Annotated in this window: 47 protein-coding genes (2 of these 47 running past the window's edge); 25 read left to right on the forward strand and 22 right to left on the reverse strand. The window is 44.3% G+C overall.

Going from position 1 to position 57,671, the window contains the following annotated elements; all coding sequences use genetic code 11:
- Window positions 1–574 carry the 3' portion of a purine-nucleoside phosphorylase gene (deoD, locus tag R7127_RS04180; RefSeq protein WP_005380140.1) on the forward strand. Its footprint begins 146 nt before the window's first position, so 574 of the gene's 720 nt are visible here — the last part of the coding sequence; its start codon lies beyond the left edge, outside the window; its stop codon occupies window positions 572–574.
- A 95-nt stretch (window positions 575–669) separates the two neighbouring features.
- Here deoD and R7127_RS04185 read toward each other — a convergent pair whose 3' ends face one another.
- On the reverse strand, window positions 670–1,275 hold the full coding sequence (locus tag R7127_RS04185) for a YtjB family periplasmic protein (protein WP_005391677.1): 606 nt from the start codon (window positions 1,273–1,275) through the stop codon (window positions 670–672).
- 91 nt (window positions 1,276–1,366) lie between these two features.
- On the opposite strand from R7127_RS04185, the gene serB reads away from it, so the two are divergent.
- Window positions 1,367–2,347, forward strand: coding sequence for a phosphoserine phosphatase (serB, locus tag R7127_RS04190; RefSeq protein ID WP_213907996.1), 981 nt, complete (start codon window positions 1,367–1,369; stop codon window positions 2,345–2,347).
- Between the two features lie 63 nt (window positions 2,348–2,410).
- On the opposite strand, the gene R7127_RS04195 is transcribed toward serB, so the two are convergent.
- The gene (locus tag R7127_RS04195; protein ID WP_005380143.1) at window positions 2,411–4,759 is read right to left on the reverse strand and encodes a PilZ domain-containing protein; all 2,349 of its coding nucleotides are present in this window, start codon (window positions 4,757–4,759) and stop codon (window positions 2,411–2,413) included.
- 136 nt (window positions 4,760–4,895) lie between these two features.
- Between R7127_RS04195 and radA the strand changes: the two genes are divergently transcribed.
- Window positions 4,896–6,275 (forward strand): DNA repair protein RadA, encoded by a 1,380-nt coding sequence (radA, locus tag R7127_RS04200; protein ID WP_005386443.1) that lies wholly within the window; start codon window positions 4,896–4,898, stop codon window positions 6,273–6,275.
- A gap of 215 nt (window positions 6,276–6,490) precedes the next feature.
- Window positions 6,491–8,581 carry an elongation factor G gene (fusA, locus tag R7127_RS04205; protein WP_005386444.1) on the forward strand — a complete coding sequence of 697 codons (2,091 nt, stop codon included), beginning with the start codon at window positions 6,491–6,493 and terminating at the stop codon, window positions 8,579–8,581.
- Between the two features lie 118 nt (window positions 8,582–8,699).
- Here the strand turns inward: fusA and R7127_RS04210 are convergent, their stop codons facing one another.
- On the reverse strand, window positions 8,700–9,647 hold the full coding sequence (locus tag R7127_RS04210; protein ID WP_206971359.1) for a LysR substrate-binding domain-containing protein: 948 nt from the start codon (window positions 9,645–9,647) through the stop codon (window positions 8,700–8,702).
- A 106-nt stretch (window positions 9,648–9,753) separates the two neighbouring features.
- Here R7127_RS04210 and R7127_RS04215 point away from each other — a divergent pair, with 106 nt between their 5' ends.
- Window positions 9,754–9,954, forward strand: coding sequence for a DUF1127 domain-containing protein (locus R7127_RS04215; protein WP_224721253.1), 201 nt, complete (start codon window positions 9,754–9,756; stop codon window positions 9,952–9,954).
- A 68-nt stretch (window positions 9,955–10,022) separates the two neighbouring features.
- Here R7127_RS04215 and R7127_RS04220 read toward each other — a convergent pair whose 3' ends face one another.
- Complete coding sequence (locus R7127_RS04220) at window positions 10,023–11,714, reverse strand: AMP-binding protein (RefSeq protein WP_064376481.1); 1,692 nt, start codon at window positions 11,712–11,714, stop codon at window positions 10,023–10,025.
- A 476-nt stretch (window positions 11,715–12,190) separates the two neighbouring features.
- On the opposite strand from R7127_RS04220, the gene R7127_RS04225 reads away from it, so the two are divergent.
- Window positions 12,191–13,186 carry a transporter gene (locus tag R7127_RS04225; protein ID WP_005380160.1) on the forward strand — a complete coding sequence of 332 codons (996 nt, stop codon included), beginning with the start codon at window positions 12,191–12,193 and terminating at the stop codon, window positions 13,184–13,186.
- A 230-nt stretch (window positions 13,187–13,416) separates the two neighbouring features.
- Here the strand turns inward: R7127_RS04225 and R7127_RS04230 are convergent, their stop codons facing one another.
- Genes R7127_RS04230 through R7127_RS04245 form a run of 4 tightly spaced genes read right to left on the reverse strand, consistent with a single transcriptional unit; the run spans window position 13,417 to window position 15,994 of the window.
- Window positions 13,417–13,983 (reverse strand): hypothetical protein, encoded by a 567-nt coding sequence (locus tag R7127_RS04230; RefSeq protein ID WP_064376472.1) that lies wholly within the window; start codon window positions 13,981–13,983, stop codon window positions 13,417–13,419.
- Between the two features lie 54 nt (window positions 13,984–14,037).
- Window positions 14,038–14,715, reverse strand: coding sequence for a C39 family peptidase (locus tag R7127_RS04235; protein ID WP_005380165.1), 678 nt, complete (start codon window positions 14,713–14,715; stop codon window positions 14,038–14,040).
- A gap of 5 nt (window positions 14,716–14,720) precedes the next feature.
- Window positions 14,721–15,044, reverse strand: a complete 324-nt coding sequence (locus R7127_RS04240) for a hypothetical protein (protein WP_005380167.1) — start codon at window positions 15,042–15,044, stop codon at window positions 14,721–14,723.
- A 20-nt stretch (window positions 15,045–15,064) separates the two neighbouring features.
- Complete coding sequence (locus tag R7127_RS04245; protein WP_005391691.1) at window positions 15,065–15,994, reverse strand: hypothetical protein; 930 nt, start codon at window positions 15,992–15,994, stop codon at window positions 15,065–15,067.
- Between the two features lie 568 nt (window positions 15,995–16,562).
- On the opposite strand from R7127_RS04245, the gene R7127_RS04250 reads away from it, so the two are divergent.
- On the forward strand, window positions 16,563–17,207 hold the full coding sequence (locus R7127_RS04250) for a helix-turn-helix transcriptional regulator (protein ID WP_005380169.1): 645 nt from the start codon (window positions 16,563–16,565) through the stop codon (window positions 17,205–17,207).
- 123 nt (window positions 17,208–17,330) lie between these two features.
- Here R7127_RS04250 and chrA read toward each other — a convergent pair whose 3' ends face one another.
- On the reverse strand, window positions 17,331–18,470 hold the full coding sequence (gene chrA / locus R7127_RS04255) for a chromate efflux transporter (RefSeq protein WP_017820434.1): 1,140 nt from the start codon (window positions 18,468–18,470) through the stop codon (window positions 17,331–17,333).
- Window positions 18,471–18,582: 112 nt separating this feature from the next.
- Between chrA and R7127_RS04260 the strand changes: the two genes are divergently transcribed.
- The gene (locus tag R7127_RS04260) at window positions 18,583–19,500 is read left to right on the forward strand and encodes a LysR family transcriptional regulator (protein ID WP_153015675.1); all 918 of its coding nucleotides are present in this window, start codon (window positions 18,583–18,585) and stop codon (window positions 19,498–19,500) included.
- A gap of 169 nt (window positions 19,501–19,669) precedes the next feature.
- Here the strand turns inward: R7127_RS04260 and ebgR are convergent, their stop codons facing one another.
- Window positions 19,670–20,656, reverse strand: coding sequence for a transcriptional regulator EbgR (gene ebgR / locus R7127_RS04265; RefSeq protein WP_025768213.1), 987 nt, complete (start codon window positions 20,654–20,656; stop codon window positions 19,670–19,672).
- 420 nt (window positions 20,657–21,076) lie between these two features.
- Here ebgR and R7127_RS04270 point away from each other — a divergent pair, with 420 nt between their 5' ends.
- Entirely contained in the window at window positions 21,077–21,664 is a 588-nt protein-coding gene (locus R7127_RS04270; protein WP_017820436.1) for an outer membrane beta-barrel protein, read from the forward strand.
- Window positions 21,665–21,702: 38 nt separating this feature from the next.
- Here the strand turns inward: R7127_RS04270 and R7127_RS04275 are convergent, their stop codons facing one another.
- Window positions 21,703–22,254, reverse strand: a complete 552-nt coding sequence (locus R7127_RS04275) for a gamma-glutamylcyclotransferase family protein (RefSeq protein WP_042521366.1) — start codon at window positions 22,252–22,254, stop codon at window positions 21,703–21,705.
- A 184-nt stretch (window positions 22,255–22,438) separates the two neighbouring features.
- On the opposite strand from R7127_RS04275, the gene R7127_RS04280 reads away from it, so the two are divergent.
- Window positions 22,439–23,623 carry an NnrS family protein gene (locus R7127_RS04280; RefSeq protein ID WP_064376474.1) on the forward strand — a complete coding sequence of 395 codons (1,185 nt, stop codon included), beginning with the start codon at window positions 22,439–22,441 and terminating at the stop codon, window positions 23,621–23,623.
- A 73-nt stretch (window positions 23,624–23,696) separates the two neighbouring features.
- On the opposite strand, the gene R7127_RS04285 is transcribed toward R7127_RS04280, so the two are convergent.
- From R7127_RS04285 to R7127_RS04305, 5 genes are all read right to left on the reverse strand, one after another.
- Complete coding sequence (locus R7127_RS04285; protein WP_005391702.1) at window positions 23,697–24,650, reverse strand: CorA family divalent cation transporter; 954 nt, start codon at window positions 24,648–24,650, stop codon at window positions 23,697–23,699.
- Window positions 24,651–24,927: 277 nt separating this feature from the next.
- Window positions 24,928–26,487, reverse strand: a complete 1,560-nt coding sequence (gene glpD / locus R7127_RS04290) for a glycerol-3-phosphate dehydrogenase (protein ID WP_033905559.1) — start codon at window positions 26,485–26,487, stop codon at window positions 24,928–24,930.
- Between the two features lie 176 nt (window positions 26,488–26,663).
- The gene (locus R7127_RS04295) at window positions 26,664–27,455 is read right to left on the reverse strand and encodes a DeoR/GlpR family transcriptional regulator (RefSeq protein WP_005380192.1); all 792 of its coding nucleotides are present in this window, start codon (window positions 27,453–27,455) and stop codon (window positions 26,664–26,666) included.
- A 159-nt stretch (window positions 27,456–27,614) separates the two neighbouring features.
- On the reverse strand, window positions 27,615–29,132 hold the full coding sequence (gene glpK, locus R7127_RS04300) for a glycerol kinase GlpK (RefSeq protein WP_005380193.1): 1,518 nt from the start codon (window positions 29,130–29,132) through the stop codon (window positions 27,615–27,617).
- A gap of 59 nt (window positions 29,133–29,191) precedes the next feature.
- Window positions 29,192–30,046 carry an MIP/aquaporin family protein gene (locus R7127_RS04305; protein WP_005380195.1) on the reverse strand — a complete coding sequence of 285 codons (855 nt, stop codon included), beginning with the start codon at window positions 30,044–30,046 and terminating at the stop codon, window positions 29,192–29,194.
- 896 nt (window positions 30,047–30,942) lie between these two features.
- Between R7127_RS04305 and glpT the strand changes: the two genes are divergently transcribed.
- The gene (gene glpT, locus R7127_RS04310) at window positions 30,943–32,307 is read left to right on the forward strand and encodes a glycerol-3-phosphate transporter (protein WP_005380199.1); all 1,365 of its coding nucleotides are present in this window, start codon (window positions 30,943–30,945) and stop codon (window positions 32,305–32,307) included.
- 56 nt (window positions 32,308–32,363) lie between these two features.
- On the forward strand, window positions 32,364–33,419 hold the full coding sequence (gene glpQ, locus R7127_RS04315; protein WP_005380201.1) for a glycerophosphodiester phosphodiesterase: 1,056 nt from the start codon (window positions 32,364–32,366) through the stop codon (window positions 33,417–33,419).
- 81 nt (window positions 33,420–33,500) lie between these two features.
- Here glpQ and dapD read toward each other — a convergent pair whose 3' ends face one another.
- The gene (dapD, locus tag R7127_RS04320; RefSeq protein WP_005391708.1) at window positions 33,501–34,532 is read right to left on the reverse strand and encodes a 2,3,4,5-tetrahydropyridine-2,6-dicarboxylate N-succinyltransferase; all 1,032 of its coding nucleotides are present in this window, start codon (window positions 34,530–34,532) and stop codon (window positions 33,501–33,503) included.
- Window positions 34,533–34,978: 446 nt separating this feature from the next.
- On the opposite strand from dapD, the gene R7127_RS04325 reads away from it, so the two are divergent.
- On the forward strand, window positions 34,979–35,593 hold the full coding sequence (locus R7127_RS04325) for an AHH domain-containing protein (protein WP_033905557.1): 615 nt from the start codon (window positions 34,979–34,981) through the stop codon (window positions 35,591–35,593).
- Window positions 35,583–36,179, forward strand: coding sequence for a hypothetical protein (locus R7127_RS04330; protein WP_152560880.1), 597 nt, complete (start codon window positions 35,583–35,585; stop codon window positions 36,177–36,179). Before R7127_RS04325 ends, R7127_RS04330 begins: the two co-directional genes overlap by 11 nt.
- A 57-nt stretch (window positions 36,180–36,236) precedes the next feature.
- Here R7127_RS04330 and R7127_RS04335 read toward each other — a convergent pair whose 3' ends face one another.
- Both R7127_RS04335 and R7127_RS04340 read right to left on the reverse strand, forming a co-directional pair.
- Window positions 36,237–36,536 (reverse strand): YebG family protein, encoded by a 300-nt coding sequence (locus R7127_RS04335; RefSeq protein WP_005386503.1) that lies wholly within the window; start codon window positions 36,534–36,536, stop codon window positions 36,237–36,239.
- A 128-nt stretch (window positions 36,537–36,664) separates the two neighbouring features.
- Window positions 36,665–37,591 (reverse strand): LysR substrate-binding domain-containing protein, encoded by a 927-nt coding sequence (locus tag R7127_RS04340; RefSeq protein WP_017636009.1) that lies wholly within the window; start codon window positions 37,589–37,591, stop codon window positions 36,665–36,667.
- 109 nt (window positions 37,592–37,700) lie between these two features.
- On the opposite strand from R7127_RS04340, the gene R7127_RS04345 reads away from it, so the two are divergent.
- On the forward strand, window positions 37,701–38,675 hold the full coding sequence (locus tag R7127_RS04345; protein ID WP_017636010.1) for a TDT family transporter: 975 nt from the start codon (window positions 37,701–37,703) through the stop codon (window positions 38,673–38,675).
- Window positions 38,676–38,750: 75 nt separating this feature from the next.
- Here R7127_RS04345 and R7127_RS04350 read toward each other — a convergent pair whose 3' ends face one another.
- Complete coding sequence (locus R7127_RS04350; protein WP_033905554.1) at window positions 38,751–40,574, reverse strand: DUF3413 domain-containing protein; 1,824 nt, start codon at window positions 40,572–40,574, stop codon at window positions 38,751–38,753.
- A gap of 252 nt (window positions 40,575–40,826) precedes the next feature.
- On the opposite strand from R7127_RS04350, the gene recC reads away from it, so the two are divergent.
- The 6 genes from recC to R7127_RS04380 all read left to right on the forward strand — a co-directional run bounded on the left by recC (window position 40,827) and on the right by R7127_RS04380 (window position 52,403).
- Window positions 40,827–44,318: an exodeoxyribonuclease V subunit gamma gene (gene recC, locus R7127_RS04355; RefSeq protein WP_054574838.1), complete on the forward strand. Its 3,492-nt coding sequence runs from the start codon at window positions 40,827–40,829 to the stop codon at window positions 44,316–44,318.
- Between the two features lie 327 nt (window positions 44,319–44,645).
- On the forward strand, window positions 44,646–48,320 hold the full coding sequence (gene recB, locus R7127_RS04360) for an exodeoxyribonuclease V subunit beta (RefSeq protein WP_047102668.1): 3,675 nt from the start codon (window positions 44,646–44,648) through the stop codon (window positions 48,318–48,320).
- Window positions 48,320–50,467: an exodeoxyribonuclease V subunit alpha gene (gene recD, locus R7127_RS04365; protein WP_172563511.1), complete on the forward strand. Its 2,148-nt coding sequence runs from the start codon at window positions 48,320–48,322 to the stop codon at window positions 50,465–50,467. Before recB ends, recD begins: the two co-directional genes overlap by 1 nt.
- Before the next feature lie 165 nt (window positions 50,468–50,632).
- The gene (locus tag R7127_RS04370; RefSeq protein WP_033905549.1) at window positions 50,633–51,643 is read left to right on the forward strand and encodes a LysM peptidoglycan-binding domain-containing protein; all 1,011 of its coding nucleotides are present in this window, start codon (window positions 50,633–50,635) and stop codon (window positions 51,641–51,643) included.
- Window positions 51,631–52,005 carry a hypothetical protein gene (locus R7127_RS04375; RefSeq protein ID WP_033905548.1) on the forward strand — a complete coding sequence of 125 codons (375 nt, stop codon included), beginning with the start codon at window positions 51,631–51,633 and terminating at the stop codon, window positions 52,003–52,005. The genes R7127_RS04370 and R7127_RS04375 overlap by 13 nt, the downstream gene beginning before the upstream one ends.
- Window positions 52,006–52,031: 26 nt before the next feature.
- A complete protein-coding gene (locus R7127_RS04380) occupies window positions 52,032–52,403 on the forward strand; it encodes a hypothetical protein (RefSeq protein WP_033905547.1) in 372 nt (123 codons plus the stop codon).
- 48 nt (window positions 52,404–52,451) lie between these two features.
- Here the strand turns inward: R7127_RS04380 and R7127_RS04385 are convergent, their stop codons facing one another.
- Both R7127_RS04385 and argA read right to left on the reverse strand, forming a co-directional pair.
- The gene (locus tag R7127_RS04385) at window positions 52,452–52,640 is read right to left on the reverse strand and encodes a hypothetical protein (protein ID WP_074191720.1); all 189 of its coding nucleotides are present in this window, start codon (window positions 52,638–52,640) and stop codon (window positions 52,452–52,454) included.
- 400 nt (window positions 52,641–53,040) lie between these two features.
- Entirely contained in the window at window positions 53,041–54,378 is a 1,338-nt protein-coding gene (gene argA, locus R7127_RS04390) for an amino-acid N-acetyltransferase (protein WP_012841478.1), read from the reverse strand.
- Window positions 54,379–54,540: 162 nt separating this feature from the next.
- On the opposite strand from argA, the gene R7127_RS04395 reads away from it, so the two are divergent.
- From R7127_RS04395 to csdE, 4 genes are all read left to right on the forward strand, one after another.
- Window positions 54,541–54,996, forward strand: a complete 456-nt coding sequence (locus tag R7127_RS04395) for a DUF2850 domain-containing protein (protein WP_005380234.1) — start codon at window positions 54,541–54,543, stop codon at window positions 54,994–54,996.
- Between the two features lie 273 nt (window positions 54,997–55,269).
- Entirely contained in the window at window positions 55,270–56,373 is a 1,104-nt protein-coding gene (gene mltA / locus R7127_RS04400) for a murein transglycosylase A (protein WP_033905546.1), read from the forward strand.
- A 99-nt stretch (window positions 56,374–56,472) separates the two neighbouring features.
- Window positions 56,473–57,282 (forward strand): tRNA cyclic N6-threonylcarbamoyladenosine(37) synthase TcdA, encoded by an 810-nt coding sequence (tcdA, locus tag R7127_RS04405; RefSeq protein WP_005380241.1) that lies wholly within the window; start codon window positions 56,473–56,475, stop codon window positions 57,280–57,282.
- Between the two features lie 19 nt (window positions 57,283–57,301).
- Window positions 57,302–57,671, forward strand: partial view of a cysteine desulfurase sulfur acceptor subunit CsdE gene (gene csdE / locus R7127_RS04410; RefSeq protein WP_005380244.1) — the 5' portion only. Its footprint extends 59 nt past the window's final position; only the first 370 of its 429 coding nucleotides appear in the window; its start codon is at window positions 57,302–57,304; its stop codon lies off the right edge, out of view.

Below are 57,671 nucleotides of genomic sequence, written 5' to 3' on the forward strand. Positions count from 1 at the left end.
CACAGGTACATACAAAGGCCGTAAGATCTCGGTAATGGGCCACGGTATGGGTATCCCATCATGCTCGATTTACGCGACTGAACTAATCAAAGACTTCGGCGTGAAGAAAATCATCCGTGTTGGCAGCTGTGGCGCAGTGAATGAAGACATCAAAGTGCGTGATGTTGTGATCGGCATGGGTGCATGTACTGACTCTAAAGTGAACCGTATCCGCTTTAAAGGTCATGACTTCGCGGCAATCGCAGACTACAACATGGTTCGTGCGGCAGAAGACGCTGCAAAAGCTCGCGGTATTGACGTTAAAGTTGGTAACCTATTCTCAGCAGAGCTTTTCTACACGCCAGATCCAGAAATGTTCGATGTAATGGACAAGTACGGCATTGTTGGTGTTGAAATGGAAGCGGCTGGTATTTACGGTGTTGCGGCAGAATACGGTGCAAAAGCTCTGACAATCTGTACGGTTTCTGATCATATCAAGACTGGCGAACAGACTACATCTGACGAGCGTCAAACGACATTCAATGACATGATGCTAATCGCACTAGATTCAGTATTGCTTGGTGACGAAGAGTAAGCGACGAAGAGTCATTCTATTTTTCGCTCTCAAGAGCTAAAAAAACAGCCCACACATTGCGGGCTGTTTTTATATGAGTTGTTAGCGCTACCTAGTTACTTGGTTAGCAGCAGGTTTGGCGCTTTTTTACGACGTATCGGTTGTCGACGTAAAATCAAGATGAACAACATACCACAGACAAAGCTCATTAAGACCATCATGTACATATAACGATCGCTCTTGCGATAGTGGTGGTCAGAAATAGCCGTCACCCGGCCCGTCTCAAAGGTCACGCGAACAAAACCGATAAGCGCACCATCTGCAAAAACTGGTTCAACCAACTGCTGGCGACCAATGGAAGCTGTTGCCAAAGGCGTATCCAGGCCAAGAACTTCGCGTACCGATAATGCCTCTTCACTAGACGCTAAACGTACACCCTGTGCATCGTAGATTGTTGCATCAAACACTAAACGGTCTTGTGCTAGCTGGTTTGTTAGCTGAAGTAATCGTTCTTGATCTTTAGTTAAAATCATCTCACTGGCAGAAAGAGACGCCTGTGAAATCAAAACTTTGGTGAGCGTTTCAAGCTGTTGTGCTTGAATTTTCTCATTACCCTTACTGATCACAACACTGTTTTTTATTGTGATAAACAACATCACACACAGTAGGATTAGTGCCAGAATTCTTAGGGCATTCCTTACTGAGAACAAAGATTCACTCATGCTCTTTACTCATCCATTTAAAATAAAACAAAGACTTGCCTTTTTAGTTTGTTGAGGTAACGTTTTAGCAAAGTCATAAGGGATTATATACATGGACGCGTCAAAAAGCTTGCCTATCAGAAAACATACGACACTTTTAAAACGATTACCCGAGACTCGATTTGCCTCCCAATTAGATAAAGCAAAAGCAAACTGGATCGTATTTGCTGAGTACCTTTCGCCAAGTCACTTCGAAGACATTGATTTCTTCACCGGCTTTTACAACTCAATACTAGAAACGTGGAAAGTTGGCCAATATGAAGTAGCCCTGATGGCCGGAGAGTTGACTCCTCAACATGAAACGATCTTACAAAGTCTCAACCTAGATTACGCCTCGCTTAATGAAGTGCCCGATCTATCAACCCAAGGGTTGATTGTATTTGATATGGATTCAACGGCGATCCAGATAGAGTGTATTGATGAAATCGCGAAACTGGCAGGAGTAGGGGATGAGGTCGCTGAAGTCACTGAACGTGCCATGCAAGGTGAGCTGGATTTTGAGCAAAGTTTACGTCAGCGAGTTGGTAAGCTCAAAGGTGCCGATGAATCAATTCTTGAACAAGTTCGTTCCCAGTTACCATTCATGCCGGACTTTGAAGCGCTAATTGCGACGTTGAAAGCCTTGGGCTGGAAAACAGCGATTGCCTCCGGTGGTTTTACTTACTTCTCTGATTACATCAAAGATAAAGTCGACCTAGATTTTGCTCGTTCCAATCAATTAGAAATTATTGACGGCAAACTCACGGGTAACGTACTTGGCGATGTGGTAACGGCGCAGATGAAGTCAGACATTCTAGTGGAATTGGCGGATGAATATGAAATTGAGCAGCACAACACGGTCGCTGTCGGTGATGGCGCTAATGATCTTGTGATGATGTCGGTGGCAGGATTAGGGATTGCGTATCACGCAAAACCAAAAGTGGAAGCTCAAGCGCAATCTGCGATTCGCTTTGCTGGGTTAGGCGGTGTGCTCTGTATTTTATCTGGCGCATTGGTGAAGCAGCAAAAGGTTAGCTGGAAAGCTAAACCTTAACCATCCATTCAAAAACACCGCCAGAAAGGCGGTGTTTTTTTTCAATTTGGTATGACTTTGAATTTACTCGGTTAACTCCAATCTAATTACAACCTCTTCAGTAATGTCTTCAAATTCACTGTAACCAACGAGCGCCGTCAACTCTTTTTCTAACTTGCTTGCTTGATGTACACCAAATTGGGTTAAGTCACTTAAATCTTGTTGCAGTAATGATGTCATCGGATCGAAAATTGGCGCAGTAGAAAGGCGAATCACGTAAAAGTCACCCATCATTCGCGCTTTCTTTATAAATTGAATCCGCTCTTTTACGCTGTTGAACTCTTGATGAAGCTTTGACTCAATGCCTGTAATTTTATTGCCTACTTTTGCGGCGCTTATGTAGATATCCTGATGTCTGGCTTGAGCACCTTCTACACGTTTTATTGGCTCTGCGATTAATGTGCTTGTCCGGCCTTTAAAGATAGGTTCAAGTGACAACAGTTGGTCATGCCCAAGACGGGCAAAAAGCTCAATGTGTTTAGGTAGCGGCAAGTTCACCCCGATAACGGGGGTTTTGATTGAAGATGACGTACTCTTACTGATAAAAATGGGCGTGCTCAGCGTACGCGAGAGCAACATGCAGTGCAGCCTTTCAAGTAGAGCATTACTTGGTAGCGTCTCTTTTTGCGGGATTAGCTTGTCTTGATTGTGCTCGATAATGCTGTTGAAAAAAGCGATTACCTTCATGGTTTGGCTGCTTTCATCAATAACTAGCTGCACGCTACAACCGTCTGGGCTTACACGAATTACTCGGTATGGCACCGACATTAACGGCAATTTTTTATCGTAGAGTTGTAATTCTCGAAAGTTGATTCTTACCTCTTGCCCAGAACGTAACATCGTAGGCTCACTTAGCCTAATTCCGAGTCCTCGTTTGGAAAGGTCAACAGTACAGCCGCCTGTTTTAGTTTGTCCTGAGTACAACTCTAAAGGTGTTTTAAAACGATAACGAGGCTCTTTTCGACGAGACTTTGCATCAAAATAAATGCCCTTTGGATTGCCGATAACTCTTCTCGGATGACGAAACGCGTTTAACGTATTAGCGGGTAAGCGCGGCTTTTCAGTTAGCAGGTAATCCTGCCCTGATTTTTCGTCAGCAATTTCTTGCAAAATACCAATATGAGTCAGTGATTGAGACGTTTCTGCTAACTCTGGAGAGAAAGCTGCTAGGTCTTCCTGTTCTTGCTCAGATAGTTCAAAGATTGAAATTCTAAAGGCGCGCCAACTCTCTCGTTTGCCACCTAAATGCCAAAATAGCTGGCGCTGTTCGCGAGTTGCTTCAGGGCGAAACATCGAATAGAAATAGGTTCGATTCTCGTGCTCGTGAGTAAATGAATAAAGGACATTGGTTGTTCCTTTCACACCAGGCTTAATGAGTGACGCGATGCGTTGCTCGTTGAATAAGGAACCAAACATTTGCTGGTTTCTCTCATCGTGCCAGTATTGCCAAAGCTTTTGATTGTTTGGCGTTAACATTGCTAATTTTAGGTCACTACCATCAAAGAATAGAGGCAAGCTGCTGGTGTGCTTTAGTGCGATGTGCTCATAACCGCGAGTTCGAGCTCGAATAATCTTGTCTTGATTGTCGTGACGAGCCCTTTTAGCAGCACTGTTGAGCGCTTCATCTATCACTCTGGTGACGACATTGGTGTCAGTTAAGCGTATGGTTCTGAGGTATCGAACTGAGTCATTTTCGTAACAGTCATCAACCGCGAGTATGCGGTATGCAAGCGGTTTCTCTATACCTGCAACGTTAGATTTGCTGGCAAATTCAGTAAACGTGACCTGAATAATTTCCCCAAGGTTATATTTAAATGCGCTAGGGACTTTGAACTTTGCGCCAGAGCTAGATAAATCAATGCTTAATCCATGAAGAAGCTGTCCTTTAGAACGGCAAATTTCAACTTGAGATTGGACTTTCAAGCGTTTTTCTTGGCGCTTTAAATCGTAGCCTAGGTGAACGGGTTCTGCTAAGAACGGGCTTTTAGGATCCGTTAACGATTGCGTTTTTTGCTGAGTAAGGCGCTTGCTCATTACGCGAAAGTTATTTCGCGTGTTGACCAATGCTTCCCACATTCCTTCCGTGTAGCAGCCAAACTTTTTGATGTTTTTATGGTAAGCGTTGAAAGCAACATCATCCAACCAATGTGGAATACCATCCAAAATATACTCGCGACATTCGCCTTGAACGCGACCTCGCAAATCAATGCTTTTTTTGCATGGAGCCATTAAGCGGTTAAGTTCCATTTTAACCAAAATTTTGGCCGAAGGCGGCTCTTCCTCGGTCAGTTGGCCAAGGACAAAGTCAAAGTCATTCGTACCGTAAACGGGAATGAGTCGTTCTGCGAGCGAGAGAATTTCAGATTGCTGCATTATTTCTGTTAGAGTATGTCGTTACTTTAAATTGTATCGGCTAAGCGAAGTAATACTTAAGTATATCAATAGTTCATTTCAGTTCAGGTCTGACTTGGCTGTGCTTAGTCACATTTGTAGAAAAAATTGAGGCATCATGGCGAAAGCAAAACGAGCGTATGTTTGTAATGATTGTGGCGCGGACTTTCCCCGTTGGCAGGGGCAGTGTAACGCATGTGGTGCATGGAATACGATAACAGAAGTACGTATCGCTGCATCGCCAACCGTTGCTCGCAATGAACGCTTAAGCGGCTACGCTGGTTCCGCAACAGAAGCTACGGTTCAAACGCTATCCGAAATTGATCTGCAAGAAGTACCTCGCTTCACCAGTGGGTTTAAAGAGCTTGACCGCGTGTTGGGTGGTGGTGTTGTGCCAGGTGCCGCAATTTTGATTGGTGGTAACCCTGGTGCAGGTAAATCAACCCTTCTGTTGCAAACCATGTGTAGTTTATCTGCGCAAATGCCAACGCTTTACGTAACCGGTGAAGAGTCGTTACAGCAGGTGGCAATGCGTGCTTCCCGATTGGGCTTGCCGAAAGATCATTTAAAAATGCTATCGGAAACGAACGTCGACAAAATTTGCCAAATCGCCGAAAAAGAGCAGCCTCGTATAATGGTAATAGACTCGATTCAGGTGATGCACGTTTCTGATGTTCAATCGTCGCCTGGCAGTGTTGCTCAGGTACGTGAATCTGCGACGGCTCTGACACGATACGCAAAACAGAATAATGTTGCGGTATTTATTGTTGGTCACGTAACAAAAGATGGTACCCTTGCGGGCCCCAAAGTTCTTGAACACATTATCGACTGTTCGGTACTACTCGATGGTGGAACGGATAGCCGATTCCGCACTTTGCGTAGTCATAAAAACCGTTTTGGTGCTGTGAATGAGCTTGGTGTATTTGCAATGACAGGCCAAGGATTGAAGGAAGTGAGTAACCCATCAGCGATCTTCCTTTCTCGTGGTGAAGAAGAAACATCAGGCTCTTCCGTCATGGTGGTTTGGGAAGGCACGCGCCCTCTACTAGTAGAGATTCAAGCGCTGGTGGATTACTCGCAGTTAGCCAACCCTCGTCGTGTTGCGGTCGGCTTGGAGCAGAACCGCCTATCACTTTTGCTTGCTGTGTTGCATAAGCATGGTGGCTTACAAATGGCAGACCAAGATGTCTTTGTTAATGTGGTTGGCGGTGTTAAGGTGACGGAGACGAGCGCTGATCTTGCTTTAGTTATGGCGCTTTTATCGAGTTTTCGTGACCGTCCACTCCCTAAAGATGTGGTGATTTTTGGTGAGGTAGGGCTTGCGGGCGAAATCCGTCCAGTGCCAAGTGGGCAAGAGCGTTTGAATGAAGCGTTCAAACATGGTTTCAAGAAAGCCATCGTGCCAGCAGCCAACATGCCGAAAGGTGGCATCCCTGGCATGCAAATTCACGGCGTTAAGAAATTGTCGGAAGCTATAGAGGCTTTTGACGAGCTGTAATGCTCATAAGAATGGTATTTGTGCAATCACAAACTGTTCTATCCGTCCTCAATAAAATGCGAATAAAGTACATAAATTGCTGTGTTTGACTATGCTTTGGGGACGGAAATTTCACGTTAAAATTTTTTTTCTTCCATCCGCACGCAAGGGTATCAGTATTGACAGAATGTGATATACTCTGCGCGCACTTTATACCTTATTAACAGAGTAAGACAATGACTGATTTATCAAAATACAGAAACATTGGTATTTTTGCTCACGTAGACGCGGGTAAAACTACCTCTACAGAGCGTATCCTAAAGCTAACTGGTAAGATCCATAAGATCGGTGACACTCACGACGGTTCAACTACTACTGACTTCATGGAGCAGGAAGCTGAGCGTGGTATCACAATCCAGTCTGCAGCAACAACTTGTTTCTGGAACGATCACCGTCTAAACATCATCGATACTCCTGGACACGTTGACTTCACTATCGAAGTTTACCGTTCTCTAAAAGTACTTGACGGTGGTATCGGTGTATTCTGTGGTTCTGGTGGTGTTGAGCCTCAGTCAGAAACTAACTGGCGTTACGCTGACGAATCACACGTATCACGTCTGATCTTCGTTAACAAACTAGACCGTATGGGCGCAGATTTCTACAAAGTTGTAGATCAAGTACAGAACGTACTAGGTGCTACACCTCTAGTTATGACTCTACCTATCGGTATCGAAGAAGATTTCGTAGGTGTTGTAGACGTACTAAGCCAACAAGCTTACGTATGGGATGAGTCTGGCCAACCAGAGAACTACGAAGTTCAAGATATTCCAGCAGACATGGTAGAAAAAGCTGCTGAATACCGTGAAATGCTAATCGAAACTGCTCTAGAGCAAGACGAAGATCTAATGATGGCTTACCTAGAAGAAGGCGAAGAGCCATCTCTAGAAGACATCAAACGTTGTATCCGTAAAGGTACTCGTGATCTAGCATTCTTCCCAACTTACTGTGGTTCAGCGTACAAGAACAAAGGTATCCAACTTATTCTTGACGCGGTAATTGATTACCTACCATCTCCAACAGAAGTTGATCCACAGCCTCTAACTGATTCAGAGACTGGTGAGCCAACTGGTGAAGTTGCGACTGTATCTGCAGACGAGCCACTACGTGCTCTTGCATTTAAGATCATGGATGACCGCTTCGGTGCTCTAACCTTTATCCGCATCTACTCTGGTAAGATGAAGAAAGGTGACACAATCCTTAACTCTGCAACTGGTAAAACAGAGCGTATCGGCCGTATGGTTGAGATGCACGCGGACGAGCGTAACGAGATCGATTCAGCACAAGCTGGTGACATCATCGCTGTAGTTGGTATGAAGAACGTTCAAACTGGTCACACTCTATGTGATCCTAAGCACGAATGTACTCTTGAGCCAATGATCTTCCCAGATCCAGTAATCTCTATCGCAGTTAAGCCTAAAGATAAAGGCGGTTCTGAGAAGATGGGTATTGCGATCGGTAAAATGGTTGCAGAAGATCCATCATTCCAAGTTGAGACTGATGAAGATTCAGGCGAAACTATCCTGAAAGGTATGGGTGAACTTCACCTAGACATCAAGGTAGATATCCTTAAGCGTACTTACGGCGTTGAGCTAGAAGTTGGTGCTCCACAGGTTGCTTACCGTGAAACTATCACTCAAGCAATCGAAGATAGCTACACGCACAAGAAACAGTCTGGTGGTTCTGGTCAGTTCGGTAAGATCGATTACCGCATCAAACCAGGTGAGCCAAACTCTGGCTTCACGTTCAAATCAACAGTTGTTGGTGGTAACGTACCTAAAGAATTCTGGCCTGCAGTTGAGAAAGGCTTTGCGTCAATGATGGAGCACGGTGTTCTAGCTGGCTTCCCTACTCTAGACGTTGAAGTTGAACTATTCGACGGTGGTTTCCACGCAGTTGACTCTTCAGCTATCGCTTACGAAATCGCAGCGAAAGGTGCATTCCGTCAGTCTATGCCTAAAGCTGGCGCGCAACTTCTTGAGCCAATCATGAAAGTTGACGTGTTCACTCCAGAAGATCACGTTGGTGACGTAATCGGTGACCTTAACCGTCGTCGTGGTATGATCAAAGACCAACAAGCAGCGTCTACTGGCGTACGTATCAAGGGTGATGTACCTCTATCAGAAATGTTTGGTTACATCGGTACTCTACGTACTATGACTTCTGGTCGTGGTCAGTTCTCTATGGAGTTCTCACACTACGCACCATGTCCAACAAACGTTGCAGAGCAAGTAATTGCTGACGTTAAAGAGCGTAACGCTAAGAAGTAATTCTTAAGTTAACTCTATAACTTGAAAGCCCCGCTTAGTGCGGGGCTTTTTGTATCTAGCAGTCTTATACGCAGAGCGTTTTTGTTTTATTCCTATTTAGCGTTTGTTTTGACGATTGTTATGATGCCGTTCTAGTGCTGTTGCCTTTTAGGTCAATGGTCTTAAAGTCTGGTACCACTGACTTTTCAAATATTTCTATTTCTTCCTTCAACCATTGCGCAAACAATTGAGCTTTAGGTCTTTTTAAGTAGCCTTTTGGCGCACACAAGTAATACGCAAAGTTGGGCTTGATAGCGATATCTCCAATTCGGACCAATTTGCCAGAACGAAAATATTGATGAGCTAAACTGTGTTTTACTAATGCCACGCCTTGAAGTGATAGTGCAGCCTCAAGCACGAGATGTGATCCACTGTATTTTAAGGTAGGCTTTGCTGCGCAGTGACCCAAGGTTGCTAACCACATATTCCAATCAAGATCAGGCCAAACATCTTCAATCAGCTCAGCTTTGCTTAAATCCTCGATGTTATAGATCCCGTGCTCTTTCTGGTACACCGGATGACAAGCTGGATAAAAAGCTTCGTCCATTAGCCATTGTGATTCTAAATTGGGGTACTTTCCTAAACCGTAACGAACACATAAATCTATCTGGCTATCTTGAAAAGACACCAAATCATTGGTTGGTTCTAATAGCAAGGCGATATCAGGGTGACGCTGACGAAAAGCCGTAATTTTCGGGACTAACCAATGATGAGCGAAAGAGGGGAGTGTTGATATCGAAAGGTGGTTCGGGTTTGGATCTTGATTGATTAATCTAACCCCTTGCTGCAAATGAGCAAACCCTCTTTCTGCCTGACTAAACAGTAGCTCTCCCTCAGGTGTGAGCACGATTTTTCTGTGCTGACGAACAAATAGGTCCGTGCCTAAGAACTCTTCTAAATGACGAATTTGCTGACTAATGGCCGCTGGCGTAACAAAGAGTTCTTTTGCTGCCGTTTTAAAGCTTCCTTCCTTTGCTGCAACGAAAAAGTAATACAAGCCCTGTAAGGGAGGCATTCGATCTTTCACATTAGTTTTCCTTAACTCTATGGCAGATTCTATCGTTTGAGGATATCAGCGTAGTCGCTGATTATTAAGTGGTCAACATTGTATAGGGATCTTTGAAATGGAAAACATGACACACACTTGTGAGCGCACTATACCTACTGCCCATCAGAGCGGGTTACAGTTAATTTATTCTAAACTGGCGGCTTGGAGAAGGAACTATAAGACACGTCGTCACTTGAGAGAGTTACCAAAGCACCTTTGGGACGATATTGGGTTAGGTGAAAGGGAGATTAGTTGTGAAGTGAGTAAGCCATTCTGGAGAGAGTAGTTTATGAGTTTGATTCAAGCTCAAAGTTAAGTTGCACTCCCCAATGGTGTTGAGGAGTGCAAGCAAAATTACAAGTCTTCTTCCCACACGACCAATTCATCTTTTGGCCAATTGTGGCCTATCTCATGATACTTTTGTTCGAGCACATGACGTTTAATTTTAAGCGTTGGCGTCAGTACGCCATTTTCTATACTCCAAGGTTCTTTAATCATTAACACACCTTTGATTTGCTCATGAGAGGCGAGTTCTTGATTCATCCTGGCAATAACTTTACGTGTGGTACGTGCGTATCGCTCTCGATCAAAGTTAGGGAAGTCATGTGGCACAACCAAAAGAATCGGAGCGGGTAGCCCTAAACCGATGAGACACATCATCTCTACGCGACTGTACTCGAAAAGCTTTTTCTCGATAGGAACCGGAGAGACAAATTTACCTTTGGCGGTTTTGAAGTTATCTTTTTTACGGCCTTGAATCGTTAGATAACCATCTGAGTCGATAGCGCCGATATCGCCTGTGTGTAGCCAGCCCTCTGAATCAAAAGACTCTTGGGTGGCAATGTCATTTTTGTAGTAGCCAGAAAATAGCCCTTTGCCACGCACCATGATTTCATCATCAGCTGCGATTTTTAACTCAATGCCTGGTCCTGCATTACCGACACTACCGATTTTGTCAGCTCTAAATGGGTAGTTGAGCGTGCTGTAGGCAAATGATTCCGTCATCCCCCAAGCCTCTGTGATATCAAGGCCCACTGAGTGGTACCATTCCAACAGCGCTGGCGAGACAGGTGCAGAGCCACAGCCTAATACTCGAGCCTGATCTAAACCTAGACCATCTGCTAGCTTTTTCTTGATCAAAGAATTGACGAATGGGATTTTCAACAGAATATTGAGCTTCTTCTGTGGAAGTTTGTCTTGAATACGTTGCTGGAATAGCGTCCATAATCGTGGGACGGAGATAAACAGAGTTGGTCGGTGCATCTTCACATCTTCGATAAAAGTGTCCAGTGACTCTGGAAATGCTGTTGGCACGCCACCCATAATCGATGAACCGAAGATATAAACACGCTCTGTAATATGAGCGAGCGGTAAATAAGAGAACAATCGGTCGTTTTCTTGGATACCAATATGATTGATCAGTTGCTGAACAGACCAACTGAATGCGCCGTAAGTTAGCATCGCGCCTTTCGGTAACCCTGATGTGCCTGAGGTATACACCAACGACATTAGCTTGTCATCGTAATGCTGCGGACGCTCTTTACTTGGCACTGCATCAGCAATGAGCGCTTGGTATTCGTGCTTACACTTTGGTGCCGTGTCATAAGGTAGAGCGATGCTAATGAGTTCAGGCATAGCATCAATGACTTGCTGAGTTGCTTTGGGATCATCGAGTTTTCCGCCAATGATCGCTTTACTTTCACTATGAGTCACACAGTATTCGATGGTGCCTGCACCGGCGGTAGGAAAGATTGGCACACTGACATAGTCACCAAGCATCATAGCAAGATCGCAAATAAACCATTCTGCACAGTTTTTAGATACTAATGCGACTTTGTCGCCAGGCTTTACACCAAGTGAGCGTAGTGCGCTGACAAGTTTTAAGGCTTGATCTGCAACATCAGAGAATGTGTACTCAACAAATTGTCGGTTAATAATTTGTTTTAGGTAGACCTCATTTGGACGCTCTTGAGCCCATTTGAGGATCATTTCATTTGGTGGTGGGAGAGCGCAACCAGCAGCGCTATTTAGATTCGGCTGATTCATTTTAAGTGACTCCATGTCTTCTCATTGTATTTATAATTGTTAACGCATTGTTAACTTTAGCATGTTAAATCGCGACACGGGAATGCATTTTGATGAAATATGTGGGGAAGATAGCGTTAGTTATGGTTGAAGTCGGAGCGACTCGATCTAAAAAGCAATGTGATTGATGCTACGCAAAAGAGAACAGGCTTTTCAGCTGTTATGTCATACCGACTTCATACTAAGAGCACAGGTAAGCAATTTATTTTATTAATAATATTGCGAAAACATAGAATCTATCCTAATTATTTATTAACTAGTGGCTTAGTGTTGAAGATAAGTATAAATGTCTCCTAATTTCTTCAAAGCGCCAAACTTAAAGGTATGTCGTGGTTTTGAAGTAGCTATACTAATCTTACTTTGGAAAGTTAGGAGCTTCACCTCAAGCTATTGCCTGAGATTACTTGGGTACGATCATCAGCAAAAGGAAAGATGTGATGTTACGGAAGACTTTACTGGGTACCTATCTTTGTAGTTTATTCATTGCGGGGAATGCATATGGTGCTGAAGGAGATGATATTCCTCAGCGCGCCCAAACGGTTGGTGATGTTATTGAGCGCCCAGGCGTTCTCACACCTAAAGGTAAATGGTCATTTGATTCGTCTTTAAGCTATACACAAAACTCTTCAAACAAAGTATCTGTTGTTGGGTATACAGTCTTACCAACTCTGATTGTTGGGCGAATTGAAGTGAGTGATTCGGATAGGACTACAGTAACCGTTGGATTAACTGCTCGGTACGGTTTAACAAACGCCACAGAGTTAGAAGTTAGAGTGCCGTATGTGTATCGTAATGACCAAGTTTCTACGCGCCCCATTCAAGATGGTTCAAACAGTGAAGTAGTAAACACAACGGTGGATGGCGGAGGGCTTGGTGATGTAGAGTTCGCATTGAGGCACCAGTTTAACTTTGAGTCTGCGCCATACTGGGTAGGTGGCCTTAGAGTAAAGTCGGATACAGGACGATCGCCTTATGATGTTTCTATTGAAGATGGAAGCAACTCATTTAGTGATGTCCCTACAGGTTCGGGTTTTTGGAGTTTTGAGCCTAATTTATCTCTTATTCACCCTGTTGATCCTGCGGTCTTGTTCGCTAGTCTAAGTTATATTTATAACTTAGAGGATACTGTTACAGTTGGCGACACAAAAGCTGATGTTGAACTTGGAGACACTATTTCTCTTTCAGGGGGAATGGGGTTTGCGGTGAATCCCGATCTTTCATTCTCTTTAGGACTTAGCCATAAAACTATTTTAAAAAGCAAAGTAAATGGCAGATCGGCAGATGATGCTAAGTTGCTTCAATTAGATGCATTAACTTTTGGTATAAACTATGCCTTTAGTGAACGCTCATCTATCAATGTTAGTGCTCAAGCTGGTCTTACAGAAGATACTCCCGACTTTCAATTAACAGTACGAGTACCTTTTAATTTGTAAAATGGATATTAGGCCTAGGCCCTTGAGTCTTGGGCCTAATTTATCGTTAGCGCCTAGTGTTCGCATTATAAATTGATTGGATTATATTGGATAAAGTAGGTATATATTCTTTAAATGATGGTGGCCGATTGATATATCGAACTTTCTTTTGGTATGTAATCATAGATATCAGTCGTTTCTAATATCAAAGAAGCTTAACGTGACAATTTTTCAGATAAAAATGGAAATGCTCATTGAAGGTGGTTCAATAAGGCGTCTTCTAATTGTTGGTTTGCTTTGATTTCCCGTATTACCCCATTTACTTGAGCATCAATGTCTACGAGCGTGCTAAGTCCAATAATACTGTTATCTTTCGTGTTTTGAATAATATTGATAATACTTGAATTTATAAAGTCTGAACTTATTATATTAGGATTTTGAGACGAAGGCATTTTGGGTGAATCTATAGAATCATCTCCAATAATATTGCCTTCACCAAATTGTATGATGTTAACAATACCCTGGTTGAAAACATCTCCACTTTGATTTTCACTATTTGCGCTAATGTTTTTTAAATTACCATTTTCAATTACTAAGTTGGCAATGTTTGTGTTCAAAATATCATCGCCATTTATAGTCGTAGTAATGCTTAATCCAATATTAATAATATACTCGTCCGTAATTTGGAAACCACCTCGATATTCTTCTAAAGATGAATTTGAAAGAGGAGTAAGTTCTTGCAGGCCAACATCTTTAGCATTCACATTAAAATGAGGTATTAGCATACAAAGCACTAACAAAAATTTATTGTAGTTCATAATGCAGGCCTTTCAGGTTGTTTAGTTCTTAAAGTTATTTAAAACAATGGTATATTAATTTTCACCGGAAACTGGGAGAGTAATGCTAAATACCCCTAAGGAATCTCTAGACACTCCTGTTTTTAATGGTGATCTTTGATATACGGTGAAATTATCATTGGTTATAAAGCTAGACCTTCCCATTTCCGCTTCGTTACGGACCAGTAACACAATTCCTTGGTAATATTTTTCAAACTCATCCAGTTTCATTATCATGGTTCCTCTAGAAGGGTCTCCTAGAATAACTGAGTGATTGTTTATACCTCTGATGACAACAAAATGCATATACCCATCGAAATTAACGAGAGTAATCCCAGGGACGCCGACTTCTTTAATTTTCTCCAATCCTACTTGAAAGCCGTCAGAACGTAACCCTATGGAATCCAAGTAAAACTTCATATCCAACAAAGAAAAACCTTTCTCTTTGATTTTTTCTTTATCACCTTTTTCAAACATGCTTTTGAAGATATCTTGTTCAGATGACTCTGTTGCATAATGAAAAGTGAGAAGAGAAGCCAGGGCGGCAGAGCCACAGCTGAAGTCATACTGTTGGCGAAAAACATCACCGAACACTATTTCTTTGTAGCTTTTAACAGGAACAGAGTAATGTGCTCGGTAAGGTAGCAGTTCTAATGAAATGGCTGATGCTGAATAAACGAGCATCAGCCAAATTAAGTTATTTAATACTTTCATATTGTTTACTTGAGTGTCAGGTTAACGACGGTAGAGTTCTGGATTAAAACGTTGTTTCCGCTGTTCTGAATTACGTTGGATATACCCGAACTGTCTGCGAACGCTCCACTTGATAGTATATTGTTACCACTCACGGTGTTTGACGCGACATTATCTGACGAAATACCATTGATATCTGATTCTGCATAAACCAAGTCGAGTTCAACATTTTGTCCACCTCTTGATTCATTCATGATATCCAAGCTAACTTCTCCGCCAGATAATGCAATGTCATCAGCGAGTGCAGTGCAGGCAACTATCATACTCAAAGTACAGATTGCCAAACGCATCGCTTTCTCCTACTAGTCGGTTACTCACCCCCAGTAAACACACTTGCATTAGTTGTAACAGATTGTTGTACAAGTGAATTTGAACCAGCATTTTGACCAACGGTAGTAATACCAGCTGCACCACCAAGACCACCAAGGGTGTTCATGTTTTCAACTCGAACTCGAGTATCATCCGCGTTAGTTGCATAAATAACTGATGCACCTGTAACACCACCCATTAGGCTTGAGCTCGCAACAACCATATCTGTATCCATATGGACTTGATTGAAGCTATCAACATTTGTTGAGCTCGAGTCACTTTGATAGTTACTATTGTCGTTAAAGCTGTTCGAGTTTGTTGTGCTTGAATCAGCGTAGCTACGGTTATCACTCTGGTTACGGTTGTCGCTTTGATTACGATTATCGCTGTTATCGTTAAAGCTACTGTTGATACTAGAGTCACTGTTGTCGTTGTTGCTACGTCTTACAGTAGTACTAGAGTCGCTGTTGTCGTTGTGGCTTCTATTTGTGTTAGTACTTGAGTCACTACTATCACTATTTAGGCTCACATCAAGATCAGCACTGGTACTGTTGTCGTTAGCGTTAGACGTACTATTGTCGTTGTGGCTTTGAGCTGTGTTAGTGCTCGAGTTTGAGTTGTCGCTGTTGTTATTAAAGCTGTCATCAACACCAAGAGTTGCACTGTTGTCAGTGTCGCTGTTGTCGTTGAAGCTATGACCAATACCTAGTGACGCACTATTATCGCTGTTGTCGTTGAAGCTATCACCAACACCGAGAGATGCGCTATTGTCACTGTTATCATTGAAGCTGCCAGATAAACCGATATCGGTATTAGCGCTGTCAGTCCATTGCATGTTGTCGTCTCCATCATCGATCTCATTCGCGATCAGAGAGCCACTAAATAAAATTGCTGACATTGCTAAAGCAAGCCCTGTTTTGTTTAGAGTCATAACGATTACTCCATTTCCTGTTATTCCTGATTAAAAATGACTGCACTTAACTTCTTGCTGCTTCCTTCAAATGTTGTGGGAAGCGATGAAATTATAAGAAAGGATCAGTGAAAGCTGTTCTCATTATTGAGAATGATTCAGGCTGGAAGGGAGTATTTAGGTGCGTCTCTTTAAGGTGTTAAAGAAAAAAATAACATAATCATAATGTTATTTTTTGTATTTACTTTAAGTACTCATCAAGTATGAAATGAAGCCAATATAAAGAAGTAATTCGTTCTATTGCACTGAGCGGAGCAGTCATCCATTTTTTATAAATGGTATTTTATCCAATTATTATCTTTATTATTTAATATTATAAATCATATCCTTATGCTAACACAGGTTGAAAAGTATGGATAAAAATATAACATGTTCATACTTTTTAAGTCTTTTTCGGTGCTGAAAAGCAATGCAATATCATTCTGAAGTGCTATATTTTCTACTTAAAATGAAGATAAATTCTCTTTGCTATCCCCAATTAATTTTCTAACGGGGGTTGGTGAAACAGGTAAGTTAATGTGGTGGGACTATGGAAAAGAAGCACTTGATACTGCTAGCTGAGAGTAATTTACAAAGTAACTTAATAAAAAAACAGCTGTCTTCCATTCATGATGTCGATGTAAAGATAATGCAACCAGATGAAGTGGTGTTCAGAAGTCACTCACTCAGTATCGATTTGATGTTTATTGATTACGATTTTATGCGTCAGCTTGAAGTACAAGGAAAGTTACCAGATTTTGATCTATTTGGGTGGTCCTTTATGCTTCACAACGTCCCTTGTGAAAAAGTACAAACGGACTTACTGCATTGGAAGTTGTTAAAAGGAATTTTGCTCCGAAGTGCATCAGTGACACATATATGTGATGGCGCGGAATACGTACTGAAAGGTGGGTTGTGGCTACCAAGAATGTACCTAGAGAAGTTAGTCCTCAATTATCGGCATGCAAATTTGTCCGAAGAACAGCAGCATGATGAGTTAACATGCAGAGAAAAACAGATTCTAGAGCTACTTGTGTACGGCATTTCAAATCAACAAATTGCTTCAAGACTTTTTTTATCTGAAAGTACAGTGAAAAGCCATATATACAAGTTGTACAAAAAACTCGATGTCCATTCTCGTCATGATGCGGTTAAGTTGGTAAGAATGAACAATGGCTTAACCGAGAGAAGTTAAGTCACAATTTGTGATGCTCTTTTTATCGGGGTCTGTTCCGTTTTCACTATCTAATCTAAGCAAGGGCACTCGTATTTGAGTGCCCGTGGTTTATCTAGATTCAATAGTTGGCGTATCAGCAGGCTACATCATGCCCGTGACAAGGCCTGCTGCCACAAAAAACACGATCATCCATAGTACCGAAAGGTTGAGCTTTTTGTGTAGATAGAAACCCGCAATCACTAACGCCATGTCGATGGGAGCAACAACTGCGCTGCTAAATACTGGCTGGTAAAGTGCCGCGAGTAGCAACCCTACTACCGAGGCATTTACACCGTTGATGGCGCCGGAGACCAGCGGTTTGCCTGCCAGTGCTTGCCAGTTTTTAAGAACGCCAAGCAGTAAAAGAAACCCTGGGAGGAATACGCCAAGCGTTGCGATCAGAGCGCCTAAAATTGGCGTATCCGAAAGCTCATAACCGATAAAAGTCGCAAAGGTGAACATTGGCCCCGGTACAGCTTGTGCAGCGGCGTAGCCTGTTAAAAATGCATCTTGGCTGAGCTGGTCGCCAACAATGTTTTGCAGAAGCGGCAGCACCACATGACCGCCACCAAACACTAAACTACCAGCTTGGAAAAAATCACTAAACAGCCCAAGCAAAGGTAACGTATGAGCCACTAATGGTAAGCCGAGTAAAAGCACCGCAAATAGAGCCAATGGCGCGATAGACGGTTTAAACGGCTCGGCTGATGACGCGGAGTCTTTCTTCAGATATCGCGTACCGACAAAACCTGCTGCGATCAACACGAACATTTGCGTCATGATGCTTGGTGCCACCAGCAACGCAATCGCAGTCGCGACGCACAAACCCGCGGTCAGTTTACTTTGGCAGAAGTTTTTGTACATGCCCCAAGTCGCATCCGCCACGACGACGACTGCGAGCAGTTTTAGGCCGTGAACGATGTTTTGGAACACTGCGGTGTCGGTGATTTGGCTGCTCACCATCGCCAGCGCCAACATGATGATCACCGAAGGAAGAGTGAATCCGACAAATGCTGCGCATGCGCCACCTAAACCGCCGCGTTTATAACCTAAAGCAAAGCCAACTTGGCTTGAGCCCGGTCCCGGCAAAAACTGACTGAGTGCGACAATTTGCGCGTACTCGCTGTCATCAAGCCATTTCAGTTTCTCAACAAAGGTTTGGCGAAAATAACCAATATGAGCCGCCGGGCCGCCGAAGCTGAACCAACCCAGCCAGAAAAAAGTTTTGAATATGGTGAACATGTCGAGCCTGTTTATCTAAAAAGCATTGTTGCTAATTTATCGAATGCTCTAAAATGACTCAAATTGATGATTTTAATTTCATCTATGAATGAAATGGGATGAGGATGTTGGAGTGAAAGAGGACATTCAGTGGCGCAACATTGACTTGAACTTATTGGTGACGTTTTCCTACTTGTATCGCTATCGAAGCGTTAGCGTCGCGGCAGAGAAAAGTTACGTTAGCCAGTCGGCGATGAGTCATAGTTTGTCTCGTTTAAGGTTGTTGTTTGACGACCCGCTTTTTGAGCGAAAAGGGCACAATATGGAGCCCACCGAGCACGCTCACCACATCGCGCCAACTGTGCATCACTTGTTGGATTCTATCGCCAAAGACTTGCTCACTAAGTCTGCCTTCCAACCTGAAAATTACGCGGGTGTATGTCGCATCGGGTTAACGGATTATGCCGAGTTTATCTTTGCTCCTCGGCTTTATGACGAAATACGCCAGCGCGCCCCAGAGGCGCAGATCAGTTTTATTAACGTCAATCGTAGCAACTACGTGGCATTAACTGAGCACGAAAAGCTCGATGTCATTATTGGCAGCATGCCGGTGTTGGATGACAACTTTGAGAGCTTGTACTTGTACACCGAAAAACACGTGTGCATGTGTGATAAACAGGTGTTGAAAGGGGAAACACTGCTGTCTCTGGAAGCGTTCGCGAACATCGAGCAAGCTCTGGTAAGTCCCGATGGGAGCTTAAAGACACAAGTAGACCAAAAGCTCGCAGAACATGGCTTGAGCCGCAAAGTCACCGTGGCGTCGCGCAACTTTCTCACTATTCGGCATCTATTGAAAAAGCGCGATCTCATTGCCATCGTGCCAGAAAAAATGGCGTTGGCGGAGGGCTTTTCGGACGATCTCATTACTGTTAAGCCGCCGATCGCCGTTGCGGATTTTGATATTGCCATGCTGTGGCATTCCAGCCGAAACAATGAAGACAAAGGCATTTGGCTACGCGAGTTGGTTTCTTCGACCATCACCTCTAAATGATAAACATTTGGGGCACTCATGGTGCTTAGAGTGATTTGTTGTTGAACTTCTTACTACCCGCTGAGTTATCGGCGTTACGCCGAAACAGTACTGATTGTGCAAAATGAATATCTTGGGTTAGGGGGGATGTTCCAGATTTAATTCATAAAAGAAATTAATGGAAAAGGTATCATTGAGTTGTACCACGTAGTTTAAGCTCTGTTTGAACGTATACATGAAGAGGGAGTAAGCGTCCATCTCGGTATTTTTCCACTAGTAAGTTCACTCCCTGAGTTCCCATCAACTCAGAGTGAATACGAATTGTAGACAACGGCGGAAAGGTAAAGCGAGCAGTAGGAATATCATTCATACTAATCAGCGTAATATCCTCTGGTATCTTTAAGCCAAATTCATGGATTGCACGTACTATGCCAATCGCGATGGAGTCTGAATCAATGAATACTGCTTTCGGGAAGTCACCTTTGGCTAGCATCTCTTTCGCTAAGTTATAACCGGACAAACTAGAGCAGGCACAATAGTGTATATCATGTTCTGCGACCACGCCTTTTAGATAGCCATAGTCCAAAAACACATTTTCACGAGTGTCAGCTGCGTCGTGCTTGTCTTGACCGCCAATATAACCGATGCGGCGGTGGCCTCGTTGTACAAAGAAATCAACTACTTGCCTACTGATTCGAATAAGGTCGACATCAACGCAATCATAAGGGCAGGTTGGATCTGAAAAGTTTATGTAGCAAATGCTATCGGCTAGACGTTTAGGTAATTTATCTACTACCTTTTGGTCGACATTTCCGACTAAAAGGACACCTGTTATCTTTTTCGTTTCAACATCAATTTCACTGTTATAGCAATTGGTTAGCGTAATACCTAATTTGTCGCATTGCGTTTCAATCCCATGACGAATTGATAAGTAGTAAGGGTCATTCACCTCTGTTTCTTGTTTGTAGTTATATAAGGCTAAAAAGTGATGTTTTTGCTTAGCTTCTTTGATGCCTTTCTTCGAGCTACTGGTGCGGTACTCCAGTTTTTCTGCAATTTCCAAAATGCGGTATTTGGTTTCTTCTTTAACGCTCAACGTTGGGTCGTTGTTCAAAACCCGCGATACGGTTGCAAGTGAGACGCCTGCTTCAATGGCGATATCTTTTAGCTTTGCCATGTAAATTTCCCGTTGGCACTGCCCAAGTGTGAGCTCAATAATCTGACTATTTTAAACAGCTACTTAGATATGCACAAACCTTTAGTAAGACAGTCCTAAACACTTTAAATCATCATATCAAGCCAAATTGTTTTCATGAAATAGACTCTATTGAGTAATAAATAAAGCCGTAAACGTAAGGATTATATTGCTGTAAAAATACTGAAAAACGCGACTGGTTTGGAAACTTGCTACTTGTGGTAACTCTAGTACTTAATAGGACTCGAGCTGTTTAGAGTTTAATCAAGCAAACGTTTTATTGTTCATGTTTATGTTTTGTGTCTCATTTTATAAACAAATCAATAGGAAAGTATTCAACTCTATTTATAATCTCCGCGCTTTTAAAAGCTGTCTAACAGTATGAAAAATTAGGAAATTATAATGAAAAAAGTATTGCCATTATTGGCTTTAGGTGCAGTGGTTGCTTCAGCATCAGTTCAAGCAAAAGGTAACTGGTATGTTGGTGCTGATTTGGTAAATTCAGATCTTAAAGTTAAAAGCTTGTCAAAAGATCTTTCTGCGACAGGTCTTAGCCTTGCTGTAGGTAAAGAGCTTCAATATTCAGAAAACTTCAAACTAGCTTTTGAAGGTGAGTACATATACTTTGGCGACTTTGAAGAAACATTTTCTTACATGGGGTGGCCGGTTAAATTTAGTGTTGATGCTTCTGCGTTCAATTTCAATGCGAAGCCTAAATACCAATTTGCAGGTACAGGCTTCTATGTTGGTGCGATTGCTGGCCTTGGTGTAATGAGTGTTTCTTATGAAGTGAAATCATCTAGCACTGTTACCGATGATGGTCGTGATGTAGGCTTTAACTACGGTGTTGAGGCTGGTTATGAGTTCGCTTCAGGTTTGGTTGTATCTGGTGGCTACCGTGCTTCTTCGGTAAGTATTGATGCCGAAAACGGTGGCAGCGAAGATTTTGATTTTGACAGCCTGTACGTTGGTGTTGATTACAAGTTTTAAGCTCGCGTAAGCAAAACATAGATACTAAAAAGGAGCCGTTAGGCTCCTTTTTTTATTAGATTATCAATCAACTCATAATGGTGATCTTGTACGCCTGCAAGGTTGCCATATTTGGGTTGGTGGCGGTCATTTTCTTTCGCGTGTTGCCAGCCAATGGTGTGACGCACAAAATGCTCTGCAAACGCGTGGGAAACTTCCAAGCAACCTGCCAGTACGGTATCAACATAACTTTGCATGATTGGGCTCTTTGCGCATGGTGGTAGTGGCTCGTCTTTTACGTAAACCCAAATGTCGTGTTCTTGGTTAAAACTCGCATCTGTTTCGATTTGATCTGGCTGCAGTTGAATACGATGATAACCTCGCTCACGGCGATCGAATTCTGCGAGCGCTTCTTTATTCACTTCGAGTAAAACGCCATTAACCTGTCCATCGCCTTGGTTCACCACTAATGGAGAGAGGCTGTAGCTGTCGTCAATCTTCCCCCAGTAGCGCACCAGTCCATGAGCAATGACGGGAATGGCTTCTCCCGTTTGTCCGGTTAACTTACGTGACGCAGAATTAATCAAACTGCCATAGCCAAATATGTACATCTTCGTTGCATCCCTTAACTGATGGTTGTGTCTCTCACCGTTTATACCTAACCCGCCTCTGAAGCACAACTTTACCTCTTAAGTATAATCTTAATTATAAACATGTATTTTTTATGCATGTTTGTGGTAGCATCAATATTGTAGTTGAGTCAACCAGCATCAAGAGACGCTTGAGGGCAAGATAATGCTGAATATCACCGATAAAAAAGTGGAAGAAAAAATCCCCGCATGGCTGCGATTAGGCTTTCGGCCGTTTTTTCTGTTTGGGTCGATTTACGCCATTGTTGCGATCGCGTTGTGGGTGTGGATGTTCCAGAGCGGACAGCCAAACGCATTAGCTGTACCGGCATTATGGTGGCACGTACATGAAATGTTGTTCGGTTTTTCGATGGCAATCGTAGTTGGCTTTGTACTGACCGCGGTACAAAACTGGACTGGCATTAATGGTACCAAGCATTACATGCTTCTGGCTTTATTTGGCTTGTGGTTAGTGCCCCGCATATTGCTTTGGACACAAGCACCGTTATGGTTAACCAGCAGTATCGAAGCGGTATTTTTACTGTTTATCGCCTATGAGGTGGGCATTCGTGTGTATCGAGCCAAAGGTTGGCGTAATTTGTTTTTCGTTCCACTGTTTCTTTTGGCCATCTTTGCGAACTTTGCAAGCTACGCAACGATAAAAGGTATGCCGCCCTTTAGCTCTTCAGCGGTGTGGCAAGCAATGCTGTGGTGGTTTACCTTGCTGTTGTCAGTGATGGGCGGACGTGTGATTCCATTTTTTACTGCGCGTCGATTTAATTTCGAAAAAGCGCAACCATTGGCTTGGTTAGAGTGGTTCGCGAACTTGCCATTGGTAATGCTATTTGTGCTGAGCTTTTTCCCTGTGACGTTTGCAGAACTAGGTAGTCCTTTGATGCTATTTGCAGGTGTTGCTCAGTTGGTGCGTTTTGTTCGCTGGAAACCTTGGTTAACCCTGAGCGAGCCTTTAGTGTGGTCGCTGCATGCTGCGTATTTGTGTTTACCACTAAGCTTAATTTTGCGAGGCGTCTGGGGAGATGCATTTGCCAGCCATAACCTCATTCACCTGTTTGCGATAGGTGCGTTAGGCGGTTTGATTTTAGCGATGATTGCACGGGTGACGATGGGACATACTGGTCGCATGATCTACAAAGGGCCAAACATGAGCCTTGCGTTTACAGCGATTACCGCGGCAGCTTTGGTTCGCAGTTTCGCCGTGATCTTTGACCCGGCGAACATGATGCTGTGGATTGATATCAGCGGCGGATTATGGATTGTTGCGTTTGGGCTGTTTGTGTGGCGCTTTGGTGTGATGCTTGTGACCCCTCGTGTGGATGGTCACCCCGGATAAGATTCTAATGTGAGTAGAGAAAAGAGGAGCCGCGTGCTCCTCTTTTGGTTTTTGTTCTTTATAGGTTTAGTGTTTATTCGTCTTCGTCGTCCGCTTTATTCGTGAGCCCCAAGCGTTTAAATAGCCACCACTCTAGACCAAAAATGACAATTAAGGCGATGCAGAACCAGGTGAATGCCATGGTGGATTCCACGCCTGGCATTCCACCAACATTGATACCGAGTAAACCTGTTAAGAAGCTGGTTGGTAGAAAAATCGTTGCTACCAAAGTAAACAGGTAACTGTTTTTATTGGTTTTCTCATCACGATGATGTTTGATCTCTTCTTGGAAAAGCGCCACTTCTCCAAGATAAAACTCAAGTGTTTCATTTATGCGCGTAATATTATTGTGTGCGAAGCGATATTGATGAGGTCTCAAAGCAATCAATTCTGATTCTGACTCCACAAGATCACGGATAGCGTACTGCTGAGGGCGAATAAAACGCTTGATAGAAATCAGTGCTTTTTGAGTCGCCATATGTTTGTACGTCGATTCATCATTCACGTCGAACTGGTTTAGTGTTTCTTCAATTGTATCAAGGTAAATGTCTATTTTACTGTTTAATCCTTCAATGATCTGATGAAGTAAACTAGCAAGACTTTTTGGGCCTTTGTGTTCCGCTAATGCTTGGCGAATCTCCATGATCGCGCGTGATGGAATTTTACGAGTTGAAATGAGTGCGCCTTGAAAGTAGAGAATTCGAATACTAAGCATATCTTCTGGTGATGCATTGCCGTTCATATTGACGCCTCGTAAAATCAACATGAAGTTCTCGTCATCTAAAGGATGGAAAGATGGTCGGCTTTCGTCGGCTAATAGATGATCAACCGTAGCTCGAGGTACTTGGTTTTGCTCCAGCCAACCACGAATATCAGGATGCAGCCGTTCGCAATGGTACCAATGCTTAGCTTGAATTTGCTCTGCCGTGGTGGATTGTTGAGTTGCTTCTGGGGTTGAGAAGTCCCAATGTTCAATCATAAAACCCATTTTCTTTTCCTTGTTTGAGCCGATACCAAAATAACCTCAAGATACTTCTTTCGCGAGAATTGCATTGCCATACAGAGGCAATGCTCTGAGTACGGTACTCTGAAGTCATTGATGCATTATTTTTCAAATGAGTATGATTGTATTTAACGCCAAATGTCTATGAATAGTTGTTCTTATTTGCAATCGAGTGGAGCGCACCAAGGTGTTGTGCTTAAACAACAAAACAATAAAGCCTGCAACTAAGCAGGCTTTATTGTGGGGGGAGGGAGGGGAGCTGTTAGCCAACTTGAGAAAGATTAACCACTTTCTGTTGTAGCTTTTTCTTTAAATAGTCCGTTAAGGCCTGTTTTTCTTCCTCGTTCATGTAAAGACCAAGCTTAGTACGGCGCCATAAAATGTCTTCATCGGTCATTGCCATTTCATGGTTCATTAAGTAATCGATCTCACGTTGGTAAACACCACCGGCTTGTGTCGAGAACGTTTGTCCTAAGTCAGCTTCACTTGTTGTACCTTCCATTAAGTTCCACGTTTGGGTACCAAACTGAGTGACATAACGAAGAATCAATGCTTCTGGCGCCCAAGTGTATTTAGCATGAATTTGTTTCGCTAATTGTTCACGACTACAGCTGAAGTTACCACCAGGAAGGGTTTGGTTGGCCGTCCAGTCTTTACCCATTTCAGGTAGGAACGGAGCAAGTTTCTTCATTGCTGCTTCACCTAACTTACGGTAGGTCGTTAACTTACCACCAAAAACAGAAAGCAGAGGTGCATGGTCGTATTCCGCATCGAGCTCTAGCGTGTAGTCTCGTGTGATTGCTTGCGGAGAGTCAGATTCATCGTCACATAAAGGACGAACACCGCTGTAGGTCCAAACTACATCTTCGCGAGTCAACTGGTGGACAAAGTGTTGGTTTACGATATCAATGAGGTAATCGACTTCGTCATCTGAGATCGACACTTCACGTGGGTCACCTTTGTATTCCACATCTGTTGTACCAATGATTGAGAACTTATCTAAGTAAGGAATCATAAATACGATGCGATTGTCTTTGTTTTGAAGAATGTAGGCTTGCGGTTCGTTGTGGATACGAGGAACAACGATGTGCGAGCCTTTGATTAAGCGAATGTTACGAGGAGAGGCTTGCTCTAATCCATCATCAAAGAACTGTTTTACCCAAGGCCCCGCAGCATTGACTAACGCTTTCGCTTTACGTTCGAAACGTTGGTCTGTCATCACATCGTGAATAGTAACGTGCCAGATACCACCTTCACGGTGTGCTTTTTCCACGCGGCAGTAGTTACGCACTTCAGCATGGTTTTCGCGAGCCGCAAGAACGTTCAGTAATACTAAACGTGCATCATCAACCCAACAGTCAGAGTATTCGAAACCCGTTTTCATTTCTGGTTTTAGCAAGCCAGATTTCGCAAGGTTGACGGTTTTACTGCCTTGCAGCGTCGTACGTTTACCCAAGTTATCGTAAAGGAAAAGGCCACAACGAATCATCCAAGCTGGGCGTAGGAATGGGCGATGCGGTAAACGGAAACGCATTGGTAGTGCGACGTGTGGTGCTTTACGAAGAATAACCTCACGCTCTGCGAGCGCTTCCGAAACTAAACGAAACTCGTAGTGTTCAAGGTAGCGTAAACCGCCGTGTATCAGTTTAGAACTTGCTGAAGAAGTCGCAGATGCGAAGTCATTTGCTTCGTATAAGCCAACACTCAAACCTCGGCCAGCTGCGTCTGCTGCAATACCAGCTCCGTTAATGCCGCCACCGATTACGATCAAGTCTAAGGTAGTGGATGAGCTAGTAGTGGAAGCATTATTTTGTATACTCATAAATTTGACCTCTTGGTGAGCGAACGAGCATTTTAGAACATAATGTAATCCTAGCTCAGGTTTCGTTTGTGATCATCTATTATTTTCGTTTGTGAGCGTTTTGTGTGATTTAGACACAAAAAAACCTCTGTCTAATTAAGACAGAGGTCATTTGAGGGGGAGTTATACGATTGACGTTACTCGTTTTCGGAGTTTGATTCGTTAGCTTCAACCACTTCAAGTGGGATAGAAGCTTCCTTCAAAATTGACAAGATTTCTTCTGGTGGCTGCTTATTGGTAAAGATCATGTTGAGCTGTGCAATATTGCCTAGTTTCACCATAGCATTGCGCCCGAACTTGGTGTGGTCTACGGCAAGAAATACACTACGGCTATTGTCAATGATCGCTTGTTTGACCCGGACTTCGTGGTAATCAAAGTCTAATAGCGAGCCATCGAAGTCGATACCGCTAATGCCGAGAATACCAAAGTCGAGACGGAACTGTTTAACGAAATCGAGGGTAGCCTCGCCAACAATACCGCCGTCTCTGCTGCGGACTTCTCCACCCGCTAAGATGACTTTGATTTCAGGGTTAGGGAAAAGAATGGTCGCAACATTGATGTTGTTGGTGACAACACGCAACTGTTTATGGTTTTTATTGAGCGCTCGCGCAACTGCTTCTGGTGTGGTGCCGATATCGATGAATAGTGTGGCACCATCTGGAATGTGTTTGACTACCTCGTCTGCAATGACATCTTTTTCATTGAAGTTGAGCGCTTTACGCGTGTTGTAAGATGTGTTTTCAGAACTGAGAGGAATAGTGGCTCCACCGTGATAACGACGAATTTTGTTGTCATCGGCGAGTTCATTGAGATCGCGTCGGATGGTTTGTGGGCTGACATTGAATCTTTCTACTAACTCATCCGTGCTGACATAGCCTTGTTTTTTCACCAGCTCAACAATCTGCTGGTGTCGAGGTATTTGCTTCACTTACCACTCCCTTGTGCATTGGTAACGGCCAATGCTTCAAATTCGAAGCTCTATTGTGCTCGAATTTGCTCGTTGTGAGAAGTAAGCGAGTTCAGGAATCGGGGATAAAGCGCAAAAAGAGCGCACAAATGGCGCTCTTTTTTTCTTATGGAGATGAGATTAATCTTCTTCGTCGTGAAGTTCAGACCAGGTTTGTGCACATTTCACTGCACGTTTCCAGCCCTTGTAACGACGATTGCGTTTTTCTTCATCATCGTGTGGCTCAAAGGTGCGATCAAGTACCGCTTTATTCTGCAACTCATCAATGCTATCCCAGTAACCAACTGCAAGGCCGGCAAGGTAGGCTGCACCAAGAGCGGTAACCTCAGTTACTTGAGGGCGGTGTACTTCTGTGTTCAATACATCGGATTGGAATTGCATTAGGAAGTTGTTCGCTACTGCACCACCATCGACGCGAAGGTTCGCAAGCTTAATGCCTGAGTCAGCTTGCATCGCATCCAGTACGTCACGAGTTTGATAAGCGATGCCTTCCAATGTTGCACGGATGATATGGTTTGAATTCACACCGCGAGTAAGGCCGACAATCGTGCCACGTGCGTAGGCATCCCAGTATGGAGCGCCTAAACCAGTAAATGCAGGCACGACATAAACGCCGTTTGATGTATCCACTTTTGTCGCGAAGTATTCAGAGTCTTCTGCACCGTTTAGGATTTTCAATTCATCGCGTAGCCATTGGATAGAAGCTCCACCCATGAATACGGCGCCTTCAAGTGCATAAGCTGGTTCGCCTGCAGGACCACAAGCCAAAGTAGTTAGAAGGCCATGTGTCGAAGTGACTTTTTCTTGGCCAGTATTCATTAGCAAGAAACAACCCGTACCGTAAGTGTTTTTCGCTTGACCCGCTTCAACACACATTTGGCCGTAAAGCGCCGCTTGTTGGTCACCTGCGATTCCAGAAATAGGAATACGAGTACCGCCTTTACCACCGATGTTGGTTTTACCGTAAATTTCCGATGAGCGCTTCACTTCTGGCATCATAGATGCTGGGATGCCAAGCTCATCTAACATTTTTTGATCCCAACATAGATCGTTGATGTTAAACAGCATGGTACGCGATGCGTTAGTGTAGTCGGTTACGTGAACGCGACCTTGAGTCATCTTCCAAACTAACCAAGTATCGACAGTACCAAACAACAGCTTACCTGCTTCTGCGTCTTCTCGTGCGCCTTCAACATTGTCCAGAATCCATTTAACTTTGGTACCGGAGAAGTAAGGGTCAAGCACCAAACCAGTGTTGTCACGTACATAGTTTTCGAGACCGCGTGCTTTTAAATCTTCACAGATATCAGCAGTACGGCGACATTGCCATACAATCGCATTGTAAACGGGTTTACCTGTTTCTTTGTTCCAGACGATAGTCGTTTCACGCTGGTTAGTAATACCGATAGCCGCTAATTGGTCGCTACGGATGCCAGACTTAGCTAGAGCTTCTACTAAGGTAGAGCTTTGTGTTGCCCAGATCTCCATTGGATCATGTTCAACCCAACCAGCTTCTGGATAAATCTGAGTAAATTCGCGTTGCGCGACGCTTACGATGTTCGCATCATGATCAAGAATCACTGCGCGAGAGCTTGTTGTACCTTGGTCTAGGGCAACAATGTATTTTTGCTCAGTCATGGTAAGAATCCTTTTGTTTCGTTATTTATATTTTAGTAAATGTTCGAGTTACGTCAGTTTTAAGCTCTAGCTTCTTCTGTTTCTTCTTCCGTCTCACATTGGTTTGGAATCGTGCAACCGTGACCTTGTTGTGGAAGGTAAGCGGCAATCGCTTTTGGATACAACCAACCACCAAAACACGCACCTGCAATCGGAGCAAGTAAAGGCACGATAAAGTAAGGAATGTCTTTAGCACCTGTCAGAGCGTAATCCCAACCAGCGAAGTAAGCGAACAGCTTTGGTCCAAAGTCACGAGCAGGGTTCATCGCAAAGCCTGTTAGTGGGCCAAGTGAACCACCGATGACGGCAATCAAAATACCGATCAATAGAGGGTTCATTGCGCCACGTGCCGCGCCGTTATTTTCATCGCCCAGAGCCAGAATCGCAAACATCAGCACAGCAGTGATAACGAATTCCACAGCAAAAGCACCAAAGAAAGAGAGGGAGGCATGCGGATAGGTTGAGAAGATACCAGCAGTTGCTAGTGCATCTTGGCTGCTGCGAACGAAGTTATGAGCGATTTCGTAGTCGGTGAAAAGGTTGCTGTATAAGCTGTATACCAATGCAGCAGAACAGAATGCCCCAAGCATTTGAGCGATAATGTATGGCACCACTTTCGCCTTATCAAAACCATGGAACATAGCAAGTGCGATGGTAACGGCAGGGTTGATGTGTGCACCAGAGACGCCAGCCGTACAGTAAATAGCGATGGCGACACCGAAGCCCCATACAATACTGATTTCCCATTGTCCAAATGATGCGCCTGTTAGAACTAAGGCTGCAACACAGCCTACGCCGAAGAAAATAAGTAGTCCTGTACCGATAAACTCGGCCAAACATTCTCCAAGCAGAGAGGGGTGTTTGTTCGTTGTCATGTTAAAAGTCCTTTGATCATTTTTGCCTGTCTAGCACGATACTATTGTGCATATATAAACGTTTGCGAAAACAAACGAGCGTTAAAAATGAGCGTTTGAGCATAAATTTGTTAATCAAAGTCTTCGTTTTTGTTAAATGGCGCATCTTTTAACCGGGAAAGAACACAACGAAAATAATTTATTTGTCACGAGGCCAGTGTTGAGAGCGCTCAAATTACCGATGTGAAAAAGAATGCACAACTGGTAAGAGGAGTTTTGTGAAGCTGCTACGTGCTTGGAGACTTATTGCACAGAACTTGTGTAGCAATTAACCCTAAAGGAGTAGCGGAATGTCAAATGTATCAAGGGATAGCAGTGATATAAAAAATACGCTGTCATGTTTGGACTTTTAGAAAAAATCGTCATCCCATTGGTACCAATAGGATGAGTTGAGAAGAGAATAAACGCTGTTAATGTCTTGTGTTTGTGAATCATTGCTTCGGCTTGTATTCAAATAAAAATTGTTTTTTTTATTTCGTTTGATGCTAAACGTGATCGTTTTTCAGCTTTTTAGTTATTAGTTGGTTCGGAGCGAGTAGGGCAGGCGTAAATCGCCCTTTTTACGGTTAGTTTATGTTCTAATTCGAGCCTTTGTTTCAAAGGTTTCGAATTGGAATGCTCAAGTGAGAGGTTTGAATATCAGTTTCATATTAACGAATCTTGAGTAAAGTTGAACGATGATCTAATTAATGCTCATATAATTTACTGTATTTACTTATATTTAATCCATGTGCAACATTTGTCACAGAAATAAAATCCTAACTCCATACAATTCATGAACTTTCGAACGAAGATTTATTTTGTTTCGTTCGCTCCTTTTGTGTTTTTACCATCGCATACAAAATAATGAGGTTCCTATGTTTGGAATATTCAAACCTAAGGCGCACATTGATCGTCTGTCCCCTGGCAGCATCGATAGCACCTACTCTCGCCTCCGTTGGCAACTCTTTATCGGTATCTTTGTTGGCTACGCCGGTTACTATCTAGTTCGTAAAAACTTCAGTTTGGCGATGCCTTATCTTATCGAGCAAGGCTTTAGCCGCGGAGACTTAGGTGTCGCCTTGGCAGCTGTTTCCATTGCATATGGTCTCTCTAAGTTTCTAATGGGCAGCGTTTCAGACCGCTCCAACCCTCGCTATTTCCTTAGTGGCGGCCTATTGATGTCTGCATTAGTGATGTTTTGCTTTGGCTTTATGCCATGGGCGACTGGTAGCGTCACTGCGATGTTCATTTTGCTTTTCTTGAACGGTTGGTTCCAAGGGATGGGGTGGCCTGCTTGTGGCCGAACCATGGTGCACTGGTGGTCACGTAAAGAGCGTGGTGAGATCGTTTCGGTTTGGAACGTGGCGCACAACGTGGGTGGCGGCTTGATTGGTCCACTATTTATTCTTGGCCTGTGGGCATTTAACGATGATTGGCGCACTGCATTTTATGTTCCTGCATTTTTCGCCACGTTGGTTGCTGTGTTTGTTTGGATGACGGTTCGCGATACCCCTCAGTCTTGTGGTCTGCCTCCTATTGAAGAATACAAAGACGATTACCCAGATGACTATGACAAGTCCCATGAACAAGAAATGACAGCGAAGGAAATCTTCTTCAAATACGTCTTCAACAACAAACTTCTTTGGTCGATTGCAATTGCAAACGCATTTGTTTACCTAATTCGTTACGGCGTACTGGACTGGGCACCTGTTTACCTAAAAGAAGCGAAGGATTTCTCGGTAGATAAATCGTCATGGGCTTATTTCTTATACGAATGGGCTGGCATTCCAGGAACACTATTGTGTGGTTGGATCTCTGACAAATTGTTCAAAGGTCGTCGTGCACCTGCTGGTATCTTATTTATGGTGTTAGTGACAGTTGCAGTGATGGTTTATTGGTTTAACCCTGCAGGCAACCCAACAGTAGATATGATGGCGCTTATTGCAATTGGCTTCCTAATCTATGGTCCGGTTATGCTGATCGGTTTGTACGCACTTGAACTCGCTCCGAAGAAAGCCGCAGGTACTGCCGCTGGTCTTACTGGTTTGTTTGGATACCTGGGTGGGGCAGTTGCCGCAAACGCGATTTTGGGCTACACCGTAGACCACTTTGGCTGGGATGGTGGCTTTATCATCTTAGTGGGTTCTTGTATTACTTCTATCGTGTGTTTGATGTACGCCTTCTTAGGTGAACGTGCGCACCACGAGCAAAAAGAGCGTGAGAAGGAAGCGCTAGCGTAATATTTATTTAAAGAGGCAGTGGAATACTGCCTCTTCGCTTTATCAAGGAAATAACAATGAAAACAAAGTCAGTATGTCTTACTTTTTTAGCACTTAGCCTCTCTGCTGGTGCGATTGCGAAGCCGCTTGTCATTGCGCACCGTGGCGCATCGGGCTACTTGCCTGAGCACACGCTAGAAGCCAAAGCACTTGCTTACGCAATGAAACCTGACTACATAGAGCAAGATGTGGTAATGACGAAAGACGACCAGTTGGTCGTGTTGCATGACCATTATCTCGATCGCGTAACGGATGTTGCGGAGCGTTTTCCTGATCGTGCACGTAAAGATGGTCGTTATTACGCGATTGATTTCACTCTGGCGGAAATCAAATCCTTGCGAGTTACCGAAGGGTTCAACATCGATGAGAAAGGCAACAAAGTAGCGGGCTATCCAACCCGATTCCCTATGTGGAAATCTGACTTCACCGTGCCGACGTTTGCTGAAGAGATTGAGCTGATCCAAGGCTTAAACAAAACGCTGGGTTATGACATCGGTATTTACCCAGAAATTAAAGCGCCTTGGTTCCATCGTCATGAAGGTAAGGACATTTCTAAAGCAGTACTTAAAGTCTTGAAGCAGTACGGTTACGGCTCTCAAGACGACAAAGTCTACCTTCAGTGTTTTGATGCGAATGAACTTCAACGCATCAACAGTGAACTCATGCCTGCAATGGACATGGACTTAAAGCTCGTTCAGCTTATGGCTTACACGGACTGGAACGAAACTATGGTGTACAAAGGCGACAAGGCAACACCATACAGTTATGACTGGATGTTCGAAGCCGACGGAATGAAGAAAGTAGCGAGTTACGCGGAAGGAATTGGACCTTGGAAGCCGATGCTGGTGGATGATAAGTCAACCAAAGACAATATCATCATCAAGCCGTTGATGAAGGCTGCAAAAGACGCTGGCTTGCAAGTGCATCCATACACGTTCCGCGCCGATCCAGGACGCATTCCAGCGTACACTGACAGCTTTGAAGGCATGATGGATGTGTACTACAACCAAGTAAAAGTGGATGGTTTGTTTACTGATTTCCCAGATAAAGCGGTCAGCTTTTTAAATCAGTAATCACGCATTTTGCTGTAAGCTAAAAAATCCCCCAACAGTTTCCTGCTGGGGGATTTTTCGTAGGGCTAATTCACGAATGAATTAGTTGTTTTTATGCAGTTCGCTGTTCAGTTCAACCGCGCTCTTGTTTGCAAGACACTCGATTTGACCTGTTACAGAGTTACGACGGAACAGTAGGTCAGAAACACCAGCAAGATCGCGGGCTTTCACAACTTCTACTTCTTGGCCTGCAGAATCTAGCATGCGCACTTTAGAACCAGCAGTTACGTACAGACCTGATTCGATAGTACAACGGTCACCCATTGGGAAGCCAAGACCTGCGTTCGCGCCTAGTAGAGAGTTTTCACCGATAGAAACCACAACTTTACCGCCGCCAGATAGCGTACCCATGATAGATGCGCCGCCGCCGATGTCAGAGCCGTTACCAACCACTACGCCAGCAGAGATACGACCTTCAACCATGCTCACGCCAGTTGTACCTGCGTTGAAGTTGATGAAGCCTTCGTGCATTACCGTTGTGCCTTCGCCAACGTGTGCGCCAAGACGTACGCGAGAAGTGTCAGCGATACGAACGCCAGTTGGTACCACGTAGTCCACCATTTTAGGGAACTTGTCTACGCAATCTACGCTTAGTGCACGACCCGCTAGGCGAGCTTCGATTTGACGCTCTGCCAGTTCAGGTAGGTCGATTGGACCTTCGTTAGTCCATGCGATGTTGTGTAGTAGACCGAAGATACCGTCTAGTACCGTGCCGTGCGGTTGAACTAGGCGGTTAGAGATAAGTTGAAGTTTTAGGAAGCCTTCAGCAACGCTTTGTGGCTGCTCGTCAGTTGCAAGGATAACCAGTACAAGTGGTTGTGCTGATTCTGCTGCTTTTGCTGCGAAAGAAGCGTTTGCCGCATCGCCGTTTGCTTCAAATGCTGCTGCCAGTTCTGCGCTTTGTGCTGCAGAGATCTCGATAGCTTGGTTGCCTTGCTCGTAACCTGCTACTGCTGCTAGTGCGTTAACAAGCGCTTCGCTTGGGTTAAGAACTGGGTTTGGGAAAAACGCTTCGATGATTTTGCCGTCGCGGTTTTTAGTTGCCGTACCAAAGGCTAGAGAGAAGAAAGCCATAGTTGATCTCCATGTGTTGAGTCTTGTGTCTCGTCTGTTCACTGACAAGAAATAATTAAGTTGTCAGTCATCATAAAGAGAGTGTTGGGGAGTTTAAAGAGGGGAAATGGAGAAAGTCCGTAGATGGATACCTTTTGTCTTTTTAGAGATATGTTTGTCTGATGAGAAATGTGGCTACGAGGTGGTCTATTGGGGGAGTTTTGCTGAAACGATAGAAGGCAGTTTCTTGTCTCGGCTCTAGAAAGAAAGGGCGTTTTCCTATTCTGGCGAGTTCTTTCGAGATACAGAGGTATGTTTTTAATTGTTTAGAACAAGGTGTCGTATAAGTTCAAATAAATTTGGCGCAAGCTTGAGGCGGCTCGGTTTTGAGATAAATAATCCTTTATATTCATATTGATTCATATTAAGGTTGATCTACGTTTTTAAGCATTTTCAATGAGATCAGTATGGGTAAAAAAGTCGTTACGGTTACAACGTCTGAGCTGGAAAGAGATTTGTTTAATGTGACTGGTGATAAGTTATTCGCTTCCAAGCAAGCTTCGCAATTTCAAATATTTTATGCAGGTTCAGTGATAGATTCTATTAAGTATAAGAGAGGGGTGATATCCAAAGATGATCTTTTACTTAATCAACATATAAGGTGGGAGCATAATAAGGCCCATAGTTATCGCTTGGCCAAAAACATCCTTAAAAAAACAGGGCAATGTCGTCCTAAGAATGTAGCTGCTCATCATATTGTATCATGGAAAGACATTAGAGCTGCAAAGTCCAGAATGAGGCTATCAGCATTTCGAATCGATATAGATAGTGCGGAAAATGGTGTATTTTTACCAAGATGGAATAAACATGTGCCCCATTCGCAAATGGTTGAAGCTTATTCTCACTCCTGTATCCATACTTCATTTTACTATTTGAACGTTGAACATTTACTTGAAAATACGATTGCTCAGGATGCAGATAGAGAAGATATCGTTGAGGTTTTAGAGGATATTGGAGACGACTTGAAAATGGGCATGTTTCCAATAACCAGAAAAATAAGGGCGAATGAAATTGCAGTTTAAAAAACAAACTTTTACTAAGGTATTTGGTATTCAGCCAGATGTGGATAAATATTTATATCTAGAGCACACGAGCCTATTGGGTTTAGACGACGTGAATAATGAAGTTTTACCAATATTCAATGGAGCTTCAAAAATATCAACTTGGCAACCATTGACACTTGATTGGCTCCGGCATGATGATTCCGATGACTTAATAAAACCAATGATTGCTGCCTGGGGTAGCTGTACGTACGTAGTTCGCCATGATATTGCGAGCTTGTTCAAAGATACGCTCGGAGATTGTTGTGAATTCCTACCTGTAAATGTGGATAACTCCATTTGGTATGCACTTAATGTGACTTCTAAATTGGATGCATTACATACTGAACTGTGCGAGATAAACTACAAGCCAAATGGCAGAGTTCATAGAACTAGACCATATAAGCGTTTTGTTATTGATCGTGCTAAAGTTTCAACCCCGAGGCTCTTCAAATTAAGTGGTTCTCCAATAAGCATCTATACTTCAAATATCGACAATAGCTTTTTAAATCTAGTGACTAAAAACGAGTTTACCGGGGTTAGTTTTTATGAAATAGAGAGTGTTTAACTTCAGGAATAAAAAAACGCCGCATAATGCGACGTTTTTTCTAAACAAATGAGAGGCTTATGCAGCGTCTTCTTGCTCGCTATCTTCTTCAACAGCTTCAAGCTTCTTTGCTTTTTTTGGTGCAGGTTTACGTTTTGCACCCAGAGCGTAAAGCACTTCTTCTTTGTTTTGCGCAAGGTACATTGCAAGATCTTCTTGCTTACCTTCGTCTTCTAGAAGTTCACTTTTACCCAGCAGTGAGAATAACTCGTCTGCCATATCCAGCATTTTGTCGTATGCGTCAGCTTCCGCTTTAGAGGTAAAAGTCATTTTCTCTTCTCCATTGCGTTCTACCACGTACTTGACGATTACAGCCATGGTTGGTCCCCTAATTTGGTGTATTGATACTGGCTTTTTATACAGTTTTTGACCAATCAAGTCTAGCGACAAGCCTCAGAATGAGAGACACGTACAACTAACTGACTAGCATTTAAACTATCTTGGTTTCACTTTGCGGATTTGTCCGCCAAAGGAAGGTTTGTTGGTCGCTCCCAATCTTGGCAAAATTCGATAAACGTTTTGAGCAATGGGCTTTGATATTTCTCTTTATGAACCAGTAACCAGAAGCGACGTTTCATATCTAAAGGCATGTCGAGCAGTTTTACGCGGCCGTCACGAATAGCAGGTTCTGCAGACAAACGTGACAAACAGCCCAAGCCTAACCCTGCCGATACTGAGTTGATCAACGCTTCGGTGGTATTGAGCTGAAAAGCTTCATGCCAATGTTCCAAGCGCGGCGCGACAACGCGCATAAAAAATTCGCGTGAACCAGAGCCTGCCTCTCGCAATATCCATTCACTGTTTTCTAGCTCGGTTAAGTTTACTGGCCCTTCGTGCGCGGCTGGGGAATTGGGCGCGCAAATCACGCACATTTCATCTTCGCTAAACTGGGTAGACTGCAATTCAGGGTGAAGTGTTTTGCCTTCAATGAGGGCTATGTCTAACTCGTAATCGGTCAGCATGTCGCAGATTTGTGCGGAGTTAGAAATGAACAGACTTTGAGAACGATGGTTCGTTTGCTGACGAAATTCGCTAAGCAAATAGGGCGCGACTTGGTTGCCAATGGTGTCGCTGGCACCAATGCGAAGTTGGCCCGATAGCGCTTGGTCACCATCGAAAATGCTCTCGATGTCCTTGGCTCGGTTGAGTAATTCATCCGCCAGTGGCAGTAGTTTTTGACCTTCTTGGTTCAAAATCAGTCGGTTATTAACACGATCAAATAAGTGATGGCCGATCTGCTTTTCTAATTCTGAGAGTGCCATGCTCACTGCGGCTTTCGATAAAAAGAGACTATCAGAAGCCGCTGTGAGCGTTTTGTGCTGCGTGATCGTCGTAAACACTTTCAGTTGTTTAAGAGAAATGTGACTTGCCATACTCCACCGTTAAGTAATTCTGAACGTTTGTTTTAAATAATTAGATATATCGGAACGAAGTGCAAGCGTATTATACGTCTCATCAAGAGTGAGTCTGGTTGAGGTCATCATGATTCAAAGAACAAAAGCAAAAGTAATGGGAGCGCCAACTCCAATGGCGGGTTTGGCTCTTGGTATTGCAAGCTTGGGCTGGAGTTGGGAAAACTTCGCCGAATTACATGGCTACGGACAGTGGATTAGTGCGGGTATCGCGAGCATATTGTTGGCTATATTGGCAACCAAGTTTTTGCTACATAATCATCTATTGAGACAAGATCTTGCTCATCCGGTTGTGGGCAGCGTGGTTCCGACATTTGCGATGGGCACTATGGTGGTATCGAACTCTCTCGGCCATTTTTACCCATTAGCTGGCGATGCGCTTTGGCTGATTGCGGTGGTTTTGCACATCGTATTCTTGGTGAGCTTTGTTTACCATCGCGCCAAAGATTTTGAATTGCACCACATGGTTCCTAGTTGGTTTGTACCGCCTGTGGGTATCATCGTTGCGGATGTGTCTTTCTCTGGCAACCCTATGTTAGCACCAGTGGCACAAGGTGCATTGATGTTTGGTATGGTGGCGTACGCGATCATGTTGCCGATGATGATTTACCGTTTCATGTTTACCCATGAAATTCCGGATGCAGCAAAACCAACCATGGCAATTATGGCGGCGCCAGCAAGTCTATCATTGGCAGGGTACTTAACGGTCACTGCGACACCATCACCAGTGATCATCGCTATGCTATTTGGTATCGCGGTATTGATGACAGCCATCATATATCTCGCGTTCTTTAAATTGCTTAGACTGCCATTTAGCCCAGGCTATGCAGCGTTTACCTTCCCGATGGTGATCGGTGCGACGGCGCTGTTTAAAATGGCGAATTGGATGGAGTTGCAAGGATTGGCTGCGCACTATGTTCAACAAGTGCGAGGCTTAGCTGGTCTTGAGTTGATTGTGGCAACATTTGTTGTCTCTTATGTGGCTTTACAATACATCAACAACTTATTGATTCAGCCACGCTTGATGCACGCTCATCACGCTTAAATAGCAGATAGGAAAAAGCCTCTTGGTCTTACAACCAAGAGGCTTTTTTATTTCAATCGGCGTCGATGTTGGACACTAGCCTTTTTTGTAAAATCGCGACATCTCATCCAGAGAATGACGAATGATATCGACAGGAATTTTCTGTTCTTTCTCGACTTTTAACTGGCGATTCAGTTGCTGAGAGTGCCCGCCAGGGTTGACCACAAGCATCAGTTCTTTGCCGACCAATGCATAGTTGTAGTAGCTGCCTGCAATATACCAATCGCGAGAGGCAGAGCTATCAAACAAGTTATGACCAACGCTGTATGAACTCGTTGTGCCTTGAACGTCAAACAGCGTATTCATCATGGTTGGCACGACGTCAAAATGGGTCGTGCGGTAATCAACTTGCTCTGGCTGACGATTTGGCATGTACACGTAAAGAGGCACATGTACTTGAACGTCACTGTAGTTACCCGTGTGGCCCCAATAGTTCATCTTATGGTCGTTAAACTCTTCACCATGATCTGATGAAATCACCACAATGGTGTTGTCTAAGTCGACATTTTTCAGCACATCACCAATCAAGCTGTCGATGTAGTACAACGAGTTCTTGTATCGATTGTGGTAAAGCGAAGCGTCAAAATCGTTGTTGAGCAAAATGTGGTCAACGCGTTCCCAGTATGGTTTGAATTTCGCAAATTCAGGTTCAGGAAACACCGTGCCGTGGGCGGCATCGTAGAACAGAAAACCAAAGTACGGCTTGTCGCTGTCCTGCTTTTGGAACTCGATGAACTTGTCTGTTATCTGCTGATCGCGCTCGACAGTTGTTTCTCCAGTTTGTTTCAGGGTCAAGTCCGACACTTTTTTGAATACCGTGCGAGAAAGTGGCGGGCTGGTGAGCGGTGCTGAGCCAAAAATGCCCATGCGGTAGCCTTCTGCTTGCAGCGTATCCATAAACACAGGAGAGCGTTGACTTGCGTAAAAGCTTTCCCAGTAGGTCGCTGGCAAGCTGTAAAACAGGCTGAAAATACCCGCTTGAGTTGAGTTGCCGCCGCTCATATGTTGTGTGAAATTCACCGTTTTTTCGGCGAACTTGCTGACATTTGGCATGACTTCCGGCGTCGCATCACTGTAGCGCCACGCGTCAACCAAGATAAACAAAACATTGGGCTGTTTCTCTTTGCTTTGCACTTGAATCGGCGCAAGCGGGTAGTTGAGTGAGCTACGTTCAATGTTGGTTAACTCTACGCGGTTCTTCGATGCAATGTTCTCATCCACTAGGTCGTGTTTGTAAATAAATTTACGAGCCGTCAGCGGGTAGTAAAGTGGCCAGTTATTCGAAAACTGACTGACTTCATCGTCGTAAAGTGCGTTTTTGTACGCATGAATCATCTGCGTGCTAAGCAATACAGCAAACCAGACGCTGATCAAAACGAACTTAGCTCGGCTTTGTGCCAGTTGATTACTTACCCAAACGGTACAAGCGAGCCCGATCACCAGAACGGCAATTTCACTGATGAAGATTAGCCAACTCATCCACGAAATATCGAAGACATCATCACCACCTTCGAAAAACATACGGATTAATAGAGCGTTGATGTGAAGTTTGTATTGCTGAAAAACGAGAATATCGACTTTAAACATAATCAATAGACAGATCGCGATAGCGATCACGATGCCTTTGAATACTCGAGTCGGTAGAAAAGAGAGCAATAAACTCAACAACATAAATGGAAGAGCGATCAAGCCCAGCCAGCCATATTGAGTCGAAACCAAATAGTAACCTTGCAACAAGGTTAGCGGTTCATTCTGATTGTTAGACAACACAAAAGGATAACAAGCGATCGACAGGTACACTGCAAAGCAAGCAAAAAAAGCAATCAGCCAAGCGCTGTTGGAAGACAGTTTGCGAAACATACTTTTTGTTTGTTTATAAATTATGGGTAGAGGGAGTATAAAACAGTGTTTTTTATTATGGAATAGTTGCGACGAATGTCACATTTTGTATGGAAGTGTCAGACTTGATTGACATGTGAAAATTCAGAAGATTCATACTCTATTTGAGTGATATATAACCTTTTGTTTTTTCCGAACGCGAGATCACTGCGGGTTTAAATGGGGCTGTGCTAAGCTAGCTAACAGTTTCAATCGGCGCTCGGTATTCCCAATTTGTTTACTGTTTATCACTCCAACCAAGTTGACGTTCTTAAATCACTCCTTGTCGAACTGATTCGAATCAGTCCGCTGGAAAACCCGTTCGAAAAAGAACAAATTCTGGTTCAAAGTCCGGGCATGTCCCAGTGGCTAAAAATGGAATTGGCCAAAGAGTTTGGTGTTGCCGCGAACATTGATTTTCCGCTTCCTGCTACCTTCATTTGGGAAATGTTTACGCAGGTGTTGCCAGACGTGCCAAAACGCAGTGCGTTTAACAAAGAAGCGATGACTTGGAAGTTGATGCATCTGCTGCCGGGGCTTCTCAACCAAGACGTGTTTTCGCCGTTAGCGCAGTACCTCAAAGATGACAGTGATCACTCTAAGCTGTATCAACTGGCTGAGAAAATTGCCGATATTTTCGATGGTTACTTGGTGTATCGTCCGGAGTGGATCGCAAGTTGGGAAGCAGGGCAGAGTGTGCCAGAGCTGGAAGATGAGCATCCGTGGCAGCCGATCTTATGGCAAGCGTTGTATGATCACACTGTGTCATTAGGACAGTCTCCATATCACCGTGCCAACCTTTATGAGCACTTTATCGACACGTTAGAGAGTTTTAACGGCAATTTTGACCATTTACCCAAGCGTTTGTTTGTTTTTGGCATTTCTTCGTTGCCGCCTCGCTATATGGATGCGCTAAAAGCAATTGGTGAACACATCGACGTGCATCTGATGTTCACCAACCCGTGTCGTTATTACTGGGGTGAAGTTCGAGATCGCAAATATCTGGCTCGTTTGGCGGCGAAACATCGTCAGCACGTTGTGTGGCAGGACGATCACTCGGAAGTGCAAGGTGAAACTGAGCAACTGAAAGGATCACTGGAAGATAATGTGATCGATGAGCTGCACACCGATGTGGTCGGAAACAGTCTGTTGGCATCCATGGGTAAACTCGGGCGCGACAATATGTATCTGTTGTCTCAGCTGGAATCTCATGAAATCGAAGCCTTTGTTGATGTTGAGCGCGACAGTCTGCTCCATCAATTGCAAGCGGATATTCTCAATCTTGAAGAACATCAAGATGATCAACAGATTGAAAACAGTCATCACAAACAAGTGGTTAGCTTGGGTGATAAATCACTGAGCCTACACGCTTGTCACAGCCCGATGCGCGAAGTTGAAGTGCTGCATGATCAACTGTTGGCGATGTTCGATGCTGACCCAACGTTAAAACCGCGCGATATTATCGTGATGGTCGCGGACATCAACGCTTACAGCTCTGCGATTCAGGCGGTCTTTGGTAACGCGCCGGGTGAGCGTTTTATTCCATATTCGATTTCTGACCGAACCGCCGATCAAGAGAGCCCAATTCTGGCTGCATTTATGCAGTTGGTGAACTTACCCAATACGCGCTGTTTGGCATCAGAACTACTCGAACTTCTGGAAACTCCAGCGATATTAAAGCGTTTTGAACTCAGCGAAGATGATTTCTTACAAGCCAAACAATGGGTTGAGGAATCGGGAATTCGCTGGGGGTTGGATGCCAATACCGGACGCGAATTTGAACTGCCGGAAACTCGTCAAAACACATGGCAATTTGGTATTCAACGCATGTTGCTTGGCTACGCGATGCCAGAATCCGCTGGTTTGTTTGAAACCGAGCAAGGCAGTTTGTCTCCGTACAACGAAGTGCAAGGCATGGGCGCAGAGCTGGCGGGCAAGTTGGCACACTTTATCCAACAAATTAGCACTTATCGAAGCAAACTTTCTCATGTTCAGACTATTGATGGTTGGCGAGAGACTTTAGTTTTACTGCTGGATGACTTCTTCTCAGTTGAGTTAGAAGGCGAAATGGCGCTCAAATCCATTCGCGATACGCTCAGCCAACTCAAAGAGCAATTAGCTGATGCTGCATTTGATGATGCGTTATCGCCGTCGATCATCAGCCAATACCTTCAAAACAAATTATCTGGCACACGAGTCAGCCAGCGCTTCCTTGCTGGTCAAGTGAACTTTTGTACCCTGATGCCGATGCGCTCTATTCCGTTTAGAACCGTTTGTCTACTGGGGATGAATGACGGCGTGTACCCACGCTCCATGCCGCCAGAAGGCTTTGACTTGATGACAGGAAGAACCAAACCGGGCGACCGTTCGCGCCGAGATGATGACCGTTACCTATTCCTCGAAGCGATGTTGTCTGCACAGCAAACGCTCTACATCAGTTATGTTGGCCGTTCAATCCAAGACAACACCGAGCGAGTGCCTTCGGTTCTGGTTTCTGAGCTGATGGAATACTGTCACCAAAACTATTGTCTAAGTGGTGATGAAGCGTTGCCCGTTGATGAGTCTGGCGACAACTTATTAAATGCGTTAGTGAATACCCACGCCATGGTGCCGTTTAGCCCAAGTGCGTTCCAAGGCATGCACGCCAGCTACGCGAAAGAGTGGATTCCAGCGGCATTGACTCAAAGTAGTCAATCGCAAGGCTATGTTCGTCGTGATTTTAATCGGGCATTAGACGACTATCTGTTAGGAGCGACGTTCCCACTTGAGCTCGACTTAGTCGAGTTGCAACGTTTCTGGCGCTTACCTGTGCAGTATTTTTTCAATCGTCGTTTAAAAGTAATCTTTGAACCGCCGCTACCGGTGATGGAAGACGACGAACCCTTTGTTTTAGGTGGTTTGGAAAGCTATCAAATGCGTGATGAGCTGTTAGAAACCTTGCTTGAAACGACATTGATGCAGCCAGAGAAAAAAACAGAGGTGCTTAAACACTTTATGAGTCAACAGCGCGCGCAAGGCAAACTGCCGGTGGGGGCGTTTGGTGATATCGAATTTGAAACTAACCGAGTTCAGGCGGAAGAGCTGGTGGATAAACTGGCGTTTTTATCTGGTGCGCCTCAAGACGATTTGGAAATCGACCTGACGTTTGATTCCTTGTTTGAGCGAAATGAAGGCGAAGAGAAAAACGTTCGCCTAACAGGTTGGCTAACTCAATGCTACCAATCCGGTTTGATTCGCTATCGAAGCGGTAAGATTCGATCGCAGGATTACCTTGCAGCGTGGATCGATCACCTTGCCATGTCGGCGTCGGGTCATGCTAAGAAAACCCACATCATTGGTTACGATCGTAAAGAAGGCGCGCTGCATTTGATCTACCCAGAAATTGCCGATGTGCAGTATGCCAAACAGCTACTGACTGAATTGGTTCGCTTGTTCTTCGAAGGCATGACTAAGCCTATGCCTTATTTCCCGAAAACGGCGTTGGCTTGTGTTGAAGCGGGCTTTAGCCGCGGTCAGTGGGTCGATGACGAAGAGAAATCTTTGAAGAAAATGGCTGACGCATTCAATGATGGCTTCATGAGCCCGGGCGAAGGCAGTAATGCGTACATCTCTCGAATTTGGCCTGCTTGGAATGATGAGTTGGCCTCAGAAGTTCGTTTGCTGACAGCATTAGTACTGCAAGGTGCGCGCTTAGCGGTTCAAGACGCTGATGATGTAAAAGCGTGATAAAGAAAGTTGGATAAAGAGAAGGAAGAGTAGGGTGGCCGTCAGAAAATCATTATTTTTTGTAGGGCGTTCGCTGTACGGCCACAAGGTCAGAGGGACCATGATACTTTTGTTTAATTCATTTGAGTTGTGTCGCCAAAAAGGTTTGGCTTATCTCGTGGGGCGCATACTAACGGTACGTCTTATGGATAACCGTGAGAAAGATCTCACAAAGCTCTAAATTATCCAACTTGTTAAACATATTAATAGAATTTTTAACTATAGATCACATTTATTAGGTGATACGTCCTAGTAAATAATCCGGAGAGATTCAGCGTTATGGATCAAATGTCAGGTGCAGAGTGTCCTCTACATACGTTAGACCGCACAGAGCAACCTCAACCAACGCCACTAGAACCGATGACGTTTCCTCTGCATGGCGCGAGGTTAATCGAGGCATCAGCAGGTACAGGTAAAACCTTCACTATTGCAGGTTTATATCTGCGCCTTTTGCTTGGTCACGGCTGCGAGGAAACTCGACATCGCGTACCGCTTACAGTCGACCAAATTCTGGTCGTAACCTTTACCGAAGCGGCAACTGCGGAATTACGCGATCGTATCAGGGCAAGGATCCATGACGCGCGAATCGCGTTTGCGCGTGGACAGAGTTCCGATCCGGTGATCCAACCTTTGCTTAATGAGTTTGACGATCACAAGCAAGCCGCAGAAATTTTATTGCAGGCAGAGCGTCAGATGGACGAGGCGGCGGTCTACACCATTCACGGTTTTTGCCAACGTATGCTAACGCAAAATGCGTTTGAATCTGGCAGCCGATTTAATAACGAGTTTGTGACCGATGAAAGTCACCTAAAAGCGCAAGTTGTAGCCGATTACTGGCGCCGCAATTTCTACCCGTTGCCATTTACCTTGGCTGGAGAAATTCGCCAGCTATGGGGCTCTCCATCTGCGTTATTGTCTGACATCAGCAATTACTTAACTGGTGCGCCGTTAAGCCTTTCTGTTCCGGCAATGAAAGGCAGTTTGGCTGATCTTCATACTGAAAATCTGAAAAAAATTGATGAATTAAAAGCACAGTGGCGAGAAAGCCAAGATGACTTCTTAACGCTAATTTCAGATTCAGATATTAACAAACGTAGCTATACCAAAAAGTCTCTGCCGACGTGGTTGGAGGTGGTAAACACTTGGGCGGCAACGGAAACTACAGGTTACGATTATCCAGACAAGCTGGAGAAATTCGCGCAAAACGTCTTGTTGGAAAAAACACCGAAAGGCAGTGCGCCGCAGCATGCGGTATTTGAAGCCATTGAAACATTTCTTGCCAATCCAATCAGCTTAAAAGCGCCACTGCTTGCGCATGCGATTGAGCATTGTCGAGTGATGCTGGCCAACGCGAAAAATCAAAAACAGTGGCTCTCTTTCGATGATTTGCTGACGCAACTTTCTGCTTCTATCGATACGGACGAAAGCGAGCTTTTAGCGGCGCGTATTCGTACTTTGTATCCTGTCGCAATGATTGACGAGTTTCAAGATACCGACCCGCTTCAATACAGTATTTTCAGCCGTATTTATCTGAACAACCCGGAATGTGGTTTGTTTATGATCGGTGACCCCAAGCAGGCGATTTATGGCTTTCGTGGCGCAGACATTTTCACCTATATCAAAGCGCGTAACCAAGTAAGTGCCCACTACACGTTAGGAACCAACTGGCGTTCTAGCGCAGATATGGTGCAGGCGGTGAACCAAGTGTTTGCCTTGCCCGATAGTCCATTTATCTATGATTCGGATATTCCGTTCTTACCCGTTAAGTACAGTCCCAATGCCGAAAAACGCATTTGGACTATGGGTGGCCAAAAGCAACCGGCGCTGACTTATTGGTTGCAAGAAGCGGACGATAAACCGCTACCAAAAGGCGAGTATTTGACTCGAATGGCAGAGGCGACCGCAAGCCAAATCCAAACCATTTTGACGCAGGCTCAACAGGGGCAAGCGTGTCTGGTGAATGGCGAAAAACAGAAAGCGGTTCAAGCGGGCGATATCGCGGTGTTGGTTCGAACAGGTAGTGAAGGTCGAATGGTCAAACAAGCCCTGGCAGACCAAGGCATTGCCAGCGTGTACCTGTCTAACCGAGACAGTGTGTTTACCAGTTCAGTGGCGCAGGATTTACAGCGTTTGCTGCAAGCGGTGCTGACTCCAGAAAATGATCGTGCGCTGCGTGCAAGTCTTGCCTCTGAGCTGTTTGCCCTCGATGCAGCAAGTTTGGATGCGCTTAATAACGATGAAGTCGTGTGGGAAAACGCTGTTAACGAATTCAAAGAATATCGCAAACTTTGGGTTCAACGTGGTGTGCTGCCGATGTTGCGCGCGGTGATCAGCAAACGCCATATTGCTGAGCGATTACTAGAAGAGGGTGGAAGCTCACAGGGTGAAAATGGTGAGCGAGTACTTACCGATTTAATGCACATTGGTGAACTGCTTCAACAAGCCAGTAATGAATTGGATAGCGACCACGGTCTGCTGCGTTGGCTCGCTCAGTCTATCAGTGATGCGGAAAACGGTTTGGGTGGCAGTGATGACCAAATCCAACGTTTAGAATCGGAACGTAACTTAGTGCAGATCGTAACTATTCACAAATCAAAAGGCTTGGAGTATGACCTCGTATTTCTGCCGTTTGTGTTCAGCTATCGAGAAGCCAGTGAAGCCAAATATTACGATGCAGCCAATGACTGCACGGTACTGGATATCACTGGCAACGATGCGTCCATGAAGCAAGCGGACAAAGAGCGTTTGGCGGAAGACTTACGCTTGATATACGTGGCACTAACGCGTGCTGTTTATGCGTGTTTTATCGGTGCCTCACCGTTGCGCAATGGCCGTTCGACCAAAGAGCCAACTGGTGTACACCGCAGTGCGATTGGCTATTTGATTCAAAATGGTCAAGAAGGTGGCATTAACGATTTGCACCAAGGTTTAACAAAGCAACAAGACGAGCTTGATTGTGTCGTTGTGGCCGATCCGCCGCAGCAACTCGAAGAGAAGTACGTAGCGCCACAAGAAGAAATATACGATCTTAGCGCGAAAGAACTGCAAAACCCTATCGACAGAAACTGGCGCATCACCAGTTATTCTGGCTTGGTCAAGCAAGGCTCTCATCACGCCGAGCATGATGCCACGATTGAGATTACAGGTTTTGATATCGACTCATCTGAAGAACAAGACGAAGCGGATTTGGTGGAGCCAGAGCGTTCTATTTTTACCTTCCCTCGCGGTGCGCGTCCGGGGACGTTCCTGCACAGCCTGTTTGAGGAAATTGAATTTACTCAGCCAGCCGCGACGGAAGAGAATACACAAATCATCCTTGGCTTGATGGAAAGCGAACAGCTCGATGAAGAGTGGTTGCCCATTTTACAGCAATTGATTGATACCGTACTCGCAACGCCGTTGGATGGTAAGTCTTTGCTGCTAAATCAAAAAGCACCGTCGCAACGTTTGGTGGAGATGGAATTTTTGCTGCCGATTGAAGTTTTGTCTGCACCGGCGTTAAACCGAGTCATTCAACGTCACGATCCGTTGTCGGCGAAAGCGGGGGATTTAGGTTTCCAAACCGTGCAAGGTATGCTCAAAGGTTTTATCGACTTGGTGTTTGAACATCAAGGTAAATACTACGTGCTTGACTGGAAATCGAATCATCTTGGCGACGATGTGACGAGCTACCATGGTGAGGCTCTGAAATCGGCGATGGCGGATCACCGCTACGATTTGCAGTATCAGATTTATGCGTTAGCACTGCATCGTTTCCTAAGCAGCCGATTGGCGAATTATCAATATGATCATCACTTCGGTGGCGTGTATTACTTGTTCTTGCGCGGCATGGATGGGCAGAGTGACCACGGCATTTTTGCCGCGAAACCAACCTTAGACTTCTTACAAGAGATGGATCGTTTGATTGATGGTCAAGCACTTGAAACGCGCTCAACTCAAGCCGGGCAGATGGAGCTACTTTAATGACGACAAATCACAATCTTCATTCTGACCAAGATAGTCTATTGGTAGTGCTGGAACGCTTGGCGCACAAAGGTGCTATTCGTCAGCTCGACTACCAATTCGCCTGTTTTATTGACTCTCAAACGCATGATGAACAGTCGGATAGCCAAGCACTGGCGTTTATCGCGGGTGTTGTCAGTAGTGAGCTCGGCAAAGGACATATCTGTCTGTCTCTGTTCGATGCACAAGGGCAATCTACGGATTTAGCCAGTAAGCTAGGGCTGTTTGGTGAGTCGGCATTGGCGCTCAATACACAGTTGCAAGGCATAGACTGGATTCAAGTATTACAAAATTCCAACTTGGTCGGCGCGCAAGGAGAAGCCTTGCCGCTGATGTTCGATGGCGAGCGTCTGTATCTGCATCGCTATTGGCATTATGAAGTGACACTGGCGGAAAAGCTCAATCAGTTGGGCGCCGCAGTTAACTTGCAACCACAAGAGTTTGCGCGATTATCCGAGTTGCTCAACCATTTGTTTGCACGCCAATACCATTTTCTGTTTAACGCGTTAGGTAAAGCAGTAGAAGCGGGAAACAGTAACCAAGTGTTGCGTCAGCAACTGGTGTGTGACCACCTTGATGTGGTCGCAAGCGAATCGTTGGATTGGCACGCCATTGATTCCGTACTTAGCAATGCGCGCAAGGTTCAGGATTTACAAACACTGGATGAACTCGTGCCACTCTCGGCTTGCGTGAACTGGCAAAAAGTCGCGGCGGCGGTTGCGTTGACCCGTCGGTTTGCTGTGATTTCTGGTGGCCCAGGTACGGGTAAAACGACGACGGTAACCAAATTGCTTGCTGCTTTGATTGAACAGGCAACGCACGAGAAAAATCTAACCATTAAGCTGGTGGCCCCGACGGGGAAAGCGGCGGCGCGATTAACCGAGTCCATTGGTAAAGCAGTGCAAGAACTGCCAGTTTCTCCGGAGCTAAAAGCCAAAATTCCGACTGAATCGAGTACCTTACATAGGTTGCTGGGCGCAATTCCTAATAGCGCAGAATTTCGTCACAACAAGCAAAATCCACTGCATTTGGATATTTTGGTTATCGATGAAGCGTCGATGGTCGATTTACCGATGATGTACAAAGTGGTCGATGCCTTACCGAAACATGCGCGGCTGATTTTGTTAGGTGATAAAGACCAACTTGCCTCAGTTGAAGCAGGGGCAGTGTTGGGTGATATCTGTTCGTTCCATGCATTGGGTTATGGCAAAGAGCAGGCGTCAGCCATCGCAAAACTGACGGGGTTCGATACTTTAGCCCATACGGGTAACAGTGCATCTAGCATTGCTGATAGTTTATGTATGCTGCAAAAGAGCTACCGATTTGACGCTCGCTCAGGCATTGGTCAGTTGGCAAAAGCGGTTAATTCCGGTTCTGCTGCGAGCGTAGATAACGTCTGGGCGCGTGACTTTTCTGATATCGAACATTTCGCGCTAAGTAGTCAGCACTACAACCAAATGATGCAGACGTTGGTGCAGGAATACGGTCGTTACCTCAAACGCATTGGACAACAGGAAACCGATCCTGAAACCGGAGAGCCAGAGTCGCTAACGCGTAAAGCCAAAGCGGTATTAGATACCTTCAACCAATGCCGACTGCTTTGCGCGATTCGTGAAGGTGACTTTGGTGTTGCTGGGCTAAACCAGCGCATCGAGAAAGCGCTCGCGGCGCGCAAGTTCATTCAGGTTCAGGATGAAATTTGGTATCACGGTAGACCTGTCATGGTTACGCGTAATGATCATGGTCTAGGTTTGTATAACGGTGATATTGGTATTTGCATGCGAGATGACAGTGAAGAAGAACCGCGTTTGAAAGTCTTTTTCGAGTTACCTGACGGCAGTGTGAAATCGGTCTTGCCAAGCCGAGTGCCTGAACATGAAACGGCTTACGCCATGACCATCCATAAATCGCAAGGCAGTGAATTTGATTACACCCTGATGATTTTGCCACCAGACTTTAGCCCGATATTAACTCGTGAGTTGATTTACACAGGCATTACCCGCGCGAAAAAGCGTTTAGCTCTTTACGCCGAACTCAACGTTCTGAAGCGAGGTATTAAGGTGAAAACGACTCGCGCGAGTGGGTTAGTACAGCGGCTTACTAACTGATTATGGACTTAGTTTACAGTCAGTTTTACCTTTGTTACATGTCAAACTTGGTGATGAGTTGTGTTTTAACAATTCTCTTTCTGAAAGAAAAGTCATTTCAATTGATGTTTTTGAATCTGAAACGTTAACATTATGCGCAATTGTGAGCATAAGGATTTGAATGGAATGAATACAACTTATTTTAACAGCGTTAATAGGTATAGCTACATATATAGTGTTAAGCCTGGTGATACTCTTACGAGAATTATATGGAAGTTTTATCATTTTAAGTTTGGAACAGATGGCTATAATTTTGCTGTTGCTCAAATAAAAAAAGACAACCCAAAAATTTCAGACCCTAATTCGATTAAATCTGGTCAATCTATTTACTTGAGAAAGTTGAACGTTTCAAACACCAAGCAATCTGAGTTTTCTTCTAAAATTGCCATTTCAGATCATGATCAAGCGCAATTTGAATCAACGATGAAATCTATGTCGCAAAACGAAAAGGAAGCATTTTGGGCTCTTTCTTGGCTTGATGACAATTGGGGGCCTGCGAGCGCAGGTATCGGTGCTACTTTTGCGTCCATGGGGGCTTTATTAGGAGATAGTGAAAAAGGAAATGTCGCAGAGCTAAAAAAGCTTGATGGTTTATATAGAGATTATAAATCAGGAAAGTTTTCGAAAGGGCAATATGATTACCGCAGGAAAAAACTATTAGAGAATGTAGCAAAAAACCTTGGACCAACTGAGAAGCTTCTCTTTAATGGTAAGAAAGCTCGAGAGGCTATGAGGATATCTCGAAACGGCGGGGTTATGACTACCGCGGCGCTTCAGAAGAATACTGATAGGTTAGCAAAGTTATCAAAAGTAGCAGCTAAAGGTGGCACTGTATTGACTGCAGTTAATATTGGTATTGCCTGCGATCAGATAGCTAGAGCAGACTCTAAGGCAAAGAAAAACGAAATATTGGTGGAAACTGCAGCAAGTACAGTTGTAGGTACTATGTCTGGTATTGCAATATCATTATTTGTTGTTGCTACACCCGTTGGTTGGGTGGGAGCTCTGGTATTGGGAGTTGCTTCATCTGTCGGAAGTTATTATTCAGGAAAACAAGCTGCAGCGGTATATAAAGAGCACTATTCTCACTTAGACGTAGTTGAATCGACAGGTGTAGGTAATATATGCAGTTATTAGATTGGTCCTTTCTAACCTTCTTTATCGCCGGAGGAGTCGCGTTTTTATGGTTCGTTATTATCGGAGCAATTTTTATATTTTTTATACCGCCAAAGGTGAAGCGGTTTGCTTTTAATCCGAAACATTATTCAGAAGTAGAGTTAGCCTTAGTCTCGGGTTTTCACTTTGGTGCTTTAGTACATGGTGTAGGCTTAGTTGCGGCGGTCGCTTTACCAACTTTAGCGAGGAGAAGGGGCTTTGCTGATATTCATCAAGTTTGCTCCGGTCTATTCATCGGAATTTGCCGTATTTATATAAGCGTTTTATTGCTTCTAGCTATGATCACTTTAGGCTCAATGGTGGTTTGGATGTCTATTACTTGAGAGCTGGAATAGAAGGTCGGTGAAGTTTGCAGTTATTAGAAGTTTCTTTTATTACATTTTTTGTTGCAGGTGCTTTGTTAGTTTTTTGGTACCTGATAGTAGGTATTTTGCTTATTGTTATCACGCCGCAAAAAGTAAAGCGCTATGCGTACACTAGTGAGCATTATACAGATATTGAGCTTGCTTTAGTTTCTGGATGTCACTTTGGGGCCTTAATACATGGATTAGCCCTTGTTGCCGCAGTTGCATTTCCTAAGTTGGCCAAAAAAAGAAAGCTAACAGATATTCGTAGAGTTTGCCCAAAGTGGTTCATAAGTATTGGGGTAGTGTACTGGACTATTTTAATCTTTATCGTAGTCACTATTTTTGCATCTTTGTTGGCTATGATTTTTTTTTGAATTGATTACGTACGTAAAAGAAGACCGAGCTTATGGCTCGGTCTTCTTTTATGCATGTTTTGCAAACGCATTGGTAAAAGACACGCTGCGTATTTTGTATTGCTGTTGATAAGCAAGAATAAAATCTCGGACAGCGTCATTTACGGGGAAAACACAGTGGACGTCTAGGCCTTCTAAAAACTGATTGTCAGCCATATCCCAGAAGCTTTGAAGCGAATTACAAATGATTGTTCTCATAACAGTGCTCGTCTCGGCTTATTTAAAGTCAGATTAACAACTGTCCTTGGTGTGCAATACGGAGCTAACTAGTTTTTCAATTGCCCAGTATTTTAGGGTGAAGGCTACATTACATCACCTAGATCCATTCGTATTGGTTAAAAACCAATCACTAGCGAGCAGAGTATAGCCAACCAAATGTATATTTAAAAGATAAAATTGGAACGAAAATTAAGCAATGGTTTGCGCATTTCTAAGTTGGTGTTTACATGATGACTCACTAGCTCGAAGCAGGATTTATGTGAGGCTTTACTCCAAAACAAACTTGATGTGTGGGATTGAGCGTCAATGAGCTGAATCCCGCACCTTGAGGTGTTGGTATAGCGGGACCTTAAATTTCTCTTCCTGATTTAAGGTTAAGCTACAAATCTAGCGCTAAGATTTTTGACTTACGCTGGAAGTTATATAGCCCTTGTTTGGCTCCGGGCAAATAGTCGACACTGACTTCGTAAAAACCTTGCTCTCTGAACCAATGCAGACTGTGTGTCGTGAGGACAAAAATCTGATCAATGGTTTCGGATTTAGAACGATGTTTCATGTAGTTGAGCAGTAACAAACCTCGGTTCCCATCACGATAGTCAGGGTGAATCGCTACGCAAGCCATCTCTGCTTTGCGCTCTTCTGGGTATGGATAAAGGGCTGCACAGCCAATAATCAGACCGTCCTTTTCGATAATGGTAAACTTTCCAATCTCTTGCTCTAGCTGCTCTCGAGAGCGCCTAACGAGTACACCTTGTTCTTCTAAAGGACGAATGAGGTCTAAGATACCGCCAATATCGTCAATATTGGCTTGCCTCACTTGTTCAGCGCTCGCCATAACGACTTGGGTTCCGATACCGTCGAAAGAGAACAACTCCTGAATTAGGGCTCCATCTACTTTATAACTGATCAAGTGGCTGCGAGGTACTCCGGCACGGCAAGCGGCAATAGACCCTTTAAGAAAGCGCAGTGTCCCAGTGTTGTAATCTAGGTCAGGAGACGTATTTTCAGAGAGCGTTTTGATGACATGCTCCGCCTCAATTGGCAGCAACTCGGCGACAGCATTACCGTTGTCATCAATGACACCTTGTTCTGAACAGAAACCAATCAGTTTGTCTGCGCCTAATTTGATCGCCAGTTGTGTCGCAACTTCTTCAGAAAGTAAGTTAAAACACTCGCCAGTCACAGAGCTCGCAATGGGGCCAAGTAGCACAATAGAGCCTTGATCAAGAGTGCGGTTGATAGCATCGGTGTCAATGCGGCGAATACGTCCACTATGGCAATAATCCACCCCGTCATCAACGCCGAGTGGCTGAGCAATGATGTAGTTTCCGCTAACGACATTGAGCTGGGTGCCTGCCATCGGAGTGTTGTTGAGGCTCATTGATAGGCGCGCAGTAATCGCAAGTTGAAGTTGTCCGGCAGCTTGCATAACAACAGATAAAGCCGATTCATCCGTAATGCGGATATTTTTGTGGTAAGGCGTAGTGAGGTCTTGTTTTTCTAGCAGCTGATTAATTTGAGGACGTGCACCATACACCACCACGACTTTAATTCCGAGGCTGTGCATGAGTGCGATATCATTAATAATATTGCCAAAATTTTTGTGTGCGACGGCTTCTCCGCCCAGCATGATCACCATGGTTTTTCCGCGGTGAGCATTGACATAAGGTGTTGATTGACGGAATCCTTTTACGAGAGCAGTACTACGAATTTTCACTACAGCCATCCCTTTGTTTAATTATGTTAAAATAATGCCTTTTTATTCACTCGGTGGCAAGGTGAAATTTTGGAATAAAGCACAAACATATTGAGGTAGGTTCTTGGTCCCGTTAAGAGGGAAGGTTACAATGGTGGCGTCTTTCCTCAATACGTGAACCTCATGTCTTCTGCTGTTAATAAGAATGCTGCGATCACTGCTTCAAATCTGTCAAAAACGTCATCTAAATCAATGCTTCGTAAGTGGCTAGAGCGTTCTCTCATGCTTATAGCGATAGTTGGAACCGTTGTCGTGTGCATGCTGTATAGTGATTTGATTACTCGAACCATTAATCCGCCCATTCCCAAATCGACAATTTATGGTCGCTGGGTTGAGCAAGATGTTGCGCCTTATGCTCGTGAAGAATTTGTGTTGAGTGAGCGCGGTGTTACCGTAAATGGTTCTACAGTGGCGACCAGTTTTGAATTCGATGGGGATTCGTTTTCGTATCGAGTGGGTTCAAATGAGCGGCACTTCAATTTTGTGGGTAAGCAGCATGCAGAAATGAAGCTGGATGCCAATGCACATTATCTACCTGTATTCCGTTTAGAGGGGCGTGCAAGGATTGCGGTAAGATAGTCGTTTTTATCTTTGTCTGTTAAGCAGAGATCTCTTGCGTCTGTGAGTCACATGGATGATCACAATTTCATCTCTCAATCAGTAAATCTTACTTTCAAACATAATCCGGACAATTCCGTAATTCTTCCGCTGCTATCATGTTGTATTAACTGAATGAATTCACAACGAGTAAACGGATTGGCTTAGCGTTGAAACATTTTGTCGTTGCTTTTCAATTGCACCGTATGCATTTGTTTGCCATCCTTTTGCTATTCTCTTTTACGGAAAAGACACGTGTTAAAAAAACTCCTTCCTATTATCTCTTTGAGCCTACTCTTTGGCTGTGCTCAACAAAATGATCGTGCTCAGCAATATCTTGATGGTGAGTTTCCTCAGATCCTCAATCAAGTGGATGTGGTTGAGTCTAACAAACCACGCGATTTTACTGAATTTAACAAGCAAGCAGAGCAAGTGGTGATAAAGTCACCATCCATGGCGAAGATTTACCAACCGCTATATCAACGATTAAGTGAGTGGGCGCAACAAAGCGGAGATACCAGCGCGTTGAGTGCGTTTGGCATTCAAGCTGCGCAATTAGGCGGTGGTGATCAAAAAGGTAATGTACTGTTTACCGGATACTTTTCTCCCGTGATGGAGCTGCGTCATACACCAAACGACATTTTTAAGTACCCAGTTTATGGCAAGCCAAACTGCTCATCAGATTGTCCGACTCGCGCGGAGATCTACAACGGGGCATTAGATGGCCAAGGTTTAGTGCTAGGTTATGCGCCTAATCGTATTGACCCGTTTATGATGGAAGTGCAGGGCAGTGGCTATGTGCATTTTGAAGATGATGATACGTTGGAGTACTTCGCGTACGCAGGGAAAAATAATAAAGCTTACGTTAGTATTGGCCGCATTTTGATTGAACGTGGTGAAGTGCCGCGTGAAAAAATGTCCCTCAAAGCAATCAAAGAGTGGGTGATGGACAACGACGATGCGACAGTGCGCGAGTTGTTGGAGCAAAACCCTTCTTACGTCTTCTTTGCGCCAAAAGAGGAAGCGCCAGTAACGGGGTCGGCTGGTATTCCTTTGTTGCCAATGGCGGCGGTCGCGGGTGACCGTTCTATCTTACCAATGGGGACACCAATCTTGGCGGAAGTACCATTGCTGAATGCGGATGGTACGTGGAGCGGTGCGCATCAACTGCGAATGCTGATCGTTTTAGACACTGGTGGTGCGGTAAAACAGAACCATTTGGATCTGTATCATGGCATTGGTGCGAGAGCAGGAACGGAAGCAGGGCACTACAAGCATTTTGGTCGAGTTTGGAAACTTGGGCTGGAAAACTCACCAACTCAAGCGCCTTGGGCTTTACCGCCAGAAAAGCTACAATAGTCGTCCAAGAGAGAGGAACACTCTCTTATCTAGACATTTCATCAAAGAGTGCGTATAAATCGCACTCTTTGTTTTTCTATCGATCATCTGGACTTCAATATGCGTGAACTCGATACCCCAGCATCTGACAGCTACAATCAACGCTTTGGCGGCACTCGTCGTCTTTATGGCAACAGCGAAGTAGACATTCTTCGCGCTGCACACGTTTGTGTGATTGGTATTGGTGGCGTAGGTTCATGGGCGGTGGAAGCGCTGGCTCGTACGGGGATCGGTGAGTTGACTCTGATTGATATGGACGATGTTTGTGTCACGAATATTAACCGCCAAATTCATGCGATGACGGGCACCGTTGGCCAAAGCAAAATTGAAGTTATGGCCGAGCGTGTCAAATTGATCAACCCAGAGTGTAAAGTCAATCTGATTGATGATTTCATCACGCCAGACAATCAACATGAGTACTTAAGCAAAGAGTTTGATTACGTGCTAGATGCGATTGACAGCGTAAAAGCGAAGGCGTCTTTGTTGGCGTATTGCCGCAGCAACAAGATCAAAGTGATCACTACGGGGGGCGCTGGTGGTCAGGTTGACCCAACGCAGATCATGGTCGCTGATTTAACGAAAACGATCCAAGATCCTCTAGCGAAGAAAATCAAAGACACCTTGCGTCGTCATCATAACTTCCCTAAGAATCCGGCTCGTAAGTTTGGTATTGATTGCGTGTTTTCAACCGAGCAGCTGAAGTACCCTCAAGCAGACGGTTCAGTGTGTGGTGTGAAGTCGACAGCGGAAGGCCCAAAACGTATGGATTGTGCTAGCGGTTTTGGTGCGGCGACTGTGGTAACTGCAACGTTTGGCTTTGTCGCGGTATCGCGAATCGTTGAGAAGTTGATTTCAAAATATAAGAAGTAAACTAGAAGAAGAGCGCATCATGACAGATTTTCCCGTTTCTCCATTTGGTACAGATATCACCAGCGAAGACATTGTAGCGACTATGCAGCAATTTCAAGGCTGGGAAGATCGCTACCGTCAGGTTATTCAGTGGGGTAAAAAGCTGCCACAAATGCCAGAAGAGCTGAAATCAGAACAAGTTACCGTTTCGGGTTGTGAAAGCTTGGTGTGGTTAGTGAGCAAAGAGCAAGATGGCGTTTGGCATTTTTGTGCGGACTCCGATGCGCGTATCGTCCGTGGGTTGATTGCCTTGGTGATGGCAGCTTATGACGGTAAAACGGCCGATCAAATTCAAGCATTTGATATTGATGCTTATTTTGATCAGCTGGGGCTTGTCTCCCATTTAAGCC

The sequence above is a fragment of the Vibrio sp. 1159 genome (assembly GCF_033340395.1).
GTDB classification, from domain to species: domain Bacteria; phylum Pseudomonadota; class Gammaproteobacteria; order Enterobacterales; family Vibrionaceae; genus Vibrio; species Vibrio alginolyticus.

Bases quoted from the DNA above. Each gene is read 5' to 3' on its own strand.
- R7127_RS04185 (WP_005391677.1), bottom strand. From the start codon at position 1,275: ATGAGTGAATCTTTGTTCTCAGTAAGGAATGCCCTAAGAATTCTGGCA.
- serB (WP_213907996.1), top strand. From the start codon at position 1,367: ATGGACGCGTCAAAAAGCTTGCCTATCAGAAAACATACGACACTTTTA.
- R7127_RS04195 (WP_005380143.1), bottom strand. From the start codon at position 4,759: ATGCAGCAATCTGAAATTCTCTCGCTCGCAGAACGACTCATTCCCGTT.
- radA (WP_005386443.1), top strand. From the start codon at position 4,896: ATGGCGAAAGCAAAACGAGCGTATGTTTGTAATGATTGTGGCGCGGAC.
- fusA (WP_005386444.1), top strand. From the start codon at position 6,491: ATGACTGATTTATCAAAATACAGAAACATTGGTATTTTTGCTCACGTA.
- R7127_RS04215 (WP_224721253.1), top strand. From the start codon at position 9,754: ATGACACACACTTGTGAGCGCACTATACCTACTGCCCATCAGAGCGGG.
- R7127_RS04220 (WP_064376481.1), bottom strand. From the start codon at position 11,714: ATGAATCAGCCGAATCTAAATAGCGCTGCTGGTTGCGCTCTCCCACCA.
- R7127_RS04225 (WP_005380160.1), top strand. From the start codon at position 12,191: ATGTTACGGAAGACTTTACTGGGTACCTATCTTTGTAGTTTATTCATT.
- R7127_RS04230 (WP_064376472.1), bottom strand. From the start codon at position 13,983: ATGAACTACAATAAATTTTTGTTAGTGCTTTGTATGCTAATACCTCAT.
- R7127_RS04235 (WP_005380165.1), bottom strand. From the start codon at position 14,715: ATGAAAGTATTAAATAACTTAATTTGGCTGATGCTCGTTTATTCAGCA.
- R7127_RS04240 (WP_005380167.1), bottom strand. From the start codon at position 15,044: ATGCGTTTGGCAATCTGTACTTTGAGTATGATAGTTGCCTGCACTGCA.
- R7127_RS04245 (WP_005391691.1), bottom strand. From the start codon at position 15,994: ATGACTCTAAACAAAACAGGGCTTGCTTTAGCAATGTCAGCAATTTTA.
- R7127_RS04250 (WP_005380169.1), top strand. From the start codon at position 16,563: ATGGAAAAGAAGCACTTGATACTGCTAGCTGAGAGTAATTTACAAAGT.
- chrA (WP_017820434.1), bottom strand. From the start codon at position 18,470: ATGTTCACCATATTCAAAACTTTTTTCTGGCTGGGTTGGTTCAGCTTC.
- ebgR (WP_025768213.1), bottom strand. From the start codon at position 20,656: ATGGCAAAGCTAAAAGATATCGCCATTGAAGCAGGCGTCTCACTTGCA.
- R7127_RS04270 (WP_017820436.1), top strand. From the start codon at position 21,077: ATGAAAAAAGTATTGCCATTATTGGCTTTAGGTGCAGTGGTTGCTTCA.
- R7127_RS04275 (WP_042521366.1), bottom strand. From the start codon at position 22,254: ATGTACATATTTGGCTATGGCAGTTTGATTAATTCTGCGTCACGTAAG.
- R7127_RS04280 (WP_064376474.1), top strand. From the start codon at position 22,439: ATGCTGAATATCACCGATAAAAAAGTGGAAGAAAAAATCCCCGCATGG.
- R7127_RS04285 (WP_005391702.1), bottom strand. From the start codon at position 24,650: ATGGGTTTTATGATTGAACATTGGGACTTCTCAACCCCAGAAGCAACT.
- glpD (WP_033905559.1), bottom strand. From the start codon at position 26,487: ATGAGTATACAAAATAATGCTTCCACTACTAGCTCATCCACTACCTTA.
- glpK (WP_005380193.1), bottom strand. From the start codon at position 29,132: ATGACTGAGCAAAAATACATTGTTGCCCTAGACCAAGGTACAACAAGC.
- R7127_RS04305 (WP_005380195.1), bottom strand. From the start codon at position 30,046: ATGACAACGAACAAACACCCCTCTCTGCTTGGAGAATGTTTGGCCGAG.
- glpT (WP_005380199.1), top strand. From the start codon at position 30,943: ATGTTTGGAATATTCAAACCTAAGGCGCACATTGATCGTCTGTCCCCT.
- glpQ (WP_005380201.1), top strand. From the start codon at position 32,364: ATGAAAACAAAGTCAGTATGTCTTACTTTTTTAGCACTTAGCCTCTCT.
- dapD (WP_005391708.1), bottom strand. From the start codon at position 34,532: ATGGCTTTCTTCTCTCTAGCCTTTGGTACGGCAACTAAAAACCGCGAC.
- R7127_RS04325 (WP_033905557.1), top strand. From the start codon at position 34,979: ATGGGTAAAAAAGTCGTTACGGTTACAACGTCTGAGCTGGAAAGAGAT.
- R7127_RS04335 (WP_005386503.1), bottom strand. From the start codon at position 36,536: ATGGCTGTAATCGTCAAGTACGTGGTAGAACGCAATGGAGAAGAGAAA.
- R7127_RS04340 (WP_017636009.1), bottom strand. From the start codon at position 37,591: ATGGCAAGTCACATTTCTCTTAAACAACTGAAAGTGTTTACGACGATC.
- R7127_RS04345 (WP_017636010.1), top strand. From the start codon at position 37,701: ATGATTCAAAGAACAAAAGCAAAAGTAATGGGAGCGCCAACTCCAATG.
- R7127_RS04350 (WP_033905554.1), bottom strand. From the start codon at position 40,574: ATGTTTCGCAAACTGTCTTCCAACAGCGCTTGGCTGATTGCTTTTTTT.
- recB (WP_047102668.1), top strand. From the start codon at position 44,646: ATGTCAGGTGCAGAGTGTCCTCTACATACGTTAGACCGCACAGAGCAA.
- recD (WP_172563511.1), top strand. From the start codon at position 48,320: ATGACGACAAATCACAATCTTCATTCTGACCAAGATAGTCTATTGGTA.
- R7127_RS04370 (WP_033905549.1), top strand. From the start codon at position 50,633: ATGAATACAACTTATTTTAACAGCGTTAATAGGTATAGCTACATATAT.
- R7127_RS04375 (WP_033905548.1), top strand. From the start codon at position 51,631: ATGCAGTTATTAGATTGGTCCTTTCTAACCTTCTTTATCGCCGGAGGA.
- R7127_RS04385 (WP_074191720.1), bottom strand. From the start codon at position 52,640: ATGAGAACAATCATTTGTAATTCGCTTCAAAGCTTCTGGGATATGGCT.
- R7127_RS04395 (WP_005380234.1), top strand. From the start codon at position 54,541: ATGTCTTCTGCTGTTAATAAGAATGCTGCGATCACTGCTTCAAATCTG.
- tcdA (WP_005380241.1), top strand. From the start codon at position 56,473: ATGCGTGAACTCGATACCCCAGCATCTGACAGCTACAATCAACGCTTT.